This window comes from uncultured Acinetobacter sp., assembly GCF_947626835.1.
In the GTDB taxonomy this organism is placed as follows: domain Bacteria; phylum Pseudomonadota; class Gammaproteobacteria; order Pseudomonadales; family Moraxellaceae; genus Acinetobacter.
The window spans coordinates 171,796-229,224 of record NZ_CANQTS010000001.1 but is presented as its reverse complement, the minus strand read 5'-3'; the positions used below and the strand labels follow the sequence as shown (position 1 = coordinate 229,224).

57 protein-coding genes, 1 tRNA gene and 1 pseudogene (2 of these 59 cut by a window edge) are annotated in these 57,429 nt (G+C 41.2%); 25 read left to right on the top strand and 34 right to left on the bottom strand.

The window, feature by feature from the left end; translation table 11 throughout:
* From rapA to thiE, 6 genes are all read right to left on the bottom strand, one after another.
* Positions 1 to 342, bottom strand: the 5' end (the start) of a protein-coding gene (gene rapA, locus Q0Z55_RS01185; protein WP_297423041.1) for an RNA polymerase-associated protein RapA. Its footprint begins 2,496 nt before the window's first position; the window shows 342 of its 2,838 coding nt (coding positions 1-342); it begins with the start codon at positions 340 to 342; the stop codon falls past the left edge of the window.
* A 119-nt stretch (positions 343 to 461) separates the two neighbouring features.
* Positions 462 to 1,106 carry an RluA family pseudouridine synthase gene (locus tag Q0Z55_RS01180; protein ID WP_297423039.1) on the bottom strand — a complete coding sequence of 215 codons (645 nt, stop codon included), beginning with the start codon at positions 1,104 to 1,106 and terminating at the stop codon, positions 462 to 464.
* A 119-nt stretch (positions 1,107 to 1,225) separates the two neighbouring features.
* Positions 1,226 to 1,924, bottom strand: a complete 699-nt coding sequence (locus Q0Z55_RS01175; RefSeq protein ID WP_297423036.1) for a phosphopantetheine-binding protein — start codon at positions 1,922 to 1,924, stop codon at positions 1,226 to 1,228.
* Positions 1,925 to 2,227: 303 nt separating this feature from the next.
* Positions 2,228 to 2,644, bottom strand: coding sequence for a heme-binding protein (locus tag Q0Z55_RS01170; protein WP_297423033.1), 417 nt, complete (start codon positions 2,642 to 2,644; stop codon positions 2,228 to 2,230).
* 93 nt (positions 2,645 to 2,737) lie between these two features.
* Entirely contained in the window at positions 2,738 to 4,045 is a 1,308-nt protein-coding gene (hemL, locus tag Q0Z55_RS01165; protein WP_297423030.1) for a glutamate-1-semialdehyde 2,1-aminomutase, read from the bottom strand.
* A 36-nt stretch (positions 4,046 to 4,081) separates the two neighbouring features.
* Positions 4,082 to 4,696, bottom strand: coding sequence for a thiamine phosphate synthase (gene thiE / locus Q0Z55_RS01160; RefSeq protein ID WP_297423027.1), 615 nt, complete (start codon positions 4,694 to 4,696; stop codon positions 4,082 to 4,084).
* A 401-nt stretch (positions 4,697 to 5,097) separates the two neighbouring features.
* Between thiE and Q0Z55_RS01155 the strand changes: the two genes are divergently transcribed.
* Positions 5,098 to 6,552 carry a CYTH domain-containing protein gene (locus Q0Z55_RS01155; protein ID WP_297423272.1) on the top strand — a complete coding sequence of 485 codons (1,455 nt, stop codon included), beginning with the start codon at positions 5,098 to 5,100 and terminating at the stop codon, positions 6,550 to 6,552.
* A gap of 74 nt (positions 6,553 to 6,626) precedes the next feature.
* Entirely contained in the window at positions 6,627 to 8,072 is a 1,446-nt protein-coding gene (locus Q0Z55_RS01150) for a CHAD domain-containing protein (protein ID WP_297423024.1), read from the top strand.
* On the opposite strand, the gene Q0Z55_RS01145 is transcribed toward Q0Z55_RS01150, so the two are convergent.
* Positions 8,069 to 8,824 (bottom strand): DUF4105 domain-containing protein, encoded by a 756-nt coding sequence (locus tag Q0Z55_RS01145; protein ID WP_297423019.1) that lies wholly within the window; start codon positions 8,822 to 8,824, stop codon positions 8,069 to 8,071. The genes Q0Z55_RS01150 and Q0Z55_RS01145 overlap by 4 nt on opposite strands.
* A 307-nt stretch (positions 8,825 to 9,131) precedes the next feature.
* Positions 9,132 to 9,773, bottom strand: coding sequence for a hypothetical protein (locus Q0Z55_RS01140; protein WP_297423018.1), 642 nt, complete (start codon positions 9,771 to 9,773; stop codon positions 9,132 to 9,134).
* A 111-nt stretch (positions 9,774 to 9,884) separates the two neighbouring features.
* On the opposite strand from Q0Z55_RS01140, the gene Q0Z55_RS01135 reads away from it, so the two are divergent.
* A complete protein-coding gene (locus Q0Z55_RS01135; protein WP_297423016.1) occupies positions 9,885 to 10,280 on the top strand; it encodes a DUF3144 domain-containing protein in 396 nt (131 codons plus the stop codon).
* Positions 10,281 to 10,304: 24 nt separating this feature from the next.
* Here the strand turns inward: Q0Z55_RS01135 and Q0Z55_RS01130 are convergent, their stop codons facing one another.
* On the bottom strand, positions 10,305 to 11,126 hold the full coding sequence (locus Q0Z55_RS01130; protein ID WP_297423013.1) for a PhzF family phenazine biosynthesis protein: 822 nt from the start codon (positions 11,124 to 11,126) through the stop codon (positions 10,305 to 10,307).
* Between the two features lie 265 nt (positions 11,127 to 11,391).
* On the opposite strand from Q0Z55_RS01130, the gene Q0Z55_RS01125 reads away from it, so the two are divergent.
* A complete protein-coding gene (locus Q0Z55_RS01125; protein WP_297423010.1) occupies positions 11,392 to 12,582 on the top strand; it encodes a YbfB/YjiJ family MFS transporter in 1,191 nt (396 codons plus the stop codon).
* On the opposite strand, the pseudogene Q0Z55_RS01120 reads toward Q0Z55_RS01125, so the two are convergent.
* A pseudogene (locus Q0Z55_RS01120) lies at positions 12,579 to 13,107 on the bottom strand (peptidoglycan DD-metalloendopeptidase family protein). The gene Q0Z55_RS01125 and the pseudogene Q0Z55_RS01120 sit on opposite strands and share 4 nt — an antisense overlap.
* 506 nt (positions 13,108 to 13,613) lie before the next feature.
* On the opposite strand from Q0Z55_RS01120, the gene Q0Z55_RS01115 reads away from it, so the two are divergent.
* Entirely contained in the window at positions 13,614 to 14,402 is a 789-nt protein-coding gene (locus tag Q0Z55_RS01115) for a pseudouridine synthase (protein ID WP_297423007.1), read from the top strand.
* A gap of 151 nt (positions 14,403 to 14,553) precedes the next feature.
* Here the strand turns inward: Q0Z55_RS01115 and Q0Z55_RS01110 are convergent, their stop codons facing one another.
* Positions 14,554 to 16,257, bottom strand: a complete 1,704-nt coding sequence (locus tag Q0Z55_RS01110; RefSeq protein ID WP_297423005.1) for a M61 family peptidase — start codon at positions 16,255 to 16,257, stop codon at positions 14,554 to 14,556.
* Positions 16,258 to 16,436: 179 nt separating this feature from the next.
* Between Q0Z55_RS01110 and Q0Z55_RS01105 the strand changes: the two genes are divergently transcribed.
* The 4 genes from Q0Z55_RS01105 (at position 16,437) to Q0Z55_RS01090 (ending at position 21,332) form a co-directional block, all read left to right on the top strand.
* On the top strand, positions 16,437 to 17,732 hold the full coding sequence (locus Q0Z55_RS01105; protein WP_297423002.1) for a D-alanyl-D-alanine carboxypeptidase family protein: 1,296 nt from the start codon (positions 16,437 to 16,439) through the stop codon (positions 17,730 to 17,732).
* Between the two features lie 105 nt (positions 17,733 to 17,837).
* Entirely contained in the window at positions 17,838 to 19,139 is a 1,302-nt protein-coding gene (locus tag Q0Z55_RS01100; RefSeq protein WP_297422999.1) for an NAD(P)/FAD-dependent oxidoreductase, read from the top strand.
* A gap of 136 nt (positions 19,140 to 19,275) precedes the next feature.
* Positions 19,276 to 19,758 carry a peptidylprolyl isomerase gene (locus Q0Z55_RS01095; protein ID WP_297422998.1) on the top strand — a complete coding sequence of 161 codons (483 nt, stop codon included), beginning with the start codon at positions 19,276 to 19,278 and terminating at the stop codon, positions 19,756 to 19,758.
* Between the two features lie 140 nt (positions 19,759 to 19,898).
* Entirely contained in the window at positions 19,899 to 21,332 is a 1,434-nt protein-coding gene (locus Q0Z55_RS01090) for a deoxyribodipyrimidine photo-lyase (RefSeq protein WP_297422996.1), read from the top strand.
* A gap of 31 nt (positions 21,333 to 21,363) precedes the next feature.
* Here the strand turns inward: Q0Z55_RS01090 and yaaA are convergent, their stop codons facing one another.
* Positions 21,364 to 22,143 carry a peroxide stress protein YaaA gene (gene yaaA, locus Q0Z55_RS01085; RefSeq protein ID WP_297422994.1) on the bottom strand — a complete coding sequence of 260 codons (780 nt, stop codon included), beginning with the start codon at positions 22,141 to 22,143 and terminating at the stop codon, positions 21,364 to 21,366.
* A 123-nt stretch (positions 22,144 to 22,266) separates the two neighbouring features.
* On the opposite strand from yaaA, the gene Q0Z55_RS01080 reads away from it, so the two are divergent.
* Complete coding sequence (locus Q0Z55_RS01080; protein WP_297422992.1) at positions 22,267 to 22,899, top strand: hydrolase; 633 nt, start codon at positions 22,267 to 22,269, stop codon at positions 22,897 to 22,899.
* Positions 22,900 to 22,928: 29 nt separating this feature from the next.
* Here Q0Z55_RS01080 and Q0Z55_RS01075 read toward each other — a convergent pair whose 3' ends face one another.
* The 4 genes from Q0Z55_RS01075 to pheA all read right to left on the bottom strand — a co-directional run bounded on the left by Q0Z55_RS01075 (position 22,929) and on the right by pheA (position 27,921).
* On the bottom strand, positions 22,929 to 23,294 hold the full coding sequence (locus Q0Z55_RS01075; RefSeq protein ID WP_297422990.1) for a hypothetical protein: 366 nt from the start codon (positions 23,292 to 23,294) through the stop codon (positions 22,929 to 22,931).
* Between the two features lie 115 nt (positions 23,295 to 23,409).
* A complete protein-coding gene (locus tag Q0Z55_RS01070; protein WP_297422986.1) occupies positions 23,410 to 25,656 on the bottom strand; it encodes a bifunctional prephenate dehydrogenase/3-phosphoshikimate 1-carboxyvinyltransferase in 2,247 nt (748 codons plus the stop codon).
* A 3-nt stretch (positions 25,657 to 25,659) separates the two neighbouring features.
* Positions 25,660 to 26,751, bottom strand: a complete 1,092-nt coding sequence (gene hisC / locus Q0Z55_RS01065) for a histidinol-phosphate transaminase (RefSeq protein ID WP_297422984.1) — start codon at positions 26,749 to 26,751, stop codon at positions 25,660 to 25,662.
* A 60-nt stretch (positions 26,752 to 26,811) separates the two neighbouring features.
* Positions 26,812 to 27,921: a prephenate dehydratase gene (pheA, locus tag Q0Z55_RS01060; RefSeq protein WP_297422982.1), complete on the bottom strand. Its 1,110-nt coding sequence runs from the start codon at positions 27,919 to 27,921 to the stop codon at positions 26,812 to 26,814.
* A 379-nt stretch (positions 27,922 to 28,300) separates the two neighbouring features.
* On the opposite strand from pheA, the gene Q0Z55_RS01055 reads away from it, so the two are divergent.
* The gene (locus Q0Z55_RS01055) at positions 28,301 to 28,801 is read left to right on the top strand and encodes a DJ-1/PfpI family protein (RefSeq protein WP_297422978.1); all 501 of its coding nucleotides are present in this window, start codon (positions 28,301 to 28,303) and stop codon (positions 28,799 to 28,801) included.
* Positions 28,802 to 28,873: 72 nt separating this feature from the next.
* The gene (locus Q0Z55_RS01050; protein ID WP_297422976.1) at positions 28,874 to 29,875 is read left to right on the top strand and encodes a glycosyl transferase family protein; all 1,002 of its coding nucleotides are present in this window, start codon (positions 28,874 to 28,876) and stop codon (positions 29,873 to 29,875) included.
* Here the strand turns inward: Q0Z55_RS01050 and Q0Z55_RS01045 are convergent.
* The 3 genes from Q0Z55_RS01045 to Q0Z55_RS01035 all read right to left on the bottom strand — a co-directional run bounded on the left by Q0Z55_RS01045 (position 29,872) and on the right by Q0Z55_RS01035 (position 32,279).
* Positions 29,872 to 30,990, bottom strand: coding sequence for an alkane 1-monooxygenase (locus Q0Z55_RS01045; RefSeq protein WP_297422973.1), 1,119 nt, complete (start codon positions 30,988 to 30,990; stop codon positions 29,872 to 29,874). The two genes, Q0Z55_RS01050 and Q0Z55_RS01045, sit on opposite strands and share 4 nt — an antisense overlap.
* Before the next feature lie 99 nt (positions 30,991 to 31,089).
* On the bottom strand, positions 31,090 to 31,362 hold the full coding sequence (locus Q0Z55_RS01040) for a DUF1315 family protein (protein ID WP_297422970.1): 273 nt from the start codon (positions 31,360 to 31,362) through the stop codon (positions 31,090 to 31,092).
* Positions 31,362 to 32,279, bottom strand: a complete 918-nt coding sequence (locus tag Q0Z55_RS01035) for an NAD(+) kinase (protein WP_297423269.1) — start codon at positions 32,277 to 32,279, stop codon at positions 31,362 to 31,364. Before Q0Z55_RS01035 ends, Q0Z55_RS01040 begins: the two co-directional genes overlap by 1 nt.
* A 179-nt stretch (positions 32,280 to 32,458) precedes the next feature.
* Here Q0Z55_RS01035 and mrcB point away from each other — a divergent pair, with 179 nt between their 5' ends.
* Positions 32,459 to 34,873, top strand: a complete 2,415-nt coding sequence (gene mrcB, locus Q0Z55_RS01030; RefSeq protein ID WP_297422967.1) for a penicillin-binding protein 1B — start codon at positions 32,459 to 32,461, stop codon at positions 34,871 to 34,873.
* A 1-nt stretch (position 34,874) separates the two neighbouring features.
* Positions 34,875 to 35,057, top strand: coding sequence for a hypothetical protein (locus Q0Z55_RS01025; RefSeq protein ID WP_297422964.1), 183 nt, complete (start codon positions 34,875 to 34,877; stop codon positions 35,055 to 35,057).
* 26 nt (positions 35,058 to 35,083) lie between these two features.
* On the opposite strand, the gene Q0Z55_RS01020 is transcribed toward Q0Z55_RS01025, so the two are convergent.
* The gene (locus tag Q0Z55_RS01020; RefSeq protein WP_297422961.1) at positions 35,084 to 35,986 is read right to left on the bottom strand and encodes a thiamine phosphate synthase; all 903 of its coding nucleotides are present in this window, start codon (positions 35,984 to 35,986) and stop codon (positions 35,084 to 35,086) included.
* Positions 35,987 to 36,111: 125 nt separating this feature from the next.
* Between Q0Z55_RS01020 and Q0Z55_RS01015 the strand changes: the two genes are divergently transcribed.
* A complete protein-coding gene (locus Q0Z55_RS01015) occupies positions 36,112 to 36,279 on the top strand; it encodes a hemin uptake protein HemP (protein WP_297422959.1) in 168 nt (55 codons plus the stop codon).
* A gap of 64 nt (positions 36,280 to 36,343) precedes the next feature.
* Here the strand turns inward: Q0Z55_RS01015 and Q0Z55_RS01010 are convergent, their stop codons facing one another.
* The 4 genes from Q0Z55_RS01010 to Q0Z55_RS00995 form a co-directional block, all read right to left on the bottom strand.
* A complete protein-coding gene (locus tag Q0Z55_RS01010; protein WP_297422956.1) occupies positions 36,344 to 37,648 on the bottom strand; it encodes an ATP-binding protein in 1,305 nt (434 codons plus the stop codon).
* Entirely contained in the window at positions 37,645 to 38,307 is a 663-nt protein-coding gene (locus Q0Z55_RS01005; protein ID WP_297422953.1) for a response regulator transcription factor, read from the bottom strand. The genes Q0Z55_RS01010 and Q0Z55_RS01005 overlap by 4 nt, the downstream gene beginning before the upstream one ends.
* A gap of 79 nt (positions 38,308 to 38,386) precedes the next feature.
* Positions 38,387 to 38,743: a NirD/YgiW/YdeI family stress tolerance protein gene (locus tag Q0Z55_RS01000; RefSeq protein ID WP_297422951.1), complete on the bottom strand. Its 357-nt coding sequence runs from the start codon at positions 38,741 to 38,743 to the stop codon at positions 38,387 to 38,389.
* A 98-nt stretch (positions 38,744 to 38,841) separates the two neighbouring features.
* Positions 38,842 to 40,599 carry a GspE/PulE family protein gene (locus Q0Z55_RS00995; RefSeq protein WP_297422948.1) on the bottom strand — a complete coding sequence of 586 codons (1,758 nt, stop codon included), beginning with the start codon at positions 40,597 to 40,599 and terminating at the stop codon, positions 38,842 to 38,844.
* 231 nt (positions 40,600 to 40,830) lie between these two features.
* Here Q0Z55_RS00995 and Q0Z55_RS00990 point away from each other — a divergent pair, with 231 nt between their 5' ends.
* Complete coding sequence (locus Q0Z55_RS00990) at positions 40,831 to 41,850, top strand: hypothetical protein (RefSeq protein ID WP_297422945.1); 1,020 nt, start codon at positions 40,831 to 40,833, stop codon at positions 41,848 to 41,850.
* Positions 41,851 to 41,860: 10 nt separating this feature from the next.
* On the opposite strand, the gene tsaA is transcribed toward Q0Z55_RS00990, so the two are convergent.
* Positions 41,861 to 42,595: a tRNA (N6-threonylcarbamoyladenosine(37)-N6)-methyltransferase TrmO gene (gene tsaA, locus Q0Z55_RS00985; protein WP_297422942.1), complete on the bottom strand. Its 735-nt coding sequence runs from the start codon at positions 42,593 to 42,595 to the stop codon at positions 41,861 to 41,863.
* Positions 42,596 to 42,697: 102 nt separating this feature from the next.
* Between tsaA and Q0Z55_RS00980 the strand changes: the two genes are divergently transcribed.
* Positions 42,698 to 43,477 carry a ferredoxin--NADP reductase gene (locus Q0Z55_RS00980; RefSeq protein WP_297422939.1) on the top strand — a complete coding sequence of 260 codons (780 nt, stop codon included), beginning with the start codon at positions 42,698 to 42,700 and terminating at the stop codon, positions 43,475 to 43,477.
* 70 nt (positions 43,478 to 43,547) lie between these two features.
* On the opposite strand, the gene Q0Z55_RS00975 is transcribed toward Q0Z55_RS00980, so the two are convergent.
* A complete protein-coding gene (locus tag Q0Z55_RS00975) occupies positions 43,548 to 44,165 on the bottom strand; it encodes a cation transporter (RefSeq protein ID WP_297422935.1) in 618 nt (205 codons plus the stop codon).
* A gap of 73 nt (positions 44,166 to 44,238) precedes the next feature.
* Here Q0Z55_RS00975 and Q0Z55_RS00970 point away from each other — a divergent pair, with 73 nt between their 5' ends.
* A complete protein-coding gene (locus Q0Z55_RS00970) occupies positions 44,239 to 44,637 on the top strand; it encodes a MerR family transcriptional regulator (protein WP_297422932.1) in 399 nt (132 codons plus the stop codon).
* Positions 44,638 to 44,683: 46 nt separating this feature from the next.
* Here Q0Z55_RS00970 and Q0Z55_RS00965 read toward each other — a convergent pair whose 3' ends face one another.
* From Q0Z55_RS00965 to glyA, 7 genes are all read right to left on the bottom strand, one after another.
* Positions 44,684 to 44,944, bottom strand: coding sequence for a hypothetical protein (locus tag Q0Z55_RS00965; RefSeq protein WP_297422927.1), 261 nt, complete (start codon positions 44,942 to 44,944; stop codon positions 44,684 to 44,686).
* Between the two features lie 479 nt (positions 44,945 to 45,423).
* Positions 45,424 to 46,989, bottom strand: a complete 1,566-nt coding sequence (gene ahpF / locus Q0Z55_RS00960) for an alkyl hydroperoxide reductase subunit F (protein WP_297422924.1) — start codon at positions 46,987 to 46,989, stop codon at positions 45,424 to 45,426.
* A 137-nt stretch (positions 46,990 to 47,126) separates the two neighbouring features.
* Complete coding sequence (locus tag Q0Z55_RS00955) at positions 47,127 to 48,044, bottom strand: hypothetical protein (RefSeq protein ID WP_297422921.1); 918 nt, start codon at positions 48,042 to 48,044, stop codon at positions 47,127 to 47,129.
* Positions 48,045 to 48,054: 10 nt separating this feature from the next.
* Positions 48,055 to 49,176 (bottom strand): toxic anion resistance protein, encoded by a 1,122-nt coding sequence (locus Q0Z55_RS00950; protein WP_297422919.1) that lies wholly within the window; start codon positions 49,174 to 49,176, stop codon positions 48,055 to 48,057.
* 2 nt (positions 49,177 to 49,178) lie between these two features.
* Positions 49,179 to 49,982: a tellurium resistance protein gene (locus Q0Z55_RS00945; RefSeq protein ID WP_297422916.1), complete on the bottom strand. Its 804-nt coding sequence runs from the start codon at positions 49,980 to 49,982 to the stop codon at positions 49,179 to 49,181.
* Between the two features lie 251 nt (positions 49,983 to 50,233).
* Positions 50,234 to 50,641, bottom strand: a complete 408-nt coding sequence (rnk, locus tag Q0Z55_RS00940; protein ID WP_297422914.1) for a nucleoside diphosphate kinase regulator — start codon at positions 50,639 to 50,641, stop codon at positions 50,234 to 50,236.
* Positions 50,642 to 50,760: 119 nt separating this feature from the next.
* Positions 50,761 to 52,014 (bottom strand): serine hydroxymethyltransferase, encoded by a 1,254-nt coding sequence (gene glyA, locus Q0Z55_RS00935; protein ID WP_297422911.1) that lies wholly within the window; start codon positions 52,012 to 52,014, stop codon positions 50,761 to 50,763.
* A gap of 377 nt (positions 52,015 to 52,391) precedes the next feature.
* Between glyA and Q0Z55_RS00930 the strand changes: the two genes are divergently transcribed.
* From Q0Z55_RS00930 to Q0Z55_RS00920, 3 genes are all read left to right on the top strand, one after another.
* Positions 52,392 to 52,694, top strand: coding sequence for a hypothetical protein (locus Q0Z55_RS00930; RefSeq protein WP_297422908.1), 303 nt, complete (start codon positions 52,392 to 52,394; stop codon positions 52,692 to 52,694).
* Positions 52,695 to 52,760: 66 nt separating this feature from the next.
* A complete protein-coding gene (locus tag Q0Z55_RS00925; RefSeq protein ID WP_297422904.1) occupies positions 52,761 to 53,459 on the top strand; it encodes a DUF3820 family protein in 699 nt (232 codons plus the stop codon).
* 259 nt (positions 53,460 to 53,718) lie between these two features.
* The gene (locus tag Q0Z55_RS00920) at positions 53,719 to 54,072 is read left to right on the top strand and encodes a hypothetical protein (RefSeq protein ID WP_297422901.1); all 354 of its coding nucleotides are present in this window, start codon (positions 53,719 to 53,721) and stop codon (positions 54,070 to 54,072) included.
* Positions 54,073 to 54,346: 274 nt separating this feature from the next.
* Here Q0Z55_RS00920 and Q0Z55_RS00915 read toward each other — a convergent pair.
* A tRNA-Arg gene (locus Q0Z55_RS00915) sits at positions 54,347 to 54,423 on the bottom strand.
* A gap of 178 nt (positions 54,424 to 54,601) precedes the next feature.
* On the opposite strand from Q0Z55_RS00915, the gene Q0Z55_RS00910 reads away from it, so the two are divergent.
* The 4 genes in view from Q0Z55_RS00910 to Q0Z55_RS00895 are tightly spaced (at most 23 nt apart) and all read left to right on the top strand, a layout consistent with a single transcriptional unit that may run on beyond the window.
* Positions 54,602 to 55,537, top strand: a complete 936-nt coding sequence (locus Q0Z55_RS00910; protein WP_297422897.1) for an ABC transporter ATP-binding protein — start codon at positions 54,602 to 54,604, stop codon at positions 55,535 to 55,537.
* A complete protein-coding gene (locus Q0Z55_RS00905) occupies positions 55,534 to 56,307 on the top strand; it encodes an ABC transporter permease (RefSeq protein WP_297422895.1) in 774 nt (257 codons plus the stop codon). The genes Q0Z55_RS00910 and Q0Z55_RS00905 overlap by 4 nt, the downstream gene beginning before the upstream one ends.
* A complete protein-coding gene (queF, locus tag Q0Z55_RS00900) occupies positions 56,307 to 57,116 on the top strand; it encodes an NADPH-dependent 7-cyano-7-deazaguanine reductase QueF (RefSeq protein ID WP_297422892.1) in 810 nt (269 codons plus the stop codon). The genes Q0Z55_RS00905 and queF overlap by 1 nt, the downstream gene beginning before the upstream one ends.
* A 23-nt stretch (positions 57,117 to 57,139) precedes the next feature.
* Positions 57,140 to 57,429, top strand: partial view of a hypothetical protein gene (locus Q0Z55_RS00895; protein ID WP_297422889.1) — the 5' portion only. It continues 361 nt past the right edge of the window; only the first 290 of its 651 coding nucleotides appear in the window; its start codon is at positions 57,140 to 57,142; its stop codon lies off the right edge, out of view.

The window sequence follows — 57,429 nt, the reverse complement described above, 5'->3', positions numbered from 1 at the left end:
CAATTGAATGGTCGCGCCAATACGAGTTTCGTTTAAAGATTTACGTTCTTCGGTACCATCTTCTAAAGTATGCATCACGTTGTAGCGCAATACACCGCCACGATCTTCAAAGGATTCGACCAACCACGTGGTGCCTTCTTGATCTTGTAATTCATCGCCTATATTAAAGACAATACGAGATAAAGGCGCATTGCTACGTGCATAGACACGGGTTTCATCGCTTTTAGGAAATAAAATGCTGACCGATCGCTCATCTACATCAATAAGAACCCCAAGACCGAGTTCTGTTTCTGTGTCTGACAACCAACGTTGACCAATAGCAAATTGCTGCAATTTTTCCACCTTTATCTATCAAATTGTGACGGCGCTTGACTCTTCATTTGAACAGAAAATGCCGACCTATCGCAATATATTGTCACATAAAGCGCACCAAAAAGTACGCTTATGGATTCCTGTAAAACTTAAAATGGCACTGGGCAATCAAATGCCACAGCGGTACCATGAAATGGGTGCGAGAAACTCAAATGCGCGGCATGTAAACATAAACGTGGCATTAAGCTTTGCTGTTGTGGCGTGGCATATAAAGTATCACCCACAATTGGATGACCTAAATACTGCATATGCACACGAAGTTGATGCGAACGTCCTGTAATCGGTTTAAGTTGGACACGCGTTACAGGTTGTCCTTGAATTTCAAAATGTTCAAGCGCCTGCCAATGGGTTAAGGCAGGTTTGTCATGCGCAGGCGCCGCAATATGCAGTGGCGGACGGCTTGGATCATAAATCACCGGTACATCGACCACACCCTCACCTTGTAAGGTGCCTGCCACTAAAGCTTGATAAATTTTATCGGTTTGGCGCTCTTGGAATTGACGTGCTATAGATTTTTGCCCCAATTTGTTTAAAGCAAAAACTAAAATGCCTGAGGTATCACGATCTAAGCGGTGAATCAGTAAGGTATTTGGTTCAATCGCCACTAAACGACTGAGTAAACAATCTTGTAAATCTTCGGTTTTGCCGGGAACTGTGAGTAAGCCTGCGGGCTTATGAATCACCATAAAATCCCGATCACGATGAATCAGGTGTTCAGTTAGAAAATTACTCAAGATACCAATCCAAGCTGATCACAAAACAAGGCGGCAATGATAAAAAGCTTAAGGCATAATTACAATGCAGAATTACATAATTGCGCGGCTTTTTTTTGCTTTTGTGGCAAAAAGCCAATTTAAGCTGAATTTAATAAAAATTGTAGCAAATGCTTCACGCTATTGTGCTGTAAAAAATCTTCATAACGGATCTTGGCACCATTGGCGCGCCACAAACCTACTAAGCTGACCATTGCCACAGAATCCAAGCCATAACTGCGTAAATCTTGGGTAGGGTCTATCTCTAAAGGGTCTAAATCTAAGTGTTCTGCAATCGCCAGTAAAATACCCTTGGCCGATAAAATCTGCGCGGTGGGTGCGCTTAATGCCCATAAGCGCTTTAAGCTATAGCTATTGATATGGTGCCAACCTTGTTGGCTAATGCTTTGTATGTAATGGATATGCTGAGCTTGATTAGAGAGCAAAATAGCATCATCCACCACACAAATCTGTTCTGTGACACTATAAAAATGCGCCAGCAAAGGCTTCAATGTTGGCGTGATTTTACCTGCAATGATTAATTGTGGATAATGAAATAATAACTCACCTAAACGCTGCATGCGTTGTTGAGCATCATCGCCATAAATTTCCACAACCTTAATCTCTAGCGCTTTGGCTTTTTTAATTAAGCCGCTTAAATTTATGAGTAACTCATGTGTAGGGTCGTATTGACGTAGCTCATGCATACCCACCAACAACAGCACCGATTGCGATGAATTCACCGACCATTTGGCTTGTGATGGGGCAAGTTGAATTTTTTTAGGCATGGGATAGAGCATAACAGCACTTTAAAGTAGCATGAATCAAGCAAAGTCTATGCGAACTTGCCAAACAAGCCAATAGATTAGATTGTTGAATGATTTAGCAGCCACAATGCAAAAAACCTAACCTGATGTTGAGATCTTTGCATTGAGCTTGTATGAGATCTAACAGTATGTAACTGATATGATCCATCATGATTTGAACTTATGATTGTTGTTTTTAGTTCTCAGAACATCCCATTCTTATGACCAGCATATAAAATATCGCATAGCATGATGCCTTATATTATATAAGCATCAACCTACAACATGCGGCTTTTTTCAAAGCTGTTGGGCTAAAAACTGTGTAATGGCATATTGAGCAATTTCAGCATCTTGTACCGATTTTACACCTGATACCCCCATAGCCCCGACCAATTGCCCTTGATAAAGAATCGGCTCACCGCCCTCTAACATGCCTGCAAAGCTGTGCATGGTTAAAAAACCCATCTGACCATTTTTAATTAAATCTTCAAACAGTTTAGAAGGACGACGGCTAATGGCCGAACATTTGGCTTTTTCTAAACACAAATTAGCGGTCATCGGCGATGCGCCATCCATACGTTTCATAGCCAGTAAATGACCACTGTCATCGACCACAGCAATACTGACGTTAAAATTTTGTGCCAATGCGTATTGGTAAGCCTGCTCAAGTAAAAATTTAGCATCGATTAAAGTTAAATAATGTTTGGTTTGCATGTGAAATATCCTTAAAAAAAAGCCCTACAACTGAAATAAAAGCCGATAAAAAAGCCCGCTGCTTAAAACGGGCTTTTCCTGTTTAATTTAAGTTTAAGCTGAAGCTTTCATGCTAGCAAAGGTGTCACGCGCTGCTTGAATGGTAAATTCAATATCTTCATCTGAATGTGCGCTTGAGAAGAAGCCGGCTTCAAATGCCGATGGCGCTAAATTCACGCCACGTTCTAACATGCCATGGAAGAATTGACGAAATGCTGCGATGTCACATTTGAGCATCGAATCGAAGCTGGTGATGTCGTCTTGGTCGGTAAAATACAAACCAAACATACCACCCACTTGTTGCGTTTTAAAGGCAATACCAGCTTCATCGGCTGCTGCTTGCAAACCAGCAAGTAATTTAGCCAATTTTGCAGTGAGGTTTTCATAAAAACCTTCAGCACGTAAATGCTTAAACATCTCAATCCCTGCGCGCATGGCCAGTGGATTACCCGATAAAGTACCAGCTTGATAGACTTTACCCAGTGGTGCGATGCATTCCATCACTTCACGTTTACCACCAAAAGCCCCCACCGGTAAGCCTGCCCCAATGATTTTACCCAATGTGGTTAAATCAGGCGTCACGCCATAATGTGCTTGTGCCCCACCTAAACCCACACGAAAACCCGTCATCACTTCATCAATAATAAAGACCGAACCATGCTCATCACATACTTCGCGAATTGCTTGTAAGAAGCCTTCAATTGGTGCCACTAAGTTCATATTTCCTGCTACAGGTTCAACAATCACACCGGCAATTTCTGAACCAAACTTGGCAAAACATTCTTTTAATGTGGCAATGTCATTATACGGCAGCGTTAAAGTATGTTTAGCAAAATCAGCCGGAACACCTGCAGACGTTGCTTCACCTTCACCACTGGTGAGTAGACCAGAACCGGCTTTCACCAACAGTGAGTCAGAATGACCATGGTAGCAGCCTTCAAATTTCACAATTTTGTCACGACCGGTATAACCACGCGCCAAGCGAATTGCGGTCATGGTGGCTTCTGTACCTGAGTTGGTCATACGCACCAATTCAATCGATGGCATGATTTCACAAATAATATCGGCCAATGTGGTTTCGTGTACGGTTGGCGCACCAAAGCTTAAACCATCAACCGCAGCCTCTTGCACTGCTTTAATAATTGCAGGATGCGCATGACCTAAAATCATCGGCCCCCATGAACCCACATAGTCAACGTAGCGTTTGCCATCGACATCATATAAATATGCACCTTGGGCTTTTTCAATAAATACCGGTGTACCACCGACGCCATTAAAGGCACGTACCGGTGAATTGACGCCACCTGGAATATGTTTACTGGCTTGTTTAAATAATTGTTCTTGCTTTGCAGACAAACTCATGAAAATCACTCAACTCAAAAAATAAAAAAATCAGGCTTATTTAGCAAATAACTCTGACCAATCATAGACACGTTGACCCACGGTGGACATAGAACGCCCCAATACATCACTCACCACAGCACATAAATCAGCGCCTGCGGCAATCACTTCTTTTGAGTTTTCAACCGTTAAACCACCAATGGCACAAATGGGTACATTTAGCTTGGCTTTGGCTTGTTTTAAGGTGTCTAAACCAATATTGCCCGCTTCTGGCTTGGTGTCAGTGGCAAAGATTGCACCAAACGCCACATAATTTGCCCCATCGGCAATGGCTTGTTCTGCCAATTCGAGTGAATTGTTACAGCTACGCCCAATCAACACACCTTTGGGTAAACGTGCAGCGGCTTCTACAATTGAGCCATCATCTTGCCCCAAATGTACCCCTACACCATAGTGCACGGCGGCTTCTAAATCATCATTAATCACAAATGGGATTTTATATTGACCACATAAATGTTTCATGTACTCAATTTCATAGGCCTGTTGTTCTTTTGGCACTTGTTTACGACGATACTGCAATACTGCAACTTCATAAGTTGCCATTGCCCCTTCTAATTTTGCCAAAAGAAGTTCAATCGGATCATCATTGGTAATCAGGTATAAACCGCGCATGTGCCAAACACTCTAAACTTAAGGAATAAGCCATTATGGCACTGTTCTAAAGCAAGCAAAAGATGGTTGTGTACACGCTTACCTTATTGCTGCTTAATTTTCTCTAAACTCTGATTTTTTAGACTAATCTTGCCGCAAACGCTCTGGACTTAGGTCTAAAACATGCAATTTAATGGCACTCATCTGATGCCGCTGAGTTAAGTCAAAAGCCTAAAATCGTGAACCCTCTTAAATGAATAGTTGGCTAGTTTGGATCATCATGCATCACTTGACTACATTGATTGCGCGATGAAATCTGTGCCTTATACTGCCCTTGGCTGTATCTTGCTCAAAGGTCAAGTCTGTTCTTGGCTCATTTTTTGGTTACAATGAACACTCTTTTTTCTACAGAAGTGATGGTTATGCTTGAAATTGAACTTAAATTTCAGATTCCTGAAGCGCGCCGTGTGGCACTCATGAAAGCTTTAGATCCTAAAAAATCTGAACAGATTCAATTACAAGCCAAATATTACGACACTCCTGATAAAAAATTGGCTCAGGCACGCGCAGCAATTCGTCAGCGTTTAGAAGGATCATCATGGGTACAAACTTTTAAAGCCAGCCGCAGTCATTTGGCACGCTTTGAACATAACCATGATTTAGGCGCGCTTGCCCAAGCACCACAGTTAGATTTACGTATTTATGATCAAATCCCTGAAGCAAAACAGTTATTAAGCAATGCTTTAGAAAATGACTTTACTCAATTACAACTGATTTTTGAAACTGATATTGCTCGTACTGTACGCCTGATGGATTATGCAAGCAGCCAAATTGAGGTCAGTTTAGATATTGGTGAAATTCGCGCCCAAGATCGGGTTCAAGTGGTTTATGAAGTGGAATTTGAACTCAAAACCGGCAACGTACATGATTTATTAAACTTTTGTTTTGAGTGGGTCAAAAAATACCAACTTTGGCTCGATGTACGCAGTAAAGCGGAGTTTGGTAATCTGTTGGCAGAGGGTTTAACGGTAAGTCCTGCCAAAGCCACACAAGATTTACTTCTGTCGAAAAAAGACAGCAGTGATGCCAATATACGCAGTTTGGTGGCGCAGCAAATGCAAGCCCTCTTGCCCAATATTGCCGCCATGTCAGCAGGTATTGCCACTCAAGCCCACATTCAGCAGGCACATCAGGCTTTAGATCAATTGCATTTAAGCGTGTTGTTGTTTAAAGATTGGAGCTGTGATGTCAACGAGAAATGGGCACATCAATTGGCAGCATTTAAAGGTCAATTTGAGCAGCTTAAACATTTACAACACATGCAAAGTACGCTCAATCAGTTATTGCAAAACCCCAAAACCACGGCCAGTTTGGCGCAAGATATTTTATTTGCCACGGAAAAGTTACAACACTTGGTGCGCTCTAGCCAAAATGTACATCACTTTTTAGAGTTGTTGAGTTTTAGCTTAAATCAAGCAACAAGCCCTGCACTCGATGTAAAAATCAGTGCGCAACAGAGCTTACAACTGCACTATAAACAACTTACAGAGAGTTTAAACCATGCAGATGTGCATGATTTAAGCAGTATGGATGCGTTAATGCAGCACATTCAGCAATTAAAATTTAGTTTTCCGTTATTAACGCAAATTTACGATGTAAAAAGCCTGCAAAAATATAGTAAAGCCTTAAACGATGCTGCCAATGCTGCCGAACAATATCATTTATTAAATCTGGCAAGCCAATATTTGCAAGAGACCGAACTGGCTGCGAGCGATTGGTTTGTCTTAGGTTGGCTTACCGCCAAGCAAGAAGTGTATGCCGAACGGGTTTTAGAAACCGCAGCGCAGTTTATGTTAAGTCGTAAATTTTTAAAATAATGATGCGGTTGACTTAACAAGCATGGGTTTATTTTTGTATAGTCATTTCAATACAATAAAAATGAGCCCATGTGATGTCTGAGATCGAATTCAAATTTCATATTCCAGCAACACAATATTCTAAACTACACCACGCCATACAAGAACAACAGCCAAAACTGGTTCACTTAGCTGCTTATTATTACGATACCCCCAGCCAAGCGCTCAGCAAAGTCCAAATTTCATTACGGCAACGCCTTGAAAACACGGTATGGACACAAACCTTAAAAGCACCTAGTTCACATCATGCAAAACGCATTGAAATTGAAGAGACGCTTGATGAAAAGCCTAACGGGATTGATTTAAAGCGCTATGTTAAAAATAAACAGGCACAAGCATTATTAAAGCCTGTGTTAGCTAGCAAACAACCGTTGATCTTACAATTTCGTACCGAGGTCAAACGGCTCAATGTACAGATGAACCACGGCGATAGCCACATTGAAATAGCTTTAGATCAAGGTTGGCTGATTGCAGCCCATCAAAAATTCAAAATATCAGAAATTGAATTTGAGCTTAAAAAGGGACAAATTAGCGATTTAATTGCATGTCTTCAGCCTTGGGTCAAGCAGTACCATTTATATCTGGATGTGCAAAGTAAAGCGGCGCGTGGTTATGCGCTTTTAAATACTCAGCCGCAAGCGGCGACCTATGCCCAAAATTTTAGTTTAAGCCCAACGCACAGTTCCGAATTGGCATTAAAACAAATGATCGCTTCTTGTTTGCAGCATATTTTACCCAATGCTTCTGCGATTGCCCGCGGTAATTATCAAGCAAGCCATGTGCATCAGTTACGGGTGGGTATTCGACGTTTACGCAGTGTTTTAAAAAGCTTTGCCGATTGGACAACACATGATCTGAGTTTATGGCAACAACAACTTAAAAGCTTATTTCAACACTTAGGTAGCACCCGTGATTATGATGCCCTAGTCAGTGATGTATTGCCTGCACTGCAAAATGCCGGCGCACCTTTTGATTCATTACCTCAAGCCAAGCGCAAAAGCCACGATTTAAGCCAGCACTTTCGTGAACCAAGCACGAGTTTATTGTGGTTAGATTTACTCAACTTTAGCCAGCAAGACAGTAGCACACATCAAGCACAAGATTTAACCCATTTAGCAGGCAAACAAATTGGCAAATTACAGCGTAAAATCACCGGTCAAAGTGACAACTTTATGCAATTAAGCACCGAACAAAAACACCAATTACGCAAACAGGTCAAACAGTTGCGTTATAGCCTTGAATTTACCCATAGTCTGTTTAAGTCAAAACAGGTAAAGCACTATTTAAAAACACTTAAACCTTTGCAAGAAGTGCTCGGTGAATTTAATGATTTATGTGTGGCGGAAGAATATTTTAAAATTTTAGTCAACAAGCAGCGTGAATATTGGTTTGCCCTAGGTTGGATTTCAGCTCAACAACAACAAGTCTTATCACGCGCGCATGTGGCGTTACAACAATTTAGTCGCCACGCTGAGCTTTAGTGACCACGAATCAATTGAGAAAATGGCGGCTCTGCTTGGTCAGGTCCTTGCGTTAAATGGGCAGTTTTAGGATTAACATGTGCCCGTTGTTTCCATTCATCTAAGGTAAAACGCGAATCAAGTTGTGTGTGATCATATAAGTAATCGGGTAATAAGCCCGGTAACAAGACACGATAATCGCGCGGTATATTGCCCATGGCATATTCCATCAGATCAAATAAAATAGTGGTGCAATTACTTACTAAAGTATTGTACCAACGTGGCTGATGATTGAGACGATTGGCTTGATTGAGATATTCTAAAAACAACATTTGCATGTCGGTGGTTTGTATTGAAATCGGATAAATATACACCTCTTCATCGCGAATATTACTGCGCGCATAGATGACGTCATTTTCATCGCCCACCACCAACGCCAATTCATATTGACGAAAAAAACCACCCAGCACAGAAAAACCTTCCTCTTTTTCTTGGCGGACTTCTAAAGAAAAAGCCAAATGCTGACCATCTGCAAAACCAAAACTGATAAAAGCATGTGCTACAGGGCCGGCAATAAAATGCGATACAATTAAATCAACACTTTGAATATTTTCTAAGGCATAACGCCGTGTTTCCCATTGCGTTGTGTAAGTGTCTTGATCTTGCCAAATAAAATTACGCACATTGTAAATTTCGACCTGACCGTCGACAAAACGATAATGCGCCAAACGCTCAACATTGGGTTCCCAAACCCGATCATTTTGAGGTGTCATTAAAAAAAAGCCGCCAATAATGCAACTCAAAGCCATCATATAAGCTGCATGTAGCCATTTTAAGTTGGGCACATTGACATGCCGAAAATAAAAGCACAGAGCTGCAAAAACCAGCTATGCAGCAATTAAAATTATGCTCCCCCATAGGGCGATAGGCTGTTGAATCCAAAGCAGTAAAGCCACCCATATACTGCTTGTGATTAAAAAAATGGCATAAAATACCGCAATCCATGTTGGCATAAGCATCTTTTTTGTTGTTTTGTGGCTTATAAACTAACATGGCCTTGTATAAACAAGTGTTATTGTTTTAGCGGTTTTTGGCAAAGATTTTCCATGTACCATTGTCGGCAATCGGGTCTGTATAACTATCGTTACGTTGTTTACGTGGTTTATCACGCGCATCTACCAATTCAAAGTCTGGCTCGACGCTTAATACAATCCCATTGACATAAAATCGGGTACGGGTGTAGTCACTTTGTTTATGCTGAAACACATAGGTGCGTAAATCAATAAATTCACGATGTGCCACTAAAGCTGCGGTACTGTCGGTAGCTAACCAATCTTGCATGGCAAAAATTTCACGTTCGCTAAATTGACCGCATTTTTCAATCAAGCTGGCCACGCCACGAAATGTTTTTGATTCTTTAGCACGGGTTTTATTAATTCGAATGCGATCGACGTGAAAATAAAACAACGGCAAATTTAAATGGCTGGGCAAATGAATGGCATCGATCACTTCGTCTTCATCTGCCATGAACGGCTCAAACAACTCTTGTGCACGTTCAATCAAGCCTTGCCACTGACTGTAGTAGCGTGCCACTTCGTCGGCATTGGCATAGTAAATCGGTAAATCTTCCACATGAGCGAGATCTTGGGGTGGCCACACTTGTTGGCGCAATACTGCAATATCGTTTTTTAGGTTTTGTATGGCAATTGCGTTATCTTTCATGGTCGTCCTTGCAAATAAGACTTAGGCTATTTTTAGATTAAGGCAAAGGTTTAGTTTCTGCAAGGCTTTGCCTATAATGGCGGCTTTGAAATTGATGTTTAGGAACAGTTCATGGTTCAAAAGATTGAAGCAACCGATGTAACCGAAGAAGAAGCGTTAAATGCGGCTTTCTTTGAACGTGCTGATGCGTTTATTAAACAAGCTAATGAGTTTTGTAGCATTGAAAAAGGCTCAACTGTAAAGCCGCATGATCGTCGTGGTCAGGTCAGCTCTGCCATGTTGTTTGCCGCATCACGTTTTAACACGTGGGTCGCTGCCAACAATTTTAAAGATGGCGAAGAAATGCGCGCGGCCAAAGAGCAAGTGATGTCGTACTTATTGCAGCAATTTCAATTGATGCTTGAGGACAACTACGACGAATATTGCGATCAGTTTGAAAACTATTTACGTTTTCGCCGTACTGAAGAACATCATGCGCATAAACATGAACACAAACCGCATGATTAATCAAAAAGCCCCACGGGGCTTTTTTTATACATAAATCTCAGCTTGCATAAATAAACGTGCATAGCCTGAAATTTCAATGCGCTCATTACCGAGTAGCTTGCCATATAAAGTCCCACCCCGTGGCGAAGCTTGATAAGCCACCAATTCATCTTTGGCTAAGATTTCAGTCCAAAGCGGCATAATCGCAGTATGAATAGAACCTGTGACAGGGTCTTCGGCAATACCATTGGCAGGGGCAAAATAACGTGATACGCAATCATAAGCTAGATGTTGACTGGTAATTGCAACATCCAACGCCGAGGCATGTGCGGTAATTGCAGTGCGTGTTTGCCCTAAAGTTTTAAGCAATTCAAAATTTGGACACTCCGCTAGCACATCTTGTGTAGATTCATATATCATAATATAGGCTTGCTCATTGACATACACCGCTTTAAATGGCTTGGTCAGTGCCTGACGCAACAATACAGGCACATCTTTGACTAAATGGGCACGGCGTATTGGAAAATTCATCAAAATTTTACCATCTATCGCCTGTTCAACTTCAAAAACACCTAAATTTTTCACATGAAAAGAAATATTTTTGCTCTGCACAAAATCTCTAAATAATACAAAACTACTGGCTAAGGTGGCATGCCCGCAAAAATCTACCTCAACTGTTGGAGTAAACCAACGAATCTCAAAATTTTGCTCATCGCGCTGTTTGACAAAAGCCGTTTCAGCAAGATTATTTTCTAAAGCAATATTTTGCATTACAGCATCATCTAGCCAATCATCAAGCACAATTACAGCAGCAGGATTGCCTTTAAATAATTGCGTGGTAAAGGCATCGACTTGATACATTTTCATGGTGTTGTTCTCATTTTGTTTACGCTCTATGTTAAAGGCTTTTGTTATTAAGTTAAGAAAAAAAATTAAATTTTCAGTGGCGCTTTAACACATTTTTCCAAATATTAAATGCTTATATGATGTGATAAATAGGCACTTTTATCGTATCGCCAATAGCCTATTGCTTAATAAAAACCCATAGGTCTATGTTGGTTATCTGCAAAAGCTCGCTAAATCGGTTAAGATCGGTTTAAATTTAAGCAAATAATAACGACAAAGGAACAGGATGTTCTCAATTACACAACGCCTGAGCGTATTTTTAATGCTCAGCACCGGACTTGCGGTAGGGATTTTACGTTTTTCTTATACTGCTTTATTACCCAGTACCCGAGAAGCCTTTGAATGGAGCAGCAACTTTGCCAGTGTGTTGGGCAGCGCCAACTTATTGGGCTATTTGATTGGTGCATTTTGGGCCATGCGCTTAGCACAAAACGTCAAGATGCTGCATTATTTGACAGGTGCCGGCGTGATTGGCAGTTTGAGTTTACTGTGCTGTGCCTTTGATGGCTTTATAGGGACATGGTATATCTTTTGGCGAGTACTTTCAGGGATTTGCGGCGGCTTACTGATGATTTTAGCACCCACTGTGGTTGCACAATGTGCCGATGCCAGTAAACGTCTAAAAATCAACTTTGTTGGCTTTAGTGGTGTTGGGATTGGCGTTTTAGCAGCAACGCTGTTTTTACCTTATTTAGATCGCATCAGTATTACGCAAGCTTGGCTGATTTTATTTAGTTTTGCGGTATTGTTTACCGTGTTTATTGCCAAATTGATTTATCCCTTTCATCAGCAACTCGATCATAACACTCAAACCCAAGCGCCCAATACACGCCCGGATGGGTTTTATAAAACCTTAATTTTGGTGTATGCTTGTAGTGCCTTTGCCTATATTCCACATTCGTTATTTTGGATTGATTATTTAACCCAAAGTTTAGGTTTATCTTTATTTTGGATTAATTTTAATTGGATTTTATACGGGATTGGCAGCGCATTTGGGGCCTTCACAGCCTATTTATTTGCAGTAAAATTTGGCAATTTAAAAGCTTTAAAACTGCTCTATAGCTTTTATGTAGCAGCTATTTTATTTGCCTTAATGCCAAGTTTTCCGCTGTTGACTTTTTTATCATCATTGCTAACGGGTTTGCTTAATCCTGCGGTGGTGTTTTTAACCTCTTATACGATCTTGCAGCATTATGGTTTGGCCTATAAAAAACTATGGGGCATGGCCACGATGACCTTTGCCTTAGTACAACTGATTGGCGGTTTAAGCTTTAGTACCTTACAAAGTTTTAATGTGGCTTATCCACAGCAATTTATTTTAGCTGCTGCTGTTTTATTGTCAGGCACCTTATATTTTATGTTTTATGTACGACGCTATGAACTGGATTTTAAAAAGGAAGTGACCCCTCAAACTTAAGGTTTTAAATACGGATAAGGATTGACTGCACCTTGTCCTTGTAGATAGATTCCATAATGTAAATGTGGCGGTGTGTTTTTAGCATTGCCACTATTGCCCACATAACCCAATAACGTACCAACGTCCACCCAATCGCCTGCTTGAATATGCTCAGCATACGCATCTAAATGGGCATAATAATGTGAGCTTAATTCAGGCCCTGTAATCCAAATCACTTTGCCATAAAGTATTAGTGCCCACTTCTCGCACAATTCCTTGAGTACTGCTTAAGACAGCTGTACCACGCTTGGCAAAAATATCTACGCCTTCATGGCGACGCCCAGCACTTCTTGCAGCGCCCCATGTATCGGTGATTTGCGCAAAAGTCACCTGCTCTACCGGAATCAAAAGCGGCGCTTGTAGCGGCGTACGCTTCAGCTGCCAATACAAATAAGGTGTTTGCCATGTAGTTACTTGTGTAGCAGGGGGTGGCTGACAAGCACTGAGTAAAAGAGTGATGAAAGCCCATCCAAAAATTTTAAACATCCAAACTCCACATCAAACATCCCTTCAATGAGGATGGTCTAGGTTTTTTTATTGAATTAATTTTTAGGTTATTGCTGTTGCTGTTGCTGTTGCTGTTGCTGTTGCTCATTATGTTGCACATCTTGAGCATGCTGCTGTCGCTTTGACTGACGTGCCATGTTGGTCTGCTCTTGAAATGATGGGGTCAGAGAATTTACTGTAGCGAATTTCTGCCTATGCACAAGCCTGATCATGTGAAAAATTACCTTCATCTTACTAAGTTCAATTGCATCGATGCAAAGTCAGCATCTTAAAAAGACTTGAGTAATAAAATCGACTTAAGGCAGCATAAAGGCGGTTTAAACCAGAGCTAAAAAGAAAAAAATTGCCAACATGCAATACTTTCTTGGCATCTTGACGCATAATATAGGCATCGAATTTTTTTTGGTGAAGTCATAAGCGTACTTGCGTAGTCACGTCTGACTTGCACCTTTTTTGTAAATTGTTCACATTAAAGAAGTTATTTTATGAAAATCGTCATTCTTAATAAGCCTTATGACGTCCTCTCCCAATTCCGTAAAGATGAAGCACACATGACCATGTCTGACTTTGTCGATGACCCTGATTTACGTCTTGCAGGTCGTTTGGATATGGACTCAGAAGGTTTAGTATTTTTAACCGATCACGGTGGTCTAAACCAATATATCACCAACCCTACCAATAAAAAGTTTAAAACTTACCTTGTACAAGTGGATGGTGATATCACCGAAGAAGCGCTTGAGAAATTGCGTCAAGGTGTTGAACTTAAAGATGGCATGACCTTGCCTGCTAAAGCCATTAAAGTCGAACAGCCTGAATGGTTATGGGATCGTGATCCTCCGGTACGTTTTCGCGTATCTGTACCGACGTCTTGGGTGGAAATTTCGATTTGCGAAGGTCGTAACCGCCAAGTGCGCCGTATGACTTCGGCAGTGGGTTTTCCAACGCTACGTTTAATTCGTACTAAAATTGGTGCAATTGATTTAGTGCAATTGGGTTTACAACCAGGTGAAACCAAAGAAATTGAACCTTTGTTATATCCTGATTTCCAAAATCTACCTGCAGATGAACCTTACCGCTCACGTTCTTATGTGAAAAAGCCGGGTGGTACAGGGGGTAAGCCAATGGTACGTAAAAATAAAGATGGCTCAGTCAAGAAAAAAGGCACCAAGCGTATTTGGCAAATGGATGAAAGCGAAAAGCCAAAACGTCGTACCAATGGTACAACTCGTCCAAATACCAAAGCACCACGCGGTCGTGGCCGTGGTCGCGGTTAATTAAGCGACTCAATATAGCCTGCCCTTGTGGCGGGCTTTTTTAGGTGCGTACTGATGTCTTTTTTAAGCCCATTTGGCTCAGTTACAAAATTCATCAATAAAAAACCCATGTCGAAACATGGGTTTTAATTTAAAACTAACTAAAGCGCAATTATGCTTTTAGCCATTGTTCTGCTTTGGCTTGATCTGCCACTTTTAATTCAACCGAAGCTAACCCAATTTCTGCGGTATTAACTTCAAACTGCATCAATTCATCACGGCGGAATGCCAGCACGCTAAATGTACCCTGTTGCTTAGCATAACTTGCTAAGAGCTTCTCAGAGGCTTTTAGACCATCAATCGCAATAATCACATCATGGGCAGATAAACCTGCTTGTGCCCCTACACTATCACGACGTGCTTGTTGTACCAAGACACCTTGCGCTTGATCGCTTAGCTTTAAACCAAAAGGCAAAGACTTGTCATCTTTAACCTGATAACTAATACCAAATTCAGGCAACAATTGATCGAGCGGCAACTCATCTGTGGTGTTAATTAAATGATTGATCTGCTCAATCCAACTATCACCTGTCAGTTCTTTACATAGCTCGTAAATGGTGCGCTGATTGACTTGAATGCCATTTTGTGCATTTTCGTATAGCTTACGCATTAAGGCATCTAAGCTCGAACCACGTAAACGTAAACCTAAGTCTAAACATAAAGCCACTAAACAGCCTTTGTTATAGTAACTGGTGCCTGCATTATTCGAGTTTTCATCTTGACGATAAAATTTTACCCATGCATCAAAGCTCGATTCGGCCACGGTTTGAATCAAACGTCCCGGATTTTGTAAATAACGCTCAATTTGGCTTTTTAACAGCTTTAAATATGCCTCTTGATCAATCACACCACTACGTAATAGCAATAAATCATCGTAATACGAGGTAAAGCCTTCAAAAATCCATAGCAACGAGGTATAGCCTTCTTTATTTAAATCATAATTGACAAAATTTTCAGGACGAATAAATTTCACCAACCAAGAATGGAAATATTCGTGACTACATAAACCTAAGAAACGCTGATAATCTTCTGATGGCTCCTCAGGTTCATTGGCTTTGGGCAAATCCTGACGTGGGGTAATTAAACTGGTGCTATTTGGATGCTCTAAACCGCCATAACTATTGCCCGTGGCCATGGTCATAAAGGTATAGTCTTTAAATGGCGCCGAACCAAACATCTGAATTTGTGTGGCACAAATCTTGGTGATGTCTTGCTGCATGCGTTCAGTATTCATGGCATGTTTACCCGACACCACAAATTCATGTGCAACCCCTTCTGCATCAAAGCTAAAGCGCGTCTGCTCTGCCAACTCAAAAGGTGAATCAATCAGTTGTGCATAGTTATCGGCTTCTAAAGTAAAACGCCCTTTGACCAAACTGCGAGATTTTAAACCCGTGGCCAGTTGGAAATGTTTTAACTCAGGCGGTAAAAATATTTCAACTTCAATTGCTTTATGTTCTTGACCCTCTAAGGCTAAACACGCACAGGCTGGGTTAATATATAAACGTGTTTGGTCTACATAAGCACCACGTACCGACAAATCATAGGCATAGACATCATATTCAACCGTGATCAGCTCATAGTCGGTGTTAAATAAACGCCATTTATTTTTTTCAAATTTTTCAATTTCCAGCAAACGCCCCTCTTCGTCATAGGCACGTACGCTTTCTAAATGTTTGGCAAATTCACGAATGAGATAACTGCCCGGAATCCATGTCGGTAAAGATAAGACTTGTGTCGGCTCTGCAACAAAACGCAAAGTCACATGGGCAAGATGCTGACGATAATCGTCAAATTCGATTTGATAATGCAACATAATGGGCAATACAAACATTCAATAGATAACTTAAGCAGAAGCTTAACATTTTTTTGCCAGGCAATGCATAGCGCTTGCATTTGTTGGCTTTTTGACTAGCCATCTGCTAGAAAAAGGCATAGCATGCGCAGACTTTTTTTCAATTTTTTTGTCCATGGATTGGCAAATAAGGAACTGCCTTGAACGCTGTGTTTTACCTGTTGGCAAGCTGTGTGCTGCTGTGCTCCACCACAAGTTTTGCAAATCTACTGAACATCGACCCTGAATCGGTTGAAGCCGAAGCGTGGACCATTTTAGATTCACAATCAGGACAAGTGATTGCCGAGCACAATAGTCATGTACAACGTGCCCCTGCTTCACTCACCAAAATGATGGTGGCATATATTGCCTTAAAAGACATTCAAAGCGGCAAGTTACAACGCCATGAAATGCTCACTGTCACTCCTGTAGTCAATCAGGTCATGTCAGATGAATCACAAATGCGCCTTAAAGTCGGTGAACAGGTCAGTGTAGATACTTTATTGGCAGGCTTAATTGTTATGTCTGCCAATGATGCGGCTTTACTTTTAGCTGAACGCATTTCAGGCTCTGTGCCGCTTTTTGTAGCCCGTATGAATAGCGAAGCCAAAGCTGTGGGCATGCACAATAGTCATTTTAGTAATCCGCCCGGCCTTACTATGCCAGATCATTATTCAACGGCCGCTGACTTTGCACTGCTTGGTCAAGCTTTGGTCAATGAAGTGCCCTCCTATTTGTACTATTCAAAACTGCCTGATTTTCGCTATCAAGGTCTTTACCATGCAGCCACCAATATATTACTTAAAACCGACCCAAGTGTGGATGGTTTAAAGACCGGTTTTACCAAGGCCGCAGGTTACAATTTAGCGCTCACTGCACAGCGCGATACACATCGTTTAGATGCTCCAACACGGCGTCTCATTGTGGTGGTTTTAGGTACACCGAGTATGCAAAAACGTGCTGAAGTGGCACATCAATTAATGAATGTGGCGTATACCTATACCCAAAATGAACGTATTGTGGCTAAAGGCCAACATTTAGCTGACATTCCTGTCAATCAATCAAAGTACACATGGTTTCAAGTCAAAGGTATTCAACCTGAGGTCGTCACGACTTCCCTCTACCCTTTGACTACGCCTATTGATCTGAATACTTATCAAGCCAATCAACAGCGTTTATATGTAAAAGATGCCCAAGGACTCATGCAAATTATTGAGCCATTAAGCACTACAAAAACCCAAGTACAAGCCAACTTAAAGCAGCCTGTTTTAAATGCGCCACTGAATCAGAAAATGCCTTTAGTAGAAATTAAAGTCTATCAAAATCAGCAACTTTTACGCAGTTTTGAGGTTAATAATCAGGTCACGCTTGAAAAAGAGAATATTTTTAAGCAATGGATGGCATGGTGTCATGACCTATGGCATGGCATACAACGTAAAGCCAATATTAAGCTCTAAGTTGCCGCAATTTTTGTAACTTGTATAACAATTTTACGCCCATATTCCCTTGAAGAGATGGCATAGTCATGGCATCTCTTTTTTTATAATAACAATGGGCACACCATGACCTTACTTCATAAAATTGTCATTATTGGCGGTGGCGCAGGCGGTTTAGAATTAGCCACTCAATTGGGCAATAGCTTAGGCCGTAGCCATAAAGCTGAGATTACTTTAGTCGATCAAAAACTTACCCATGTTTGGAAACCTTTGTTACACGAAATTGCCTCGGGTCGACTCAATCCACATCAAGAAGAAACTAACTATTTTGCCCATGCGGCCAAACATGCCTATCAGTTTGTTTTGGGTCGTTTTGTCGGCATCGACCGACAACATAAGCGGGTTGAAATTCAGCATCAGCATTGGCTCAAAAAAGCAGTCAATAGCCCAAGTCCTAGCTCATTGAGTATTGCTTTAGACTATGACACCTTAATTTTAGCGCTTGGCTCTACCTGCAACGATTTTCAAACCGAAGGCGTCAAACAGCATTGCCACTTTTTAGACAATGTCGAGCAAGCCCAACAATTCCAACAAGATTTATTGCATGTGTATTTAGAGGCGCAACATTTACCTAAAGCACGCGCTTTAAATATTGCCATCATTGGTGCAGGGGCCACAGGCGTTGAATTGGCAGCCGAGTTGATTCATGCCAAAGACAACTTTTTTCAATATGGCTTAAACAAAATCGATCCAAGTAAAGTCAATATTCGAGTGATTGAAGCGGCTGATCGTATTTTGCCAGCTTTGTCGGAGAAAACCTCAGAACATACCCAACAACAACTTGAAGATTTAGGCGTGGAAGTATTGACCGATCACCGTGTGTCTAAAGTCGATGCTGAACGGGTTTACTTTGCTGATGGTTCAAGTTTTGAGGCAGAAATTAAAGTTTGGGCAGCAGGCATTCAAGCCCCGGAAGTATTTAACAATTTAACCGAATTTGAAAAAGACCATGTCAATCGTTTACATATTTTTGCTACTTTACAAACCACCATTGATCCCGATATTTTTGCCTTTGGCGATTGCGCACATTGTCAACCCGATGCCAAAGCACCGGCTTTAGCACCGCGTGCCCAAGTGGCAAGTCAACAAGCCAGTTTTTTACGCCATGCGATGAAAGCACGTGTCACACAGCAGCCCTTACCAATGTTTAGATTTTCTGAAAAAGGCGCATTGGTGTCGTTAAGTGAACACAGTGCAGTGGGTGAATTATTGGGCAAAGTTAATATTCATGGGGTCTTAGCAAAATCCATGTATATGTCGTTGTATCGGGTGCATCAAGCCAATATTCATGGCTATACCCATGCCAGTTTACTGACCGCTAAAGACCTAATGATAAAAAACATAGGTCCAAAGATAAAATTACATTGAAATATAATTTTTCGCCCATACTAATAAAAAAACAGCATTAGATCGGTAAAAATGCGAATTTTAGCGAAATCACTTCGATAAATTTATTTTTCCCTTTATGATGTATCTTTAAAAATTTATTGAATGGATCAATAGCATGACTGCAATTGCAAATAACCACGTGGTATCTTTCCACTACACATTGACTAACGCTGAGGGTGAAGTTCTTGATAAATCTCAAGGCGAGCCACTTGTATACTTGCAAGGTGCAGGCAACATCATTCCTGGTTTAGAAAATGCTTTACTTGGTAAAACTGTAGGCGACAAATTCACTGTAACTGTACCTGCTGCTGAAGGTTACGGCGAATACAACCCTGAACTTGTACAAGAAGTTCCTGCAAAAATGTTCCAAGGTGTAGATAACATCCAAGCGGGCATGCAGTTCCAAGCACAAACTGATGATGGCGTGCAAATTGTAACTGTTAAAGCAGTTGAAGGCGAAAACGTAATCGTTGATGCAAACTTCCCACTTGCTGGTCAAGACTTAACATTTGATGTTGAAATCGTAGACATCCGTGATGCTTCTCAAGAAGAATTAGATCACGGTCACGTACACGGTGCAGGTGGTCACCACCACTAAGATCATCTGATCTACAAAAAGGCAAAGTATTTTACTTTGCCTTTTTTTATAGGGTTTGCCACAAATTTTGTTACTTGAACTCACACGAAATTCACTGCGTTTAGACTAAGCTTAAGTTATTTGATTGTAGTGTGACTGACATGTCTGCTTATCAACTGGTTTGGCTACGCCAAGATTTACGCACCTTTGATCATAGTGCTTTGCATCATGCTATGGCAGCAGGTCCAACGCTGGCTGTGGTGGTACTTTCGCCTGAGCAATGGCGTTTGCATGATGATGCCCCGATTAAAATTGATTTTTACTTACGCCAATTACAAGCCTTGCAAAGCGATTTAGCCAACTTAAATGTGCCTCTGCTTGTGTTACGCGTTGAGCTTTGGCATGACATTGCAAATGCCTTAAAAAAATTATGTCAGACGCTGCCTATAGCCAATCTTTATGCCAATCGTGAAGCTGGGGTAAATGAAATTTCACGTGATGAATGGGTCACCCAAAGCTTAAAGCAGCTGAACATCAACAGCCATTTCTTTGAAGATCGTACCTTATTTGCATTGGGTTCAATTCGTAATAAAAGCCTGCAACCTTATCAGGTGTTTAGTGCCTTTAAAAAGCAGTGCTATGAAAAATTAAGTGTCAGTTTAGCGCCTTGCTATCCAACCCCTCAAGCTCAACAGATGCTTGATTTGAACTTTGATCAGTCAATGCTGAACATTCCAAGTTTAACTGAACTTGGTTTTAACCAAATTCCACCCCTCCAACAAGCACTTTGGCCTGTTGGGGAAAATAGTGCCTTTGACCGGTTAGATGCTTTTATTGCTGATCAAGTTGCATATTATGACCGTGAGCGCGACTATCCACATTTAAACAGCACCAGTCAATTATCTGCCTATTTAAATATTGGTATGCTCTCCATTCGTAGCTGTGTCAATGCACTGTTTCGCGAGCAATATGGCAATTTTGATTTTGTCAGTACAGGACAGCAAGTGTGGCTAAATGAATTGCTGTGGCGTGAATTTTATCAACACATTTTATTTGATTTTCCAAAAGTGTCTAAGCATCAGCCCTTTAAAGATACTACCAAAGGTTTAATGTGGCGTGATGCTCCCGATGAACTACATGCTTGGCAACAAGGTCAAACCGGTATCCCGATTGTGGACGCGGGTATACGTCAAATGCTCGCCACAGGTTGGATGCATAACCGTGTACGCATGATTGTGGCGATGTTTTTAAGTAAAAATTTGCTGATTGATTGGCGCTTGGGTGAAACATGGTTTATGCAACACTTAATTGATGGCGATTTAGCCGCCAATAATGGCGGTTGGCAATGGTGTGCCTCAACAGGTACAGATGCAGTGCCCTATTTTAGAATTTTTAATCCTGTCAGTCAGTCAGAAAAATTTGACCCTAATGGTGATTACCTGCGCTGTTGGTTACCTGAACTTGCACATTTAAATGCCAAAGAAATTCATGACCCGTATGCTAAAAACCCACAGCGCAAATTAGACTACCCACGCCCAATTGTGGACTTAAAACACAGTCGTTTACGTGCTTTAGAGGCATTTAAAGCTCTGTAAACAAAAATCCCGATCAATGATCGGGATTTTTTTATGCTATTTGCTCATCACGTTTAAAGACCAATTCATTGCCTTGTGAACTGATTGGGTCAAAATAATAGCCCTCGCTGTTAAAGCTCTGCAGCTGTTCAGGGGCTTGAATATTATGTTGAATGATATAACGTGCCATTAAACCACGTGCTTTTTTGGCATAAAAACTAATCACTTTATATTTGCCATTTTTTTGATCTAAAAACACAGGTTTAATCACAGATGCCTTGAGTGAGGTTTCTTTAACCGCTTTATAATATTCATCGGAAGCTAAATTGACCACCACTGGGCTGTTGCTGGCTTCAATATCCTGATTAATCAGATCAGTAATGGTATTTCCCCAAAATTGATATAAATTGTTTCCTTTTGGATTAGACAAACGTGTGCCCATTTCTAAACGATATGGCATCATTAAATCTAAAGGTCGCAGCAATCCATATAGACCAGAGAGCATACGTAAATGCTGTTGAGCAATATCAAGCTCATTTTCATTCAATGTGTAGGCATCTAAACCGGTATAGACATCGCCTTTAAAGGCAAAAATGGCTTGACGACTATTGCTTAAATTAAAGTCGCTTTGCCAATCACGAAAACGTGCCACATTTAACTGGGCAATTTTTTCACTCACCGACATTAAACTAGCAATTTCACTGGCCGAAAGACTACGACTTACGTCGATAAGCTGTTGTGAGTGGTCAAGCAATCTTGGTAAAGTATACGTATCTGTAGGTAAGATGGTTTCATAATCGAGGGTTTTAGCCGGAGAAATCAGAATAAGCATAAAAAATTTGATCAAAAAATAATTAAACAAATATAACAGCAGTGCTATTTTAATGCCAACTTGTGTTTTTACTGAACATTATCGGTAGAATAGCCCGTTGTTTCTTTTACCTGACTGTTAATTATGTCTGAGCAAATTTTCATCCAAGGCCCGGCTGGCAAAATTGAAATTTTTGTAGATTACCCTCAGGGCGAAGTGAAAGGATTCGCTGTCGTATGCCATCCACACCCGCTACAAGGCGGCACACCACAACATAAAGTTCCTGCGCTGTTGGCTCAGATGTACCTAGAACGCGGTTGTGTGGTCTATCGTCCAAGCTTCCGTGGCTCAGGTCAAAGTGAAGGTATACATGATGAAGGTTTTGGCGAAACCGATGATATTCTAGAAGTGATCAAATTTGCCCGTCACAAGCATATTACTGTGCCATTTTATGCTGGTGGTTTTAGCTTTGGTGCACATGTCATGGTCAAAGCCTATGCCTCACTGCCTGTTGAGCTGCAACCAAAACAAGCTATGATTTGTGGTTTACCCACTGCGACAGTGGCAGGCGTGCGTCACTATGTCACTCCACCGATTAAAGGGGATATTTTATTTGTGCATGGTGAAGCTGACGAAGTCACTTTACTCTCAGATATGATTGAATGGTCACGCCCACAGCGCCATGTAGTGACTGTACTACCGGGTGCCAATCATTTCTTTACCGGTTATTTAAAACAACTGCGTTTAGCCATGACCCGTTATTTGGTCTCAGCTTAAAACAAAAACCTCGCCGATTGCGGGGTTTTTTATTTGTCCCATTTAAAATCCGAAAAATGATGCTGGCTTTTTAAAGTGGTTTCAACTGCTTGCGCCAATTGATTTAATAGACTTTGCTCAGTAATACGATCTAACCAATCTTGTTCTTCGGCAGGATAAGAGCTAATTTTACAGACCATGTGCCCTTGCTCAGTTTGATGTTGGCAACTCACCGCCAATGGCAATTCATGTTGCTCTACGCTGACCGCAATATGCTCGCCACTTTGTGAGAGGGTTTCAAAACCATATTCGGCTAATTTCTCTGCCAATAGTTGTGTAACCTGTTTAGAGACAGCCATATCATCATGTGTATGTGGTGCTGTTTCACAGTGGGCAATAAATTGTAGCGTTCTCATTTATAGCATCCCAAAGACATTGTTATTGTATAGTCTTTGAGCATAGGCGCATAAACCAAAACAGCCAAGTACTCGACTTGGCTGTTGTATATTTTTTAATCAATTTTTAGACTAATTACTCAGTCACTTGAATTGCTAGACCTGCTGTGTTAGCCAATTGGGTAAAGGTTGGGAAGCTTGTCGCAACGGTTTCGGTACCGACAATTTTAATCTCGCCTGAGGTACGTAAACCCGCCATTGAGAAACTCATGGCAATACGATGGTCATGATGCGATTCAATCTCACCACCATTAAAAATTGCGCCCCACTCGCCTGCTTTACCTTTCCCTTCAATGATGATGCCATCTTCGGTTGGTATGCAGTCAATGCCCATGATTTGTAAACCATCAGCCATCACTTGAATACGATCTGATTCTTTGACACGTAATTCAGCAGCACCGGTTAATACGGTTTGACCTTCGGCACAAGCCGCTGCGATAAAGAGTGCAGGGAATTCATCAATCGCTAAAGGTACTTGATCTTCAGGAATATGAATGCCTTTTAAAGTACGTGTACCTTGAATACGAATGTCGGCAATCGGTTCACCGCCTGCAATACGCTCGTTTTGGACCGTAATGTCAGCACCCATTTGTTTTAAGATTTCAATAATACCGGTACGGGTTGGGTTAATGCCTACCGCTTCTAGGGTTACATCAGCACCTTCAGTAATGGCAGCTCCCACCATAAAGAACGCAGCCGATGAAATATCAGAGGGCACTTGAATGTCAGTGCCTACCAATTTACCACCACCTTGTAGTGAAATGCGGTTGCCTTCGGTTTTTACCTCATAACCAAAAGCACGTAACATACGCTCGGTGTGGTCACGCGTTGGCTCAGGTTCAGTCACTGAAGTTTCGCCAGTAGCCCACAAACCTGCTAATAAAATACCTGATTTAACTTGCGCAGATGCCATTGGCAAATCGTAATGTACACCTGTTAATGCTTGCGCACCGGTAATCGAAATTGGTGGTGTGCCACGCTCACCTGTACTTTGAATCTGTGCACCCATTAAACGTAATGGCTTAGCAATACGCTCCATTGGACGCTTAGAGAGTGATGCATCGCCGGTCATCACAGAATCAAACTTCTGCGCTGAGAGCATACCCGACAACAAACGCATCGAAGTGCCTGAGTTGCCCATATATAAAGCTGATTTTGGTGCTTTTAAACCGTGCATGCCTACGCCATGAATGGTGACTTCACCATTTTTTGGGCCTTCAATGGATACGCCCATATCACGAAACGCTTGCAAAGTGGCTAAGGCATCTTCGCCCTCTAAAAAACCTGTGACATGTGTTGTGCCTTCAGCAATCGCACCAAACATAATTGAACGGTGTGACACAGATTTGTCACCTGGTACGGTAAATTTACCTTGGAATTTTTTGGTACCCGGTTGGATGGTAAATTGTTGTGTCACGTGTGTGTTCTCCAGCAAAGGTTTTTGAGCCAGCATATGATTAAAATGTTGACGTGCTGCTTGCGCATGCCCGAGTAAACCCATTAATTCGTGTGAGTTTTCATCTTCAATCAATTTGCGAATCACGGCCAATTGTTGTTCAAAGCCATCGACAGCGTTTAAAATGGCTGTTTTGTTGGCAAAAAAGATATCATGCCACATTTGTGGATCACTGGCAGCAATACGTGAGAAATCACGAAAACCACCCGCAGCATAACGGAAAATATCAAGATTATCTTCTCGGTTAGCCAATTGCTCAACCAAGTTAAATGCCATTAAATGCGGTAAATGACTGGTATGGGCCAAGACTTCATCGTGCTTGGCCACATCCATACAAATCACTTCCGCTTGCGCGGCTTGCCACAGTTGAATCAGTTTGTCGACCGCCCAATCGGCACTGGTGGGCAGCGGAGTTAAAATCACTTTGTGATTGGCAAATAAATCGACTTTACCTGCATGTACCCCGGTATGTTCAGCCCCTGCAATGGGATGACCTGGCACAAAACCTGCGGGTAAATCCTCACCATAAACCGCTTTCGCTGCGTCTACGACATTGCCTTTGGTACTTCCCACATCGGTAATAATCGTATGTGCAGACAAATACGATTTAATGGTCGCAAGGATATGCTGTGTAGCACGTACAGGCAATGCAAGTACCACTAAGTCTGCACCTTGCACCGCATCAATCGGGTCACGATAACCGGCTTCAATTAAGCCTAAGGCTTTGGCATCAGTTAAGGTTTGTTCCGAACGGGTCGATGCCACGATTTGTTTGGCCAAGCCTTTTGCGCGTATCACACGAGCAAGACTTGAACCAATTAACCCTAGCCCAATAAAGGCAACTTTTTCAAACTGTAGCTGTGACATTAGTTATGCTGTTGCCTCTAAAGACAGAACTTTTGCCAATGCCGTTAAGAATTTAGCATTTTCAGCTTCTGTTCCAATCGATACGCGAAGATGATTGGGAATACCCACCGGACGTACAATCACACCTTCTTTGAGTAAAGCATTAAAGGTTTGTGCAGGATCAGCTTGTACATCCACCAACAAGAAATTGGCACGTGATGGCACATAGTTTAAGCCTAATGCCTTAAAGCCTGCTTCTAACTGTGCCATACCTGCTTTGTTGGTTACACGTGATTTTTCAATAAAATCTTCGTCTTGTAATGCCGCAACACCTGCAACCATGGCTAAATGATTCACGTTAAATGGCTGACGAATACGATTTAAATAATCTGTCACTTCAGCTGACGCTAAAGCAAAACCAACACGCAATGCTGCCAAGCCATAGCACTTCGATAAGGTACGGCTAATGATTAAATTGTCATATTGGCTTAAGAATTTTAAGCTGTTGAAGTTTTCAGGGAAATATTCCACATAGGCTTCATCAAGTACCACAAGCACATGACTCGGTACTTTTTGCATGAAGCGTTCAAATTCTGCTTCTTCAAACCAAGTACCGGTTGGGTTATTTGGATTGGCAATAAAAATCAGCTTGGTATTGTCTTGTACCGCTGCTGCCATCGCGTCTAAATCGTGAGCGAAACCTTTGGCAGGCACTTCAATCGCTTGTGCATTAATGGCTTGAGTCACCAATGCATACACTGCAAAAGCGTGCTGGCTATACACCACCGAATCTTTATCAGACACAAAAGCACGGGCAAACATTTCAAGTAAATCGTTTGAGCCATTACCTAGAGTAATTTGGTCTAAACCCACAGCAAATTGCTTGGCCACTTGTGCTTTTAAAATATAACCGCCGCCATCAGGATAACGACCAATTTCTGCCAACTCTGCGGCAACCGCTTGTTGCACTTTTTCAGAACAACCCAATGGGTTTTCATTTGAAGCAAGTTTGACAATATCAGTTAAACCCAATTCACGCTCTAATTCGCTCATTGGTTTACCTGGTTGGTATGGCTTTAATTTTGCAATGCCGTCATTGGCTGGCACAAAGGTCATATTTTACTTCCCGATGGAGACAATTAGACCGAGCATCACAGTAATGCTCGGGTTAAAACTTTAAAGCACAGCGATTGGATAAGAACCGAGTACACGTACTTCTTTCACCAAGGGACGAATTTCTTCGATGGCAGCTTTGACGTGTTCTTGCTCAATATGCCCTTCTAAGTCAATAAAGAATACATAGGCCCATTTTTCTGGCAAGGCTGGGCGTGTTTCAATACTGGTGAGACTAATATTGTGTTTAGCAAATGGCGCTAAAATTTCGAGCAATGCACCAGCACGGTCATGTGCTGAGACCAATAGTGACGTTTTATCGTTGCCACTGGCTGGCACTTTTTCACGACCAATCACTAAAAAACGTGTGGTATTTTCTGGGTTATCTTCAATATTGCTATGTAGAATTTCTAAATCATAAATATTGGCTGCAATTTCAGAGGCAATTGCGGCTGAATGCCATTCATTGCGAATACGGCGCGCGGCTTCTGCATTTGAGCTTAATGCCACACGCTCAACGCCCGGATAATGCGCATCTAACCAACTGCGGCATTGCGCTAGAGTTTGCTGATGGGCATAAATTTGTTTAATACTGTCTTTACGGGTATTGCTTGACACCAAAAATTGGTGATGAATACGCAATTCAACTTCACCAATCACGTTTAAATGTGATGCTTTGAAACAATCAAGCGTGTGATTGACCACACCTTCAGACGAGTTTTCAACCGGCACTAAACCATAATGCGCGCTGCCGGCTTCCACTTCACGGAATACTTCGTCAATGGTTGGCAATGGACGTACCACCGCATCTTGACCAAAATGTTTTAATACTGCTGAATGGGTATAGGTGCCTACAGGCCCTAAAAATGCAATGCTTTGCGGGGCTTCAAGCGCTAAACATGCCGACATAATTTCACGGAATAAACGTGCCATGGTGATGTCCGACAAAGGACCATCATTACGCTCCATCACATTACGTAATACTTGCGCTTCACGTTCCGGACGGTAAAACAGTGGATTCTCTTCTTGAGCAAACTTAGCTTTGGCCACAGCTTCGGCTAAACGCGCACGGCGGCTAATGAGTTGTTGGATCTGTTGATCCACAGAATCAATATCTTCACGAATTTTAGTCAAATCAAGAGAAGTCGTTGTGTTTTGATCGTCATTGACCATTGTTATGTCGCCCTTCAGCAAATATGATGCACACAGTATAACAATAGTAAGCTTTGAAATCTTGCGCAATACAACTTTGATGGATTCACCGTGAAAACTCGGCATTTGGTTAAAAGATCAACAATTAAAAATTAAGCTCAGCACATGTATTTCTTATTTTTTAAGCACTGATAACCTGAAGTTTAGTAAGCTATGCAAGCCATAGCTTACACTGAGCTGGAGCTTAAATTATCTAGGGTTGGAAATACTGGCTTTTACACCCAATACATGGGTCTGCTTAAGCTTGCAGCATCGTGTTTAACCGAGATTAACAATATTCTGCTGCGCTTTTTTATGATTTCAGGCTAGGCTTATTATAACAATAATAAAGACGACTCTTATGCCAAAAACCATTGGATTATTGATTCAAAATAACATATGTGCAGATGACTATTTCAGTATTTCTCAAGCTTTGTCTGAGGCAGGACATCGACTTTGTCATCTTAGTGCTTGCCCACAGACCACAAGCTATAGACTTCACAACAGCCATATTAAAATTGATGCTCATTTGCATGAGATCAAGCTGCACGCTTTAGATAGCTTATTGCTGTTTAATGATAATCCACATCCTCAAGTACATAGTTTTGTGCAATGCATTGCCAATGCCTACAAGCCTATTTTTAGTTTAAGCTATGCCACTCCAATATTGGTGGCTGCTCAGGTGGCACATGGGCGGCGCTTAACTGCCGATCCACAGTATCGAGGTATGTTACAAGCTGCACATGCGGTTTATCTCAATCAAGCTGTGGTGAATGATCATAATTTATATATCTCACAACAAAGCCCAACTGCCTTGGCTGAATTTTTACATACCATGCTCAAGGTACTTCACTCAGCCTAATGCATTTTAACCTTTGCCGATGGCGCTGCCTGATGCACAATAGCGCTATGCTTTTTTCATTAATGTTTTATCATGAATAATAAACGTAATATTTATCAAGATTTTGAACATCCTTTCGCGCAATTTGTGCGTATTGTCGGCAAAGGGAAAAATGGGGCACGCTCACTGACTTATGATGAAGCCTATCAAGCCTTTAGTATGATTTTAAACAATGAAGTGTTAGACCTGCAGCTGGGCGCATTTTTAATGTTACTACGTGTTAAAGAAGAATCCGTAGATGAGCTTGCAGGCTTTGTCCAAGCCACCCGTGATCAATTAAAGTTTAAAGTACTTGATGTGGATTTAGATTGGTCCTCTTATGCCGGTAAACGTAAGCATTATCCGTGGTTTTTACTCTCTGCCCTGACCTTGGCCAAACACGGCTATAATGTGGTGATGCATGGGGCTTCAGGACATACCATCAATCGTTTATATACCGAACAAGCGTTGCAATACTTAGGCTATCCCATTTGCCAATCCGACAGCGACGTAGAACAACAACTGCAGCACTGTCATTTTGCCTATTTGCCTTTAGATGTAATTTCCCCCATCTTAAGTGACCTGATTGGCTTACGAAATATCATGGGCTTACGCTCTCCGATTCACACCCTTGCACGTTTAATTAATCCTTTTAATGCCAAAGCTACTATGCAAGCCATTTTCCATCCTGCTTATCGCAGTTCACATCAACAAGCAGCCTTTAAATTAGGCTTTGCCAATAGTGCCGTAATTAAAGGTGAAGGAGGTGAATTTGAACGCAATCCCGATGCTAAAACCTTAATTTGTGGCATTAAAGAGGGGCAGATGTACGAGTCTGAATTGCCTAAACTCACCGACAATCGTAGTCCAAGTGAAGAAATGCTAGATTTAGCAGTCTTTAAAGCCGTGTGGGAAGGTCAACAAGCACATGATTATGGCGAGATTGCCATTACCGAAACCATGGGCATTGCCTTATACACCATGGGCGTATGCGACGACTACCCAAGTGCGATGCAAAAAGCGCGTGAGCTATGGCAGACGCGCTATAGTGTTTAAACAGCCTCAAGGTGATCTTTGGCTTGATGGACACGCTCAAGATCACCAGCATAATGCGCTACAACACGCTGATTCATGAGCTTAAACCAGCGGTTAGGCAAAAATACATCAGTAAATAATGCACCATAGCCTTTAGGTAAATTGGGCACATCCGGATAATCTCTTAACATTTGAAATGGTCGCGTCGGATAAGCATGATGATCACTATGCCGTTGCAGTTGATAAAACAATAAATTGCTCATCAAACTGTTGTGATTCCAACTGTGTTGTGGAGTAACTTTTTCATAACGCCCATCGGGCAAGACTGCACGTTTAAGCGCGTAATGCTCCATATAATTGACCGCTTCAAGTAAGGTTATGGCATAAGCACTTTGTACCACTTGTAACAGCAGCCATTTTTTACCAAAACACTTATACATCAGAGCATAATAAAGCAGCTCTGCTGCCCATGCTCTGAGCAATTCATTTTCAACATGAAAAAATGGCAAATGTTTACGTGCTAAACGGGTTTTTTCAATGTGTATCGCCGATTTAAAACCGCCCAACACAGTGCGCGGTAAAAACCGCCAAAACGATTCACCATAGTAAGCAGATGCTGGATCTTGCGGAGTAGCAACATGACGATGATGTCCATAATTATGCTCAATCCGAAAATGGACATAGCCACTGGGCAACAAGGCCAGATGGGCCAAGAGGTGCTGTTGCGCACTGGCTTTATGCCCTAGTTCATGTCCCACATTCATGGCAACCACATTGACCAAACCTAGCAAGGTACCTAAAAGTAAAATATCACTTGGTTGAGTACGGTTTTGACGTACCAAAGCTGCTGCCAACAGATTACTACTATATTGCAACGGTAAATACGCACTGACCACCTGCGTATAATACGGGTCATGTTGTAAGGTATTTAAGTCTTGTGGCGCAATAGAAGATTGATCTTGCCCCAAATAACGGTCCAACCAAGGAATTACCGCATGTAAAGTGATTAAGCCAGTACTGGCAAAAACTTTGCGCGTCAATTTGGGTCCACGTGCAAAGCCCAACAGTGCCACATGTGCCACCACAGGAATAGCCAGTCCCCATAACCATAATTTACGTTTTGGATCTAAAGACATACCCTTCTCCTTGAGGCTTTTGAGTTGAGTATGCGCCTAACCTTATGGATATATCTGTTTGATTCAGGTAATAAAAAAGACACCCGAAGGTGTCTTTTTTTATACAAAACGAATAGGCTTAAATTCCGACTCATGCTTGTGATGATCATCATCACATTCTTCACCTTCTTCTTTGCTGCCACGGTCAATGTACCCACTGCGCTGTTCTTCTGGCAGATGTTTCATCTCCCACGCATAGACTGCTTGCATACAGGTTTGACGCTGTTCTTGGGTTAAGACCACACCATTGGGCCATTTGCCAATTTCAATTGCGGTACGTAAACGCTCAACAATCTCGGGGTTTAGCATCGCTAACATGTTTTCAATATTCATTATTCATCCTGCTGTTGCAATGAATCAAAACCTTGGTTCCATCCCAGTTTGGTCCGACACGACATATAAAAGTCATAACCAGGTGGATGGAGTAAATTCAGTTTAAAAGGATGTTTACGGATATGTAAACTATCGCCTACACTCAAGGATACACTATGTTGCCCATCTGCGCTGACCATTGGCAACACACGGTTCTCACGAATGATAATTTTAATTTCGCTTTGTCCACCCACCACAATTGGGCGTGATGACAAGGTATGCGGATGCATGGGCACTAAGGCAATGGCATCCATACTAGGATGCAAAATTGGCCCACCGCCTGAGAGTGCATAGGCAGTTGAACCGGTGGGTGTTGATACAATTAAACCATCGCTGTGCTGGCGATAGACATATTGCCCATCAATATTAAGTTCAAAATCAATCATGTGCACCGATTTACCCGAATGCAACACCACATCATTTAAGGCAATCGCTTGATAAATGGACTCACCTTTTGAGCGAATTTCCATTTCCAATAAAAAGCGTCGGTCACGTTGATACTGACCTTGCAACACTTGATCGAGTTTATATAAAACTTCGGTGGGTTTAATATCGGTTAAAAAACCCAAACGACCGCGGTTTACGCCAATCACAGGGGTATTGTAGCGGACCAAAGCGCGTGCTGCATGTAACAGCGAGCCATCACCACCCACCACAATCACCAAATCAACCACTTCACCCAATAAACTACGACTGACAGTTTGAGTGTTTTGATAAGGCACCAATTGTGCTGTTTCAATATCAAAGACCGGATGTAAACCTAAGCCGACCAAATGATCATGAATAAGACATAAGGTTTCGACCACCGATGATTTATCGGGTCGACCAATTAAGCCAATATTTCGAAATGTCTTATGTGAAATGTGCACCGACAATATCACTCCGCTACGATTCGAGTGCTATCATAGCATTAAGATAAATAATTTAAAAAAACTTTAAAACACTGAATCAAGCCAATTTTTTCAAGTTGATTACGGCTCATTCACAGTTTGTTTCTTGCAAAATTTGCCAAAGCTTCGCATCATGGGCGTAATTATCTTGGTTATGCTATGTGTGTATGAAGTCGCAACGCGGTATTGGCATTTTTGCTTTACTTTTTTGTATTTTAATTATTGGCGCGTTTATCGCCTTTAGTGTGTATATCATTCGCCTTGATAATGTCGTGCGCAGCAAATTTGAAGGCCAACGTTGGGACTTACCAGCCAAAGTTTTTGCCCGTCCTTTACAAGTGCACAACAGCGCACCGGTCAGCCAAGCTGAATTTATTCAAGAACTCAATTTATTAGGCTATAAAAATTCCGATGGTTATAACAAAACTGGGCACTATGTCAGCAGTGGCGATACCCTATATGTACACACCCGCGGCTTTGATTTTGGTGATCATGTTGAACCTGAGCAAATTTTAAAGGTCAGCTTTAGCGGTAATCAAATTGCACAAGTCAGTGCCACCAAACCGAGCAGCACTGGTATTGCGCAACTTGAACCGATGCTGATTGGCAGTATTTATCCGCAACATAATGAAGACCGTGTGTTAATTAAATTGGCCAATGTGCCACAACCTTTAATTGATGCTTTAATTGCCACAGAAGACCGGAATTTTTATCAACATTATGGCATATCCTTACGCGGTACTGCGCGTGCTGTGGTGGCCAATGTCAGCGGTGGCAAACGCCAAGGTGGCTCAACTTTAACCCAACAATTGGTTAAAAACTTTTATCTAACGCCTGAACGCACCTTAAAACGCAAAGTCAATGAAGCCTTTATGGCCATGCTGATTGAGCTACACTATGGCAAAAATGAAATCTTAGAGGCCTATTTAAACGAAGTCAATTTAGGCCAAAATGGTAATTACTCCATTAATGGTTATGGCTTAGCTGCACAATTTTACTTTGGTTTACCACTACGTGAGCTGAATATTGCGCAACATGCTTTTTTAGTCGGCTTGGTACAAGGACCATCTTTATATAATCCATGGCGTAATCCAGAAGCGGCCAAAAAGCGTCGTGATTTGGTGCTCAACAACATGTTGGTGATGGGCTACTTAACCCAAGCCCAATATGAGCGCGAAATGGCGCGCCCACTCCATGTCATTCAAAAACCAACCATTGGACCTGCACGTTTTCCTGATTATTTAGATGTAGTACGCCGTCAATTGCGCAGCGAGTATCAAGAAAATGATCTGACCCATAACGGTATTCGTATTTTTACCGCTTTGGACCCCTTAGCACAAAGTAATGTTGAAAAAAGCTTTAAAGCCTCGGTGCAACGTTTGGAAAACAGCAATCGTCGTTTGAATAATTTACAAGGCGCTGTGATGGTCGCGCGCCCTGAAAATGGCGAATTGGTGGCTGTGGTTGGCTCCAGTCAAGATTTTACGGGCTTTAACCGTGCTTTAGATGCCAAACGACAAGTCGGCTCATTGCTTAAACCTGTGATTTATTTAACTGCACTTGAATCGGGTCGTTATCACTGGGCCAGCCCAATTGAAGACAGCAGTATCAGTATTGTTTCAGAAGGCAAAACATGGACACCGAAAAACTATGCCGGTCATGAATACGGTGTAGTACCTATGGCACGCGCCCTTGCACAATCCTATAACTTATCTGCGGTACGTTTGGGGCAAGAGTTTGGTGTAGCCACCTTTAATAATCATTTAAAACGCTTTGGGGTCACCAGCAACATTCCACCTTATCCATCTGTATTTTTAGGTGCTGTTGAAATGTCGCCCCTAGAAGTCCTCGGGATTTACGCGAACTTTGCTTCAGGGGGCGTGAAATATCCAACACGTGCTATTCGTCAAGTGGTTGATAGCCAAGGACGTAGCTTGCCACGCTTTGGTTTAGACATGCAACAAAGCATTAAACCCGATGCCGTATATGTCTTAAATTATGGCTTACAACAAGTCATGCGTACCGGTACAGGACGTGCGGCATATAAGCAATTACCAAGTGAGCTGAATTTAGCTGGTAAGTCCGGCACCACCAATGACACTCGTGATTCATGGTTTGCGGGCTACTCAGGCAATTATGTCTCGGTGGTGTGGTTAGGTTTAGATGATAACACCGTCACAGGTTTAACCGGTTCATCTGGTGCGCTACCAGTATGGACGAGCGTGATGTCTCAGTTACGTCAAAAACCAATCGCATTACGCCAACCCAACAATGTCACTTGGCAATGGGTCGACAGTGCATCTGGCGATCAACTCTCAGCCCAAGGCTGTGCCAATGCCGTACATATTCCGATGCTGAGTCATTCGGTGCCACGTCGTAATAGTGCTTGCGCCAGCACACCCGTGGCAGAACCACAAGATGATATCAGTAACGAGTACCAACCTAGCGAACCACAACCAAGTGCGCCGCCAAGTTCAGATGATAGTATCGAAAATTGGATTCGTGAAAGTGAATCAAATATTCAAGAGGGTCGTTATGACAATAATGCAGAAGTCATTTCAAGTGGTCGTTATGGGCAATAAGATGTTAAAGATGGGTCTGTGTAGCACTGTGTTTTTACTCAGTGCTTGTCAATCTCAGCCTGTGGAGCTGCCAACCACCGTAATTAATACTGCACCTGTGGTGATTCCTCAACCCTATACCACACCCTCAGGTGTCACCATTATTCCTTATGATGTAGAACCAATCATTCAAAAAAGTTTATAAAAAAAGCACCTTCGGGTGCTTTTTGATTAAAAGAATCGTTGCCCTGCAACACCATAAGCCCCATGTTGTTTCGCTTGGATCAAATCCGCAGGCGTAATTCCACCCAACGCAAATACCGGAATATGCATCACTGCACTCAGTTGAGCAAAGCGTGGCCAACCTAACGGATTCGCTTCAGGATGCGTTGCGGTTGTATGCACCGGACTTAACAATACTGCATCGCAGCCAATGCGTTGTGCATGCTGTAAACTCACCTCATCATGACAACTTGCCACATAGCGCTGCCCTAGAATTAAATCCTCAGCATGCATATTGAGCAATTGCTGCTGTTTTAAATGAATCGCAGCCACATTGGCTTGTTGAATCGAATTTAATTTTGCATACAACTGAGTATTCACAATCACTTGATTCAACTCTTGCACTGAGATGTCTGCCAACAATTCTAATTGTGCTGCTTCATCTAAATCGTTGCGCCAATAAAATAACTGCTCATGGCTGCACTCAGTTAGGGCATTTAAATTTGATGAAATTTTAATAGCGTTAGGCCACACTAAACGTTGAATTAAACGCTGATTGGCTTTGGGAAAATTTAACTCGCTTAATTCAGCACGGCTATACCAACACCAGGGCTTTTGAATTTCATTATTTAACTCTACAGGCAAGATGGCATGAAAAACATGCAAATTCACGATCACATCTTCATATTCATGCTGAATAAAATCAAAGTGATGCCAATCTTGAAGACCAACCCCAACCTCTTCAAACACCTCACGGCGACACGCTTCAATCGGGCTTTCGCCGGCTTCGACTTTACCGCCGGGAAACTCGTATTTATTGCCCTGATGCTGAATCGCCTCACGAAAACCCACCAACACCTTGCCGTGTTGTAAAACAATCGCGATCGCGACGTTAAGCTGTGCTTTAGACATCCCATTTTTCCTGTATTTTTGACAGTGTACGCAATTTTGTATTTTTTATAAATTAATCATTGACAGGTACATTCGATAATGATTATCATTTAAGCACACCACGATAAATAGCGGAGAATTCCAACATGAACGCACCATTTAGCCTTTTTACTCGCACTGAATCTCAACATGCTTTGCCGATGCTGCATTCAAATAACTTATTTGCACTTGGCCGTGAAATTCGCATTATGCATGCCGGCGAAGAGTATCGTTTACGTTTAACCCGCAACAACCGCTTAATTTTAACCAAATAATTATGACAGCAACATAACAATAAACGTGGTCACTCAAGGCAGAATACAGCGCATTCTGCCTTTTTTATTTAAATTGGATTTGAGCAGTTAAACCACCGCTAGGATTGGCACTAAAATTTAATTGTGCATGATGCAGCGCTATGATTTTTTGGCAAATGGAAATCCCTAAGCCAGAACCGCTACTTTTAGTACCTAACGCACGATAAAAACGCTCACCTAAACGTGCCAACACTTCATCTGAGATTGGCTCGCCTTGATTGCTAATACACAGACTGTTGGTGCTTGCCTTGATATTAATGCTTAAGGTAGAAGCATGCGGGCTATATCGTACCGCGTTATCAATTAAGTTACGTATACAGGTAAATAAAAGCTCACGGTTGCCTTGTACTGTGTATTCTTCCAGCGCCACGTCTAACACGATTTTTTTGTCCTCAATAAACGGAAACAGTGCATCTAATACCTCAAGGGTAATGGCATGTAGATCACATTCAGTTTTGGCTAAAGCATCGGCTTGAGAAGGATCAAGGCGTGCCAACAACAATAAATTTTCTAAAATTTGCGTACTACGTGCCACGTCATTTTGAATCGGTTGTAAATCTTGTACCCATTGCACTTGATCTTGATATTTACGTTTTAACACCTGTAAACGCATTTGAATGGCCGATAAAGGCGAACGTAGCTCATGTGATGCATCTGCGGTAAAACGCTGTTCGGCATGTAAGGACTGATCCAAACGCGCCAATAATTGATTGAGCTGTTTAACAATCGGTTGTAACTCTAAAAATTCGGGTTGTAAACTCACAATCGGGGTTAAATCTTGGGCATTTTTTTGCTGAATGTTTTGAGACAACAAAGTTAAACTTTTAAATTGTCGCTGAATGGCAAAACGCACCAAGCCCCACTGCAATAACCACAGCAGCAATAAAACCGCCAAAAAACCTGTCAATGAACTGCCCAAATCTTGTAAACGTACTGAGATAGGCTGATAAATATGGGCTTGCATATTATTTTCTTCAAGCACATAGCTACGCCACAACTGCCCTTGATGCCAAAGCACTGCATAGTCGTTCACTGGTATCACATCAGCAAAGTCAAATTGATCAGAAGTGAATAAATTAAAATCAGCATTATTGAGCGAATATTGAATCAAAAATTCTTGACTAAGTTCATCTACTTGATTGCCCATTTGACTGCTAATGTCTGTGATCAGTAACATATCTGCCACTTCATCCATAATTTCATCATAAATATGCATGGTGTGATACAGCGATAATCCTACAAAAATCAATAAAGCCAGCATGCCTGCCAGCATAGAACTGAGCATGGAGCTTTTAATCAGCTGACCTTGCAGCGATCGTGCTTGTGTCATTGCGGCAACTGCATACGGTAGCCCAAACCGCGTAGAGTTTTAATATAATTACTGCCAATCTTTTTACGTAGCTGCGAGATAAACACCTCAATGGCATTACTTTCTACCTCTGAACCCCATGCATATAAGGATTCTTCCAATTGCTCACGAGTCATGACGTGTTCAGGCTTTTGCATCAGTTTATGCAAAATTTGAAATTCTTTGGCGGTTAAATTCACTACTTTGCCTGCTTGAGTTAAAGTTTTGGCGTGTGGATCTAAGACTAAATCGGCAAAGCGTAAATCATGGCTTTGCTGAGTTTGATGTTGACGCAATTGATTACGTACCCGTGCCGAAAGTTCTTCTAAACTAAAAGGTTTCACCAAATAATCATTGGCACCTAAATCTAAACCACTGACCCGATCTTGCACTGTATCGCGGGCAGTAATCATGATCACTGGGGTTTGCGCATTATTTTTACGTAAACTTTTTAAAATCTCATCGCCGCTGGCTTTGGGCAACCCACGATCAAGCAATACACAGTCATACTGATGTTGCTCGAGTGCCAAAATGGCATGATCCCCCCGTTCCACCCAATCAATGTTATACCCGTCCATTTCCAACCATGTTTTAATGCTTTCTGCTTGTGCTGCATCGTCTTCTGCTAAGAGTAGTCGCATTGTTTATCACCCATTTTTTCTTTACTATACAAAAAAACCACATCGCAAAGTATGTGGTTTTTTTGAAAATAAGTTTCGACTAGAATTTTACTGCATCAACATCAATTTCAACACGCTTGGTCGGTTTGTAATCAATATCCACTTCGCCAATTAAGGTCACAGGCGTATTGGCTGCAATGGCTTTACCGTGCCATAAGTCATCGTCGATATCCACAGTGATGCTGCCTGTTGCATCACGGAATTGGTATTTTTCGTCACCAATGGCTTTGACCACATAACCTTTGACTTCAACTTTGGTGTCATCTTTAGCAACTAAAGCTTGTTTCACTGTGCTAACTTTGCTTAATGCACTTTGATTCACTGCGGTATTGGCGGTTGCGAAAGCAGCAGTAAACGTTAAGCTTGCAGCAATTAAAGTTTTTGCGATCATGTTCATAGTTAACTCCGGCATCAAGTTTGATGTGTTGTGTCTTTCAATGAGGCTATTAAAACAACTCAAGCTGAAGCTAAGCTTAAGATCAGTTAAGATTTGTATTAACTTAACGGCACCACACGTAAAACCTCTTCTAAGGTGGTTTCACCTTGTAGCACTTTACGTGCCCCTGCAATGCGTAATGGCTCGACACCCTCTTTTTGAATCTGCAATTTAAGCTGCTCTAAAGTTGCTTCACGCCCAAGCATTTGTTTTAATTCAAGGCTCATCGGCATAAACTCATAAATCCCCACACGGCCTTTATAGCCTGTATCACGACATGCCTCACATCCAACTGCTTTATAAATAAAATTTGGCATTTGAAATTGATAGCCAAAGGTCAGATGTTTCCAATCTTGATCATTAATAAAAGTTTCTTGCTTACACTGTGGACATAAGCGACGCACTAAACGCTGTGCCAAGACACCTAAAATGGTCGCTGAGGTTAAAAACGGCTGCACACCTAAGTCATGCAAACGCGTTAAGCTAGATGGTGCATCGTTGGTATGTAAAGTGGACAACACCAAATGCCCTGTCAGGGCCGCTTGAATGGCCATGTTGGCAGTGTCTTGATCACGGATTTCCCCCACCATAATAATGTCAGGGTCTTGACGCATTAAGGCACGAATTCCTTCAGCAAAGCCTAAATCAATGCTATGGTTGACCTGCATTTGGTTAAAGCTCGGCTCTAACATTTCAATCGGGTCTTCAATGGTACATACATTGACTTGTTCAGTGGCAAGCTGCTTTAAACTTGAATAGAGCGTGGTGGTTTTACCTGAACCCGTGGGTCCTGTAACTAAAATAATACCATGACTATTTTGCGCAATGCTTTGCCATTTATTTAATAATTTCTCATCAAAACCTAAATCTAAAAATGAACGTACCAACACTTCAGGGTCAAAAATTCGCATCACCAACTTTTCACCAAAGGCGGTGGGTAAAGTCGATAAACGCAGCTCGGTTTCACGGCCTTTTGGGGTACGGGTTTTTAAGCGTCCATCTTGTGGCTTACGTTTTTCTGCCACATTCATACGACCTAAAATTTTAATCCGTGAAATCACCGCCATTAAGGTATTGGCAGGCATATGATAAATAGTATGCAATACACCATCAATCCGAAAACGGATTTTGCCTTGCTCTTTACGGGGTTCTAAGTGCACATCACTTGCCCCCTGTTCAAAGGCAAATTGTAAAATCCAATCGACTAGTTTTACAATGTGTTGATCATTGGCATCTGGATTTTGGCTATCGCCCAATTGTAATAAGGCTTCTACGCCTTGATGATCACGCTCATAGGCACCGGATTTTTGTGAACCACTCACCGCACGACTCACCTGATAATATTCAACTAAGTAGCGTTGTAAATGTTCAGGATTAAGCATCACAGCTTGAATAGTTTTTGGGGCTAAACTACTGGCTAAATTGTGCTGCCAATCGGTCATAAAAGGCTGGTCGGTGGCAATCAATACCCGCTCATCTTGCACCTCAACCGCCAAAATTTTATTACGTAGTGCAAACTCTTGCGACATCACTGCTGTGAGTACAGGTACATCGGCTTTAAGTGGATCAATGGTATAAAGCGGTAGGTTGGCTTTTTTTGCCAACCATTCAGTCAACACATTTAGGCTTAAGATTTGGCTAAGATCATGCTGATTTTTTAAATTAAAACTGGCAATCCATTGTAAGGGATGCCATTTAAGCTGTTCGCGCTGACGATGCGTGGTCTGTACTAAAAGCTTTTCTCGATCAGTAATATAGCCATCGTTTTTTAATTGTTCTAAACACCAAGTACTGTCAATTTCAAAATTAAATTGCATTATTTTGTCCCCAAATCATCAGCCTAATATAACAAAAAATACAGCCTGATCTGATCACAATTAAAAATCATGAGAGCTTGGTTTTATCCTAAGCAGCTTTAATCCACGGTTTTGTCGCATAATGAATAACTCTTCATATTAAGTATCATATGATTTTTCTATATATTTATTTAATATACCCAAGGTCTACATCAGCTAGATCATAAAAAATAAATAAACTCAGAGGGTAATATGAAATTTAAAAGCTTAACTTTAGCACTAGCAAGTGCCATGACTTTAACTGCATGTGGTGGTGGCGGAGGCTCAAGTGACTCAAGCTCTTCTCAACCCTCGCCAAATACAGCACTAGAAAAACAATGGTCTATGTATGATTCTTCATATTTGATAGATAGCGATAATGTATTAGAGAAAATCAGTTTAAATATTGCAGGTAATACGATTTACTTTAATGTGGATTATTTAGCCAACAATCAAACTATAGATGAGTTTGAAGATGTTAATAATTTTGTTTCTATCGTATCAGACTATTTAACAGATGAAGGCTTATATCGCCCTGTTACTGAAAAAACCCCTCAAGGCTACGTCTTTGCACATTTAGTGTCGCAAAAAGCCAATCAATGGGTTCTCACCCCTGCTTCTCAAAATAATCTTAAAGGTTTAAAGCTTACCGAAAACTTTACGGTCGTTGACTTAAGTAACAAAGAAATGGGGCTGTATATTGATGGTTATAGTTATCTCACAGGACAAGATGCCAGCTTAACGCCTCACGTAGGTCAATTTCCTCAACGATATTATCAACAATTCAAAGGCAAAACTTTTCCTCAAGGAGCGACTTGTTTAAAAAATAATTCTAGCTCAAGCAATAAAAACTATATTCAAAGCTATGGAACTGCATGGTTAGATTTTGATGAATTAGAAAATGAATCTTTCCGTAAAACCACATTAGGAGGTTATCAAGTTGCTATTGCACATGATCGCTATTCACCTTATGAATACGATTATGAAGCATATTTCAAAGCATCAGACAACGTCGTAAAATATGGCTCATATTACGCGCAAGGTACAACATATCAATTAAGCAAAGATATGCAAGATTATCAAGCCGATTTAAATGAAGCTATTAAAGAATATGGTGCAAATAGCCCACAAGCCCTCATAGAAACCCATTATTTAGCTGGCTTAAAAGCCGAATGCGCCTTGTTTAATCCGATTGCCAGTCAAGCCATCGATCAACAGGTACGTCTTAACTAAGCAACCAAGATCAGGTTCCGACCTGATCTTTTTCATCTAATGCTTGAATCAAAACCTGAGTGTCATCCACACTAAAACGCACATTAAAATCAGCAAATGCCAATCCATAAATACGCGTTGGGTCATCTTGATAAGCGGGACGTGGGTCAAGTGCTAAGACTTGTTCTAACTCTTGACAGGTTTGTATGCTCAAGATCCCTTTTTTGAGTAATTCATCACGTGAAATTTGTGCATTTTTCAACCAAACAACAGACTTACGTTGTGGCTCATCTTGTGCATAAGCACTTTTTGCATCTATCACTGCATCAGAATATTGAATATAAGGCTTAATATCTACAATTGGAGTACCATTTAACAAATCACTGCCCACCACATAAACTCGCACTTGTTTACCCACTTTTTTCACTTTTTTCAGCTTGACCACCGACAAACCAATTGGGGATGGGCGATACATGCTACGACTGGCAAACACCCCAATTTTTTGGTTTCCGCCTAAACGTGGTGGACGCACTTGCGGACGGAATTTGGCGCTATCTTGTTGATTTTTATTATCATGAAACTGCCAAATCAGCCATAAATGACTAAATTCGTCAATGCCTTGAAAAGCATTTAAATCGTTATACACACCTTGCATTTCAATATAAGATTCAATTTCAACCAAATTAGGTTGGCGTGGAATCCCAAATTTTTCTTGGTAAGGCGAACGCATATACCCAATAATTGGCAGCGTTAAAGTCGTTGTCATCACTTTTTCTGATAAGCTCAATTAAATATATTCAGTTTATCGAGAATGATTTTAGATTAGAATAGCAACCTGTTCTAATTTGATAATTTATTGAGACCTTTAATGGCTGCTTTTAACGTCGAAAAGATTACTCATGTCCACCACTGGAATGACACTTTATTTTCTTTCAAAACGACTCGTGACCAAGCTCTACGTTTTAAAAACGGTCAGTTTGTCATGATCGGCCTTGAAGTCAATGGCAAGCCTTTAATGCGTGCATACTCAATTGCCAGCGCGAACTATGAAGAAGAGCTTGAGTTCTTCTCAATTAAAGTGCCAGATGGTCCATTAACTTCTATTTTACAAAAAGTAAAAGTGGGCGATGATATTTTAGTTTCTAAAAAACCAACAGGTACATTGGTACTAGATGACTTAAATCCGGGTAAAAACTTATATCTACTGTCATCAGGTACAGGTCTTGCACCATTCTTGTCGACTATTCGTGACCCAGAAACTTACGAGCGTTTTGAAAAAATTATCGTGGTTCATGGTACACGTTTCATTTCAGAATTGGCGTATCAAGATTTAATTGAAAACGAAATTCCAAACCACGAATTCTTTGGTGAATTGGGCGCGAAAGAAAAATTGGTTTACTACCCAACAGTTACGCGTGAAGAATTCCATACTCAAGGTCGTGTAACAACAGCGATTGAAACAGGTCAACTCTTTGAAAAAATCGGTTTACCACGTTTTAATCCAGAAACTGACCGCGCAATGCTGTGTGGTTCTCCTGCATTTCTTGACGATGTTGCAGCGCTTCTTGACCAACACGGTCTCAAAGAATCGCCACGTATGGGCGTATTAGGCGACTACGTGATTGAACGCGCTTTTGTTGAAAAATAAGTTTATTTTTTAACTCAAAAAACCGAAGCTTAAGCTTCGGTTTTTTGATTGAACATATGCTGACTTTTAATTATAGGTGCTTAATTTTACGTTCTTGTAAAGCCTGCTTAATTACAGCATAGCCTGCGCTTAGACCTAAACTTGCCATAATTAATGCCACAATCAGATCAGGCCATAATTGACCGGTACCAAACACCCCAACAGCTGCTAAAATCACCGCCACATTACCAATCGCATCATTACGACTACACAACCAAACTGATTTCATATTGGCATCTCCATCACGATAGGCATATAAAATAAGCGCTGTTACGACATTGGCAATTAAAGCCAAAATACCAATCAGACCCATCGTGATCGCTTCAGGCGCAATACCAAGCGTATAAGCATAGGCTACCTTAGCCAATACCACCAAAGCAAATACAAGCATAGTGATACCTTTAATTAAAGCTACAGTCGCACGCCAATATAAACTTGCGCCTAATACGGCCAATGAAATTGCATAATTGACAGCATCTCCAAAGAAATCTAAAGCATCTGCCCATAATGCTGCTGAGTTGGCATATGCCCCACCGATTAATTCCACCACAAACATGGCAAGATTAATCACCAACGCAATCCAAAGCGCAGAACGAAATTTTGAATCTGGCTGTTGAGGTGCAGAGGGAGGACGACATTGACACGCCATATTGTGCTCCTTGAACTTTTCGCTTAAATTTAAATCAATTAAAAAGCTTAGAGCAACTCCAAGGTCAAGCAGTATGACAGGTTATCTGATTTCTCAAGTCGCTCAACTCACCCAAATGAGTCGCGATACACTACGCTTTTATGAAAAAAAAGGCTTAATTCAACCACCGTTACGGGGCGATAACGGCTATCGTTATTATTCTGAACAGAGCATCAAACGCTTAACATTTATTCAGCATTGTCGGGCTTTAGACATGTCCTTAATGGAGATTCAAACTTTACTTGATCTAGAACAGCAACCCAATGCCAATTGCAGTGCTGTGAATCAATTGATTCAGCAGCATTTAACCGAACTCGATCAGAAAATCGAAGCGCTCAATACACTACGTCAACAATTACAAAAGCTTAATCAAAGTTGCCAAGTACCCAATACCATTAACGATTGCCAAATTTTAAAAATTCTTGAGCAATAAAAAACCGAAGCATGCTTCGGTTTACTGTTACAGGATTTTTTGAAGCTTAATCGTGATTCAGCTTAACTTGAGTTTTTTGAGGTAAAGGCAATAACTCCAGTTGCCCTTGGGCATTAATTTTTGCAAACGGCATTTGTAGCTGTTGTTTATACTGATGACACCCTGCTAGCCCAAATGCAAAGGGTACCCATGCCTGCGCCTGACATGAACCAACCCGATTACCGTATTGATCATAGGTAATCACTTTGGTGGTGCATCCCACCAAAAATACACTCATGCACAGTGCTAATATTTTGCTATTTCGCATCAATTTCCCCAAGTTTTCTTGCTAGTTTAGGCATATTTCTTGTTTATTTATGCAATTGTAATTAGTTGTTATTTTTTGTAAAGATGTTTTCTATTTATTTCTATTTACCAAAAATATGTATCTAACATTATGTTATTTATTTAGTTTTATTATTTTGATTGGTTATCATTTTAAGTAAAATGAGCGTTTAAGTTGGCAAATAATTCCGAGTTTTTTACTGGGTTGAATTAAAAATTAAAAGTCTTACAATAAAACCATATATTTTATATGACTTTATAGAAATATGAATTTTCTCAGAGATAGAACAATAATAAATAGCCATTGACATAGTCTATTGGGGAAGACTGTCTAAGATGGCATAAAAAAAGGAACTTGGGTGTTAGCGTCCAAAGTTCCTATAAAAACAAGCAAATGACAATCATAAACTTGCGCATGGGTCAGTGTGTTTGGGGACACACTGACCTAGTTTTATTCTTATGTTATTGCCCAGATCGGATGATGTAATCAAATGCCGACAGTGATGCTTTAGCACCTTCACCTGTAGCAATGATGATTTGTTTGTACGGCACGGTGGTACAGTCACCTGCAGCAAATACACCTTTCACATTGGTTTCGTTGCGCTCGTTAATCACAATCTCACCACGGTTTGAAAGTTCTACCGCTGTGTCTTTTAAGAAATCGGTGTTTGGTAACAAACCAATTTGTACAAAGATCCCTGCCAATTCAACGGTATGTTCCACATCAGTTGCACGGTCTTTATATTTCAAGGCTGTGACTTGTGAACCATCACCGACAACTTCGGTAGATAAGGCATTTTTAATCACTGTGGTGTTCGGTAAGCTGTTTAATTTATCTTGCAATACTTGATCTGCACGTAGCTTGGTATCAAATTCAACCAAAGTCACATGCTCAACAATTCCTGCCAAGTCAATTGCCGCTTCAACACCTGAGTTACCACCACCAATCACCGCAACACGTTTGCCTTTAAACAATGGACCATCACAGTGCGGGCAGTATGCTACACCACGGGTGGCATATTCTTTTTCGCCCGGTACGTTCATTTGTCTCCAACGTGCACCGGTTGATAAAATCACGGTTTTAGACTCAAGCTTGGCACCATTTTCTAAGGTCACTTCCACCAAACCATTGGCGGTTTCATCTGCACCTTTGATGTCAGCAACACGTTGTAGGTTCATGATGTCTACACCATATTCACGAACGTGTGCTTCCATTTCTGCAGCAAATTTTGGACCTTGGGTTTTTTGAATTGAGGTGAAGTTCTCAATGTCCATGGTATCCATCACTTGACCACCCATGCGCTCTGCCACAATACCGGTTTTGATACCTTTACGCGCCGCATAAATTGCAGAGGTATTACCTGCAGGGCCACCACCAATCACCAATACATCAAACGCCTCTTTGGCATTTAACTTTTCAGCATCTTTTTGTGCTGCATTGGTGTCGAGTTTTGCCACAATCTCTTCTAAAGTCATACGACCTTGACCGATGTGTTGACCATCTTGGAATACCATTGGAACGGCCATGATTTTGCGTTCTTCAACTTCGTCTTGGAAGAAGGCACCATCAATCATGGTGGCCGTTGCACCCGGATTGTAAATGGCAATCAGGTTTAATGCCTGCACCACATCAGGGCAGTTGTGGCAGCTTAATGACACAAATACGTCAAAATGAGAGTTCACACCCAGTTCTTTAATTGACGTTAACACTTCATCAGAGACTTTAGGTGCATAACCTGAAGTTTGTAGCAATGCTAAGATCAATGAGGTGAACTCATGGCCCATTGGCAAGCCTGCAAAGAATACACGCGGTTCTTCGCCTTGTTTAGCCACACCAAAGCTCGGTGCACGGCTGTTTTTGCCATCAAAACGTGCAGTGACTAAATCAGATAATGCTGCCACTTCTTCGACCAATTCTTTGATTTTGGCAGATTTGTCTGAGTCATTTAAGGTTGCCACCAATTCGATGGGACCTTCTAGACGTTCTAAAAGGGTTTTTAATTGCGCTGAAGTATTTTGATCTAACATGGCTAACGTCTCCAAAGGAGTAAAATTATCTTTTCTTAAAGCTATAATAGAAATAAATATAAAAAAGGTAAAACAGTTAGTTTTTATTATTTTAATCGTTTTTTTAAATCAAGGTACACATCCTTGTGGAGCTTCATTTAAACATTAAAGCGTTGCTCAATGCGCTGCACACGACGTTTAAAATATTGTGCCAATAACCAAAATAAAACACTTAAAGCCAACCAAAGCCCACCACTGATTCGCAATAAGGTTGCAAGTTGCTGCTCACGTTGCTCGGCATGTGTCACTTTGGGCTGCAACTCCTGAGTGGTTTTAGTCACAGCGCGTCCATAGAGCTGCTGTTGCATACTCCATAACTGTTGCACCTCAAACCCATACTGATCAAAGTGAGGATCGTACTGCTCAGCATTGATCACCTGTTGTAGATAAGGCTTGGCTGTGGCTAAATCAGCAGGCTGTTGCAAAAGCGCCGTTTGCGCCAGTAAATAAGCCTGCACAGTGCTTGACGTTTGACTGCCTTTTAGCTGCTGATATATCTCACTGTCAGAAATCTGTTGAGAATAACTGGTTAAGCCTTGGTAAAACTGAGATTCATCTTCATTTAAATCATGTTGCACATAGGTCAAACCCGACCACAACAGCATAAAAGCAAGTAACCAACCTACAAATTTCAGCACAAAAGATTGAAAGCGCAGGTAAAAAAAGCGTAGTTTTTTTAACAGATGCACAATCAAAAATGCACCCACAAATGACACACAGACTTTAAAAAGCAACCAAGCGAACCACTTCAGTAAACTCATAAAGTAGTCTTGCTCGGCATTAATCAAGCCAATATGCTCAGCACTGACAGGAATATGTAGCTGTTTTAACTCATAATGCAGACCAAAAAATCCGTAAACCAAGTCATGCTGTAAAAAACTGGTGATAAACGTCGCAATCAACAAACTAGCTGCTGCTAAAAACAACCAAGTAAAATGGCGTTGACGTTTTTTTAAGGTTTTGATACCAGTTTTTAGTTCAGTGTGTGGCATCAGCACAGGACCAAGTGGAGTCAAGATCAGCCTCCTATGATTTTTGCTGTAATTGTGGGCTTGAATCACGTACTAAATGATCTAAATCCTGCTGCAATTGACGCAAACGTATACTAGCTTGTGCACGTTTTTCTAGCCCCTGCTTTTGAATCTCGATCACATCATTTACAGTTTTAATTAAAGTGGTTTGCACATGCTCTAAGGTATCTACATCAATCACCGAACGTTGATTAGCACGTGCTGTATCAACTGAATTTTGATGTAATAACTCAGCGTTACGACGCAATAAAGCATTGGTTGCATCATCAATTGCATTGGCAAGTTGTACGCTATTTTTTTGTTCATTGAGTGAAATCGCCAAGCTAATTTGGTTTTTCCATGCTGGTAAAGTAATGTTTTTAATGGCATAGAACTTATCAACCAACATTAAATTATTCGATTGGATAATCCGAATCATGGGCAAAGTTTGCATCGCAGATTGTTGCAAAATCTGTAAATCACTGATGCGTTTTTCTAAATTATTGGCCACATGATTTAAGTCATACAACTGCTGCGTGGTTTGTGGATCACTCGGTGCTGTAGCCAGTGCAGCAATGTCTTGCTGTAACTGTTGCTGCTTGAGCTGACCTGCTGCAATATACACACCAAGCTGTTTATACTCTTGCTGTACACCACTAAACATGTGTTCTAAAGTCGCCACGCGTTGCTGCAAGCCATTTTGTGAAGTATCTACCTCTTGAACCAATTGGTCAATTTGCGCTTTGGTGTCTTGAAAATTTTGCTCAAAACTTTGTTTCGCGGTTTTTACTTTATTCAATAAGCCACCTAAAAAGCCACTACGTTTTTTAGGATGAAGTAAACTTGCCGTATTAAGCTGCTGTGCCACTTGAACCACTTGATTAAGCTTTTGTCCTGTTTCATCTAAATCTTTATGATTGACTAAGCTTAACAATTCATCAGTATAACTTGCTGTTTGAGTGGCAATATTTTTGCCATATTCTGCTACACGATGCTGATCAATCTCATCAAGTTCAGCGGCTGCTTGCAACACAGCATCAAAATCACTGGCTTGCAAACCCAGCTCGCTTAAATTTAAACGCTGAAAATCCTGTTCGGTCGTGGTGACCTGTACAATAGTCTGTTGAGAATCGGTCATACTTACCTCGAATGTGAAGAAGACTGGGCGCTGTGCTCTAAAGCATGTTTTAAGGTTTTAATGAGGCGATTTCGACTGGTATCAAGGGCGTCAAGCTGATTGTTATGTTGGGCTTGAGTGTGTTGCAGGTGATATTTCCATGCTGGCAATAACACTTGTTCAGCCTCTAAAAAGCGATCTAACAACGTCAGCGATAATTGCTGCGACACATACATCTGCTGCATGGCCAGATCATTACTGGCCTGCAATGTTTCTAAGGTATTAATTTTTTTAGATAAACGCTGAGTAAATTGATCAAGTGGATGTTGCTTTTGAACAAACTCAGGATACTCCAACATAAACTCTTTGGCTGCTTGAATGTATTGCCCCATCTGTTCGCGTAAGCCCGTTAATTGCCGATAACGCGCCTCAGACTTTTGTATTTCAATTTGTAATTGTGCACTTAAATCATGACTGCGTGCAATCAAGCGCTCAAGCTGTTGATAATATGCGATCTGCTGCGAGGCATAGTCGACATCACTGCCCAACCAGCGTTGCACACGATTAAAACGCTTGGGCTGCATATATTTTTGAGCCTGATTTAAAGCATGAATCAGGGCTTGAATACTGTGGCTAAAATCTTGGGTCAGTTTGGCATCAATACCATTGAGTAATACAGCTTGTGCCTGCACCACACGCGCGGCATAGTGCTGTAATTGACTATGATCGTGTAATAACGGTACAAGTTCTTGCCGCTTAATTTGCAAGCGCTGATCAAAATCACCTTGCAGCTCAGACAACGGCGTCAATTGCTGTAAATATGCCATATCCACTTTACCCTTCAAACTGACCTACTGATATTACGTGATTGATGGCAATTTTGATGTTGCATTTTGCAATTTTGATGGATCAACCCAATTGCCCCACACCTCACCTTAACCTATTTAAAGCCATGATAATCGAGTCAGCTGAAGTGAAGCTGAAGAATTTAATTGATTTAAGAAAAATCAAACAGGCAGCACAGATGATGTAAAAGCGTAGCTCTACATCATCTGTTTAAAAAATCAACCGAAGGTGCTTATAAAAAGTCGCCTTCACGCTCTGGCTGAAACAAAACTTTTTCAATTTTAACTTGCATTAAATGTCCATCGGGTTGCGGCCATTGAATCTGTTGCCCTTCGCTTAAACCTAAAATTGCAGCCCCAATTGGTGCCACAACATTGACCTGATTTTTCTCGCCTTTAAAGTCGTGTGGGTACACCAACACCACTTCACTTGGTTCTGCACTTTCACCAATGGTAATCAACACACGCGCATTCATACTCACCACATTAGCAGGTACATCCTGAGGACTAACCACAGTGGCACGCGCCAATTCATCTTCTAGATGCTGCATGGTGGGTGTGAGCTGTTGTTGATGCTCTAACATGGTTTCTAAACGATTTAAATCTTGCTCAGAGATAATAATCTGCGGTTTTTGTGTCATGTTTGTTCTCTTGTTATTGCGGCATTGCTATGAGTTATAGCAGATAATTAAGCCAAAGAAAGACTTTGTTACATACATAAAAAAAGCCCCCTTGAGGGGGGCTTTTCTCAAGTTGAGACTTATTTTGCGTAAACTGGGAATTTAGCGCATACAGTTTCAACCTTCGCTTTCACCGCGTTGATTACAGCTTCGTCGCCTTTAGCATCTAAGATGTCAGCGATCCAACCTGCAAGTTCACGTACTTCAGCTTCACCAAAACCACGTGTGGTCACCGCTGGTGTACCAATACGGATACCAGAAGTTACAAACGGAGAACGTGGGTCATTTGGTACAGAGTTTTTGTTGACAGTGATGTGCGCTGCACCTAACCAAGCATCTGCTTCTTTACCTGTAATGTCTTGTTTGATTAAAGACAATAAGAACAGGTGGTTTTTAGTACCGCCAGACACAACTTCATAACCGCGTTCAATCAGAACTTCAGCCATCGCTTGTGCATTTTTTACCACTTGTTGTTGGTAATCTTTGTATTCAGGCGCCATTGCTTCTTTAAAGCAGATTGCTTTTGCAGCAATTGCATGCACTAAAGGACCACCTTGGTTGCCTGGGAATACCGCAGATTGAAGTTTTTTCTCAATCTCTTCGTTGGCTTTGGCAAGGATTAAACCTGAACGTGGACCACGAAGTGTTTTGTGTGTCGTTGTTGTGGTTACGTCAGCAATTTGTACTGGGCTTGGATAAACGCCAGCTGCAACTAAACCTGCAACGTGAGCCATATCTACGAATAAATAAGCACCCACTTTATCAGCGATTTCACGGAAACGGTTCCAGTCTACAATTTGGCTGTAAGCTGAGAAACCTGCTACGATCATGCGTGGCTTGTGCTCAAGCGCTAAACGCTCAACTTCTTCGTAATCAATCTCGCCAGTTTCAGGGTTTAAACCATACTGAACTGCGTTATATGTTTTACCAGAGAAGCTTACTTTTGCACCGTGCGTTAAGTGACCACCGTGCGCCAAGCTCATACCCAATACAGTATCACCTGGGTTTAAAAGCGCTAAGTAAACAGCTGAGTTTGCTTGAGAACCAGCATGTGGCTGAACGTTAGCATAGTCAGCACCGAAAAGTTCTTTCGCACGGTCAATTGCTAATTGTTCGATCACGTCTACGTATTCGCAGCCGCCGTAGTAGCGTTTGCCTGGGTAGCCTTCCGCATATTTGTTAGTAAGTTTTGAACCTTGAGCTTCCATGACTGCTGGTGAGCAGTAGTTTTCTGAAGCGATCAACTCGATATGCGCTTCTTGACGCGCATCTTCTTGAGTGATTGCTTGAGCTAATTCAGGGTCAAATTGTGCAATTGAAGTATTGGCAAACATTAGCGAGGTCCTATTAAATTAGGGCTTTTAAGCCGTGCTAAGATTGGGGCGTATTGTAGCACGAAGTTTATAAATATTGAGAATCAACTTTGTCGAGTTTTACATAAAAATTGCGCATACCTTACAAAAACTAAGGGCTTTTAAGTAAAATCAACTTGTTGAAAATACTTTAAAGATTTTTGAGATGGGGTTAATCGCCTCATTTTTCTTCTAAACTTGATCTTAAGTCCCTCTATGTTGGCTTTTTTATGTCTGATTATTGGTTTTATCTTAGGCTACATACTACGTGGATCACCTGTTAATAAGCCCCAACCCAAGCCAAAATTAGAACCTCTCCTGTAGCCACCACGCAACAGCAACGCCTGTATTTAAAAGCCATGCACCAAACCGACAGCCAACGTATTCGTGAATTAAACTTACTCTCAAGCAATCAAAGTGTTTTTTTACGATTACTTAAACAAACTTTTCCTGACTACGAAGTTGCCATTAAACAACAACGCTTTTTATTGTTAGATCAAGATCATATTCCTTTAGCGATTTTTGAATATCGAGATAGCATCCATCCAATTAAACTAGTTGACCAAGAAGATGGTATTCCGCTGCATTTTTATAAAGCTTTACTGTCAAGTGAAGCCTTAAAAGAGGATACCCAAGCTTTAAACTTAAAATTTCAACGCTAAAAAAGCCTTTATTGTTCAAGGTCTATCCTGTAGATTGCCCTTTTACCTTTTGCATGAGGATCGCATATGCACGCTATTATTCTCGATACAGAAACCCATACCTTAAATGGACAACCGATTGAGATTGCTTATGCACCGATTGAGTTAACCCAAGGACAATTAAGTCTCGATAAAAGTCAAATCTTTGATCAGTTGTATCAAGTGGATGAACCGATCTCTTATGCGGCAATGGCCGTGCATCATATTTTACAAAGTGATTTAGACGGTCAACCGCATTATTCAAGTTTTTCTTTACCTTCTGAAACGGTATATATGATCGGTCATAATATTGACTATGACTTACGTGCTATTGAAAAATGTGGGGTAAATACGCAACATATTAAAGCCATTTGCACTTTGGCTTTGGCACGTCGTGTATGGCCAGACGCTGAAGCGCATAATATTTCGGCTTTAATTTATATGATCAGTCAAGGCAGTGCCAAAGCACGTGAAATGATCAAAAAAGCCCACCGTGCCGATATGGATATTATTTTAACCGCCAATATTCTTAATCAAATTATTCAAAAATTAAATCTACACAGTTTAGAAGAACTCTATGCTGCCTCTGAAGATGCCCGTATTCCACGCACCTTAAACTTTGGTAAGCATAAAGGTAGCGCTTTGGCGGATTTACCTCAAGATTATGTACAATGGTTGTTACGTCAAAGCGATTTAGATCCGTATTTACGTAAAGCCCTAGAACAACAAGCCATTCAAACCCTATAAGCAATACGCTTTAGGCAAGTTAACTTGTCTAAAGCAACTTCACTCTGAATTGATACTCTTTTTATGTGAGCTGATCTTTTTCTTATCTAAGATTTACACATCTTAAAAACAAAAATATTTGATTTATAAAAACTATTTTAACATTGCATATACAATTTCATCTCAAACTATCATCACCACCTAAAACTCTAGCACTTTGGTCGCAGGCTACTGAATATTGCTTTTGCCTATAGTGGTGTTTTTACTGAGGCGAAATACGATGTCACATTATTTTTTGTTTGACGCTTTTGATAACCCTATGCATTTAAGCAAAGTCGGCAATTGGGTCATTACATTTTTAAGCCCTAAAGAACAACTCGATGCGATTCAGTTGGCCATTACCTATGTATTGCCACGTCATTTAAGTGATGCCTTACAACCGCGCCGCGTGATTCTGAATAGCACCGACAAAGCTGAGTGTTGGCATATTCAAAGTATTGAATGTTATGACAGCAACAGCCAACAAGAAGTGATCTTATCAAGTGATGAGACAGTAGCTCAAAGCGCACTGCAACAGATTATTCAAGAATTTAGTAAATACGATGTGATGGTTGAGCTGATCACCAATATATAGGCATTAAAAAAGCCCGCGAAGTGGGCTCTGTGTTGGAAGGCTAGTGCTGGTTTCTTGTCTGAAGGGTTACCTCAAGTAACGCTTTATGACGCAACGAGCTGTCATTGATCCGTCCAACTGAGAAGTAGCGTCTTAACAACCTACTGTAAGTGCAATATAAAATGAGCTGATTTTTTTGGCAAGCACAGTTAACATTTGTACAAAATTTACACTACAAAAATGCAATTGTATTTTGAGCCAACAAATAAAATAAAAGACGTATCTACAATAAAAATGGTGCGCCCGGCGGGGATCGAACCCACGGCCTCAGGTTTCGGAAACCTGCACTCTATCCAACTGAGCTACGGACGCGCGGTGCACATCATACCAAAAAAATACATAAGGTAAAGCAACTATCTCAAAGTTATTGCTTTTGTGCCTATGCTTTAAACAATGTTCTGTATTTGCAATGCTAAATTCTGTGAGTATGGCTTGGCTTGGTGCGGCTTATCACTCACAATAGCGGCATTCTGTTGTATATGAGACTTTCATGACTGATGCTTTGACGTTAAGAAACTTATCCAAAACCTATCGTAATGGTTTTCAAGCCTTAAAAGGGATTAATCTTGATGTGCCTGAAGGTGAGTTTTATGCACTTTTGGGACCCAATGGTGCAGGTAAATCTACAACGATCAGCATTATTAGCTCGTTGACTAAAAAAACTTCCGGCACAGTTGAGATTTTTGGGCATAACTTAGATACCCACCCTTCGCATGCTAAACAACACTTAGGCATTGTGCCGCAAGAATTTAACTTTGGTCATTTTGAAAAGACCTTTGATATTTTAGTCACTCAAGCCGGCTATTATGGCATTGCTAAAAAAATCGCTGAACAGCGTGCTGAGTTGTATTTAGAAAAGTTAGGTCTTTGGGAAAAACGCCATACCCAAGCCCGTATGCTCTCAGGCGGCATGAAGCGTCGTTTGATGATTGCCCGTGCCATGATGCATGAACCAAAATTACTCATTTTAGATGAACCCACAGCAGGGGTTGATATTGAGCTACGTCGTTCGATGTGGGATTTTTTAAATGAAGCCAACAGTCAAGGAACATCAATTATTTTAACCACGCATTATTTAGAAGAAGCTGAGATGCTGTGTCGTCGTATTGCGATCATTGACCGTGGTGTGATTAAAGAAGACACCACCATGAAAAGCTTCTTGAATCAACTCAATGAAGAATCCTTTATTTTTGATTTAGCCGAAGCCATTACAGCACCACAACTTGAGATTATTGGGGTGAAATTTAATTTAATTGACCCTGTCACTTTAGAGGTGACCTTAGACAAAGCCCACAGCATGAATGACTTGTTCCAATTGCTACAGGCACAAAATATTCAAGTACGTAGTATGCGCAATAAATCTAATCGTTTAGAAGAGTTATTTGTCAAAATGGTGGAAAAAAACCTTGCTGAGGAGGCAAAATGAACTTTAACCAACTCAGTGTTGCTTTCTTAACTTTATTAAGAAAAGAAATCCGCCGTTTTATGCGTATTTGGCCGCAAACTTTGTTGCCACCTGCCATTACCATGAGTTTGTACTTTGTGATTTTTGGTAATTTGGTCGGCTCGCGTATTGGCGATATGGGCGGCTTTAGCTATATGCAGTTTATTGTGCCCGGCTTAATTATGATGGCCGTGATTACCAATAGTTATGCCAATGTCTCCTCCAGCTTTTTTAGTGCAAAATTCCAAAAAAGCATTGAAGAATTGATTATGAGCCCTGTGCCTCTGCATCTAATTTTATGGGGTTATGTATTAGGTGGGGTATGTCGTGGTTTATTGGTGGCGATTATTGTCACTGCTATGAGTCTATTCTTTACTGACCTGTATATTACCAATTGGTTTGTGACGATTTATACGGTGTTAATTACTTCCTTGCTGTTTGCTCTGGGTGGCTTTATTAATGCGGTCTATGCTAAGTCATTCGATGATATTTCAATTATTCCAACCTTTGTACTGACTCCGCTGACTTATCTAGGCGGTGTGTTTTATGCTATTAGCGCCCTTAGCCCGTTTTGGCAAAATTTATCTTTAATTAACCCTGTAGTATATATGGTCAATGCCTTCCGTTTTGGTATTTTAGGTCATAGCGATGTCAATGTGGGGGTATCGCTTACCGTGATTACATTATGTTGTGGCGCCTTATATGCAACAGCTTACCATTTACTTTCTCGTGGCTCAGGAATGCGTGAATAATGAGTGTAGAACAATCTCTTTTGGGTAAAGACACCCAATACCCAACCCAATATCAGCCTGATATTTTATTTCCGATTGCCCGTGAACCTGCACGTGAGAAATATGCGCAAGTGGCAGGCATTCGCCAAGGTCAAGATTGGTGGCATGTTTTTGAAATTTCTTGGTTAAATCCATATGGCGTACCGCAAGTGGCAATTGGTCGCTTAACGTTACCGGCGAACTCACCCAATCTCATCGAATCAAAATCATTAAAGTTGTACTTTAACAGTATGAACTTTACTCACTTTGCTTCAAAACAGGCTTTTCAAGCGACAGTTGAAAAAGATTTATCCCAAGCAGCAGGTGCAGCCGTTTCTATTGAATTGTTTCATGTCGATGAGCTTCAGGTCTGTAAAGCGCAAGGGATTTGTATTGATGAAAATACACCATCACGCTTAGAACAGCATCCTGATGCTGCACTCTTGGTTCTTGCTGATGATCAAGAAGTCGAAGAAACGCTGTATTCACATTTACTGCGCAGTAATTGCCCAGTGACTGGTCAACCTGATTGGGGCACGGTGTTCATTCGCTATCAAGGCAAGAAAATATGTCATGCAAGTTTGTTGGCTTATATTATTTCCTATCGTCAGCACAACGGCTTTCATGAACAGTGTGTTGAGCAAATCTATGCTGATATTTGGCAAAACCTTAAGCCCAATAAACTCATGGTCTATGCCACTTATACGCGTCGTGGTGGGTTAGACATTAATCCATGTCGTGTTTCTGATGAAGATTGGTTAGTTGAACCCATTCGTTTATCACGTCAATAAACTCAGTGTTTGAAGGTGTCCACATGCCGCGTTTTGGTTTTACGCCATCAGTTGCCTTGCTCAACAATATTCAATATGGCTTAAGGGTAAAAAACTCAGGTGAATCCTTAGCTGCATTGCGCTATGAAACTGCTGTGTGCTTACATACAGAATTAATTTCAAAGCTACTGCATGACTTGGTGGTGCAATTACCCCAAAGTGCAGCACGTGACACCACATTAAAATTGGCAGACTATATTCACGCTAGTGTGGCGTTGATGCTCAAGCCTTTAGACACCAATGTAAGTCATAAAATTGCCAAAGCTTCGATTGA

Bases quoted from the DNA above. Each gene is read 5' to 3' on its own strand.
- Q0Z55_RS01175 (WP_297423036.1), bottom strand. From the start codon at position 1,924: ATGCTCTATCCCATGCCTAAAAAAATTCAACTTGCCCCATCACAAGCC.
- Q0Z55_RS01170 (WP_297423033.1), bottom strand. From the start codon at position 2,644: ATGCAAACCAAACATTATTTAACTTTAATCGATGCTAAATTTTTACTT.
- hemL (WP_297423030.1), bottom strand. From the start codon at position 4,045: ATGAGTTTGTCTGCAAAGCAAGAACAATTATTTAAACAAGCCAGTAAA.
- thiE (WP_297423027.1), bottom strand. From the start codon at position 4,696: ATGCGCGGTTTATACCTGATTACCAATGATGATCCGATTGAACTTCTT.
- Q0Z55_RS01155 (WP_297423272.1), top strand. From the start codon at position 5,098: ATGCTTGAAATTGAACTTAAATTTCAGATTCCTGAAGCGCGCCGTGTG.
- Q0Z55_RS01150 (WP_297423024.1), top strand. From the start codon at position 6,627: ATGTCTGAGATCGAATTCAAATTTCATATTCCAGCAACACAATATTCT.
- Q0Z55_RS01145 (WP_297423019.1), bottom strand. From the start codon at position 8,824: ATGACACCTCAAAATGATCGGGTTTGGGAACCCAATGTTGAGCGTTTG.
- Q0Z55_RS01140 (WP_297423018.1), bottom strand. From the start codon at position 9,773: ATGAAAGATAACGCAATTGCCATACAAAACCTAAAAAACGATATTGCA.
- Q0Z55_RS01135 (WP_297423016.1), top strand. From the start codon at position 9,885: ATGGTTCAAAAGATTGAAGCAACCGATGTAACCGAAGAAGAAGCGTTA.
- Q0Z55_RS01130 (WP_297423013.1), bottom strand. From the start codon at position 11,126: ATGAAAATGTATCAAGTCGATGCCTTTACCACGCAATTATTTAAAGGC.
- Q0Z55_RS01125 (WP_297423010.1), top strand. From the start codon at position 11,392: ATGTTCTCAATTACACAACGCCTGAGCGTATTTTTAATGCTCAGCACC.
- Q0Z55_RS01115 (WP_297423007.1), top strand. From the start codon at position 13,614: ATGAAAATCGTCATTCTTAATAAGCCTTATGACGTCCTCTCCCAATTC.
- Q0Z55_RS01110 (WP_297423005.1), bottom strand. From the start codon at position 16,257: ATGTTGCATTATCAAATCGAATTTGACGATTATCGTCAGCATCTTGCC.
- Q0Z55_RS01100 (WP_297422999.1), top strand. From the start codon at position 17,838: ATGACCTTACTTCATAAAATTGTCATTATTGGCGGTGGCGCAGGCGGT.
- Q0Z55_RS01095 (WP_297422998.1), top strand. From the start codon at position 19,276: ATGACTGCAATTGCAAATAACCACGTGGTATCTTTCCACTACACATTG.
- Q0Z55_RS01090 (WP_297422996.1), top strand. From the start codon at position 19,899: ATGTCTGCTTATCAACTGGTTTGGCTACGCCAAGATTTACGCACCTTT.
- yaaA (WP_297422994.1), bottom strand. From the start codon at position 22,143: ATGCTTATTCTGATTTCTCCGGCTAAAACCCTCGATTATGAAACCATC.
- Q0Z55_RS01080 (WP_297422992.1), top strand. From the start codon at position 22,267: ATGTCTGAGCAAATTTTCATCCAAGGCCCGGCTGGCAAAATTGAAATT.
- Q0Z55_RS01075 (WP_297422990.1), bottom strand. From the start codon at position 23,294: ATGAGAACGCTACAATTTATTGCCCACTGTGAAACAGCACCACATACA.
- Q0Z55_RS01070 (WP_297422986.1), bottom strand. From the start codon at position 25,656: ATGTCACAGCTACAGTTTGAAAAAGTTGCCTTTATTGGGCTAGGGTTA.
- hisC (WP_297422984.1), bottom strand. From the start codon at position 26,751: ATGACCTTTGTGCCAGCCAATGACGGCATTGCAAAATTAAAGCCATAC.
- pheA (WP_297422982.1), bottom strand. From the start codon at position 27,921: ATGGTCAATGACGATCAAAACACAACGACTTCTCTTGATTTGACTAAA.
- Q0Z55_RS01055 (WP_297422978.1), top strand. From the start codon at position 28,301: ATGCCAAAAACCATTGGATTATTGATTCAAAATAACATATGTGCAGAT.
- Q0Z55_RS01050 (WP_297422976.1), top strand. From the start codon at position 28,874: ATGAATAATAAACGTAATATTTATCAAGATTTTGAACATCCTTTCGCG.
- Q0Z55_RS01045 (WP_297422973.1), bottom strand. From the start codon at position 30,990: ATGTCTTTAGATCCAAAACGTAAATTATGGTTATGGGGACTGGCTATT.
- Q0Z55_RS01040 (WP_297422970.1), bottom strand. From the start codon at position 31,362: ATGAATATTGAAAACATGTTAGCGATGCTAAACCCCGAGATTGTTGAG.
- mrcB (WP_297422967.1), top strand. From the start codon at position 32,459: ATGAAGTCGCAACGCGGTATTGGCATTTTTGCTTTACTTTTTTGTATT.
- Q0Z55_RS01025 (WP_297422964.1), top strand. From the start codon at position 34,875: ATGTTAAAGATGGGTCTGTGTAGCACTGTGTTTTTACTCAGTGCTTGT.
- Q0Z55_RS01020 (WP_297422961.1), bottom strand. From the start codon at position 35,986: ATGTCTAAAGCACAGCTTAACGTCGCGATCGCGATTGTTTTACAACAC.
- Q0Z55_RS01015 (WP_297422959.1), top strand. From the start codon at position 36,112: ATGAACGCACCATTTAGCCTTTTTACTCGCACTGAATCTCAACATGCT.
- Q0Z55_RS01010 (WP_297422956.1), bottom strand. From the start codon at position 37,648: ATGACACAAGCACGATCGCTGCAAGGTCAGCTGATTAAAAGCTCCATG.
- Q0Z55_RS01005 (WP_297422953.1), bottom strand. From the start codon at position 38,307: ATGCGACTACTCTTAGCAGAAGACGATGCAGCACAAGCAGAAAGCATT.
- Q0Z55_RS01000 (WP_297422951.1), bottom strand. From the start codon at position 38,743: ATGAACATGATCGCAAAAACTTTAATTGCTGCAAGCTTAACGTTTACT.
- Q0Z55_RS00995 (WP_297422948.1), bottom strand. From the start codon at position 40,599: ATGCAATTTAATTTTGAAATTGACAGTACTTGGTGTTTAGAACAATTA.
- Q0Z55_RS00990 (WP_297422945.1), top strand. From the start codon at position 40,831: ATGAAATTTAAAAGCTTAACTTTAGCACTAGCAAGTGCCATGACTTTA.
- tsaA (WP_297422942.1), bottom strand. From the start codon at position 42,595: ATGACAACGACTTTAACGCTGCCAATTATTGGGTATATGCGTTCGCCT.
- Q0Z55_RS00980 (WP_297422939.1), top strand. From the start codon at position 42,698: ATGGCTGCTTTTAACGTCGAAAAGATTACTCATGTCCACCACTGGAAT.
- Q0Z55_RS00975 (WP_297422935.1), bottom strand. From the start codon at position 44,165: ATGGCGTGTCAATGTCGTCCTCCCTCTGCACCTCAACAGCCAGATTCA.
- Q0Z55_RS00970 (WP_297422932.1), top strand. From the start codon at position 44,239: ATGACAGGTTATCTGATTTCTCAAGTCGCTCAACTCACCCAAATGAGT.
- Q0Z55_RS00965 (WP_297422927.1), bottom strand. From the start codon at position 44,944: ATGCGAAATAGCAAAATATTAGCACTGTGCATGAGTGTATTTTTGGTG.
- ahpF (WP_297422924.1), bottom strand. From the start codon at position 46,989: ATGTTAGATCAAAATACTTCAGCGCAATTAAAAACCCTTTTAGAACGT.
- Q0Z55_RS00950 (WP_297422919.1), bottom strand. From the start codon at position 49,176: ATGACCGATTCTCAACAGACTATTGTACAGGTCACCACGACCGAACAG.
- Q0Z55_RS00945 (WP_297422916.1), bottom strand. From the start codon at position 49,982: ATGGCATATTTACAGCAATTGACGCCGTTGTCTGAGCTGCAAGGTGAT.
- rnk (WP_297422914.1), bottom strand. From the start codon at position 50,641: ATGACACAAAAACCGCAGATTATTATCTCTGAGCAAGATTTAAATCGT.
- glyA (WP_297422911.1), bottom strand. From the start codon at position 52,014: ATGTTTGCCAATACTTCAATTGCACAATTTGACCCTGAATTAGCTCAA.
- Q0Z55_RS00930 (WP_297422908.1), top strand. From the start codon at position 52,392: ATGCACCAAACCGACAGCCAACGTATTCGTGAATTAAACTTACTCTCA.
- Q0Z55_RS00925 (WP_297422904.1), top strand. From the start codon at position 52,761: ATGCACGCTATTATTCTCGATACAGAAACCCATACCTTAAATGGACAA.
- Q0Z55_RS00920 (WP_297422901.1), top strand. From the start codon at position 53,719: ATGTCACATTATTTTTTGTTTGACGCTTTTGATAACCCTATGCATTTA.
- Q0Z55_RS00910 (WP_297422897.1), top strand. From the start codon at position 54,602: ATGACTGATGCTTTGACGTTAAGAAACTTATCCAAAACCTATCGTAAT.
- Q0Z55_RS00905 (WP_297422895.1), top strand. From the start codon at position 55,534: ATGAACTTTAACCAACTCAGTGTTGCTTTCTTAACTTTATTAAGAAAA.
- queF (WP_297422892.1), top strand. From the start codon at position 56,307: ATGAGTGTAGAACAATCTCTTTTGGGTAAAGACACCCAATACCCAACC.